A 57192-nucleotide genomic window follows, 5' to 3' on the forward strand; every position below is an offset into this window, starting at 1 on the left:
CGGAAGCTAAGACACTCAGCGCCGATGGTACTGCAGGGGGGACCCTGTGGGAGAGTAGGACACCGCCGGACTTCTTTCACGAAACGCCCGCCCCACGCTTGTGGGAGCGGGCGTTTCGCCGTTAACGGTGCGGATCCCCGCAGACGGCTGCGCGACGGGACTTCGTGCACTTGTGCAAAGGTGCACTAGTGCATATGATTAGGCAAGTGCAGCCTTCGACATCTCTCCGTGAACGCAACCGCCTGGCGACGTGGCAACTCATCCACGACACCGCGGCGGAGCTTGTGCTCAAGCACGGTATCGCCGCTGCCACGGTGGAGGCGATCGCCGAGCGGGCCGGTTGCTCGCGGCGCACCTTCTTCAACTACTTCGCGACGAAGGAAGACGCGATCCTCGGCATGAGGGAGCTTCGGCTCGACCCCGACGACGTGCGCGCAATCGCCGCGGCGGAGCCGGCAGCCGCTCCCTTCGACCGCACGATGCGCATCCTGATCACGATCCTCAGCGAGATCTATCCGGTGCCTGGCCGCTACGACCGGCGGCGCGCCCTGCTCGAGAAGGTTCCCGAGCTGAAGTCGAGGTTCATTGAGAACATCTCGAGCGCCGAGGGGCTCGTGCTCGAGTATCTGCGGCACGACGCTGAGCTCGGTGACGCGCATGAGGGACTCGGCCCCGACATCGATGCCGACGAGGCGCGCGTGCTGCTCACGCTCGCGGCCGCCATCATCCGGTATGCGGCGACCCACGACGCCGACAACATGCTGGTCGATCGGGATGCCGCGCTCCGCCGCGCCACGAAACGCTTCCGAGAGGTGATCGAGCACACGCTATGAGCACGTCCAGCAGCACTTCGCACGAGGGTCGGTCGAAGCCGGGGAGCCGGTCGAACCCGGGCAGCCGGTCGAACCCGGGCAGCGGTGCGGCCGATCCCGCGCCGACCTCCAGCGAGCGTGCGGCAGTATCTCGCGAGCGTCGGCCGAGAATCCTGTTCGTCTTCATCGCCCTGATGCTGTCGATGCTGTTGGCATCCCTGAACAACACCATCATCTCTGCGGCGACGCCGACCATCGTCGGCGAGTTGCATGGCGCCGAGCACATCAGCTGGGTCGTGACGTCGTTCATCCTGTCGTCGACGATCATGATGCCCGTGTTCGGCAACCTCTCCGACACCCTTGGACGCAAGCCCCTGCTCATCGTCGCGATCGTGCTCTTCATGCTCGGTTCGGTCGGGTGCGCGATGGCGTGGAACATCGAGTCCCTCATCGCCTCGCGCATCGTGCAGGGCCTCGGGGGCGGCGGGCTCATGATCCTGTCTCAGGCCACGATCGCCGATGTGGTGCCGGCCCGTGAGCGCGGCCAGTACATGGGGGTCATGGGCAGCGTCTTCGCGTTCTCGTCGGTGGTGGGTCCCCTGCTCGGGGGGTGGCTCACCGACGGGCCCGGCTGGCGCTGGGCGTTCTGGCTCAACGTCCCGCTCGGCGTGCTCGCGCTCATCGGCACCATCGTGTTCCTGCGGTTGCCGAAGCGCCCGCGCCGGCGCGCGCATGTCGACGTGTGGGGCATGGTGCTGCTCGCCATCGGCACGTCGTGCATTGTGCTCGTGAGCGTCTGGGGCGGCTCGACCTACCCGTGGACCTCGCCCGTCATCCTCGGGCTCATCGCGGCTGCCGTGCTCGCGGTCGTCGGCTTCATCCTCGTCGAGCGCAAGGCGGCTCAGCCGGTCATCCCGCTCGGGATGTTCCGCCACCGCAACTTCGCCCTCACGACGGTCGCCTCCCTCGCGGTGGGGGTGGCGATGTTCGGCACACTCGGCTATATGCCGACCTATCTGCAGGTGTCAACCGGCCTCGGCGCGTCGATCTCCGGGCTCCTCATGGTGCCCATGATGGGCACGATGCTCATCTCCGGCATCGTCGTTGGCCGGATGGTCACCCGCACCGGCAACTACAAATGGGCGCCGATCACCGGCTCACTCTTCATCGCCCTCGCACTCGTGCTGATGGGTACGGTCACGGCCGAGATGCCCGTGTGGGTGATCTGCATCTACATCGGCATCTTGGGGCTCGGCATCGGCGTCGGCATGCAGATTCTCACCCTTATCGTGCAGAACGAGTTCCCCAACGCGATGGTCGGCACCGCGACGGCGGCGAACAACTACTTCCGACAGGTGGGCGCGACGCTCGGTTCCGCGATCGTCGGGGCGGTTTTCGCCGCGCGGCTCACGGGCATCCTGTCCGAGACGGTCCCCGCCAGGTTGCTGCCCGCTGGCGGTGCATCGTCGCTGACGCCCGCCATCGTGTGGGAACTCCCGGGTCGACTGCGCGACACCGTCATCGGGGTCTACAACGACGCGCTCATGCCGATCTACCTGTGGCTGGCTCCGCTCATGGTGTTCGGCTTCATCGCCACGCTGCTGCTGCGCGAGAAGCCGCTCGCGACGACGGTCGAGCGCGATCTTCCGGCGGAGGCCCTCGCGACGGGGCAGGTGCGCGTGGTGGTGCCCGATTCGGAGCGCGCGCCTTCGACGCCTTCGACGCCCTCGACGCCCTCGACGCCCTCGACGATCGTGGATGCTGGCGCTGGCGCTGGCGCTGGCGCCCGCACTCGGCGCGGTCGGGCGAAGCGGTCCCGTACCACGTAGACTGACTCGGTGAGAATTCTCGCCGCGATGAGCGGTGGCGTCGACTCGGCGGTCGCCGCCGCAAGGGCAGTCGAAGCCGGGCACGACGTCGTCGGGGTGCACCTGGCGCTCGCGCGCCAGCGGGGCACACTCCGCACGGGCAGCCGCGGCTGCTGCACGGTCGAGGACGCCATGGATGCTCGCCGGGCGGCGGACCGCCTTGGCATCCCGTTCTACGTCTGGGATTTCTCGGAGCGGTTCAAAGAGGACGTCGTCGACGACTTCATCGCCGAGTACGCCGCGGGTCGCACCCCGAACCCGTGTCTGCGGTGCAACGAGAAGATCAAGTTCGCCGCACTGCTCGACCGGGCGATCGAGCTCGGCTTCGACGCCGTCGCGACGGGGCACTATGCGACCCTCATCGACGACGGGCGGGGCGGGCGCGAGTTGCACCGGGCATCCGCCTGGGCGAAAGACCAGTCGTACGTGCTCGGCGTGCTCACGGCCGAACAGCTACGGCACTGCTACTTTCCTCTCGGCGATACGCCGTCGAAGGAGCTCGTTCGCGAGGAGGCTGACCGCCGGGGCCTGACCGTGGCGCAGAAGCCCGACTCGCACGACATCTGCTTCATTCCCGACGGTGACACCCGCGGGTGGCTTGCCGAGCACGTCGACCTCCAGCCGGGCGAGATCGTGGATCGGGAGGGTGCGCGCCTCGGTACCCACCAGGGTGCGCAGGCGTACACGGTCGGCCAGCGCAAGGGCCTCGCGCTCGGCGTGCCGGCACCCGACGGCCGCCCCCGTTTCGTCCTCGAAGTGCGCCCCACCCGCAACGAGGTCGTGGTCGGGCCGCGCGATGCCCTCGCGGTGCGCGAGCTCGCGGGCGGGCGCTGCAGCTGGGCCGGTGAGCCGCTCGCGGCCGACGACGTCCACGTCGCCTGCCACGTGCAGATCCGCGCGCATGGTGACCCGGTGCCCGCGACGGCGCGCATCCGTCCCGTGCCCGCCGAAATCGTCGAGCGCGATGATCCGACGCGGCCCGGCTTCGAGGTGCACGTCGAGCTCGACGAGCCCCTGCTCGGCGTCGCACCTGGCCAGTCGGCCGTGCTGTACGTGGGGACCCGAGTCGTCGGGCAGTTTACGGTCGACCGCACGGTGAGTGCCGTACCCGCCGATTCCCCCGCCGCCGCTTCCGCCGGCTCCCCGGGCGCCCCCGGGCGCGCCCCCGCCGAACGGGGTGCCGCGTGAGCCGCGTCGGAAGCGCGTCGGGACGGAACGACAGCGCCGCCTCGCGGGAGCCGGAACTCAAGCCGGGCAAGGCGCTCGACCTGCTCACGGAGAAGGTCGAGAAGTGGGCCACGTCGTACCGCCGGCTTGATGAACCCGAACGGTGGGAGAGCGACTTCGAGGCGAGGTTCCGGCGCGAGGCTGCGGAGCTGGCGCGTCGATCGACCGCCGAGGCACGTCGCTTCGAGGCCCGCGATTGGTTCCTGGCCGTCATCCTGTGGGCACTCATCGCCGTCATGGTGTGGCTGTTCTCGGTGTTCGTGATGCAGCTCGACGGGGTGTGGCCGCTCGTCTTCGCGGCCTTCGCCGTCTTGGTCGGTGCCGTCGGGGTGTGGCAGTCGTACCTCGAAGTGACGAGCGAGAAGCGCGCGGCCGGCAAGCTCGCCAAGAACGAGCAGTGGCTGCTCGGCGTAACCCGCAAGACCGCGAACCGGCTGCTCTCACAGCGTGCCGCAGCTCGGGGAACGGGCTCGTGACCGGCGACGCCTCGGCACGCTCGAGCGGCGAGGCCGGCGCTGGCGGGGAATCGAACTCTGACGACTTCGAGGCGGCTCGCGCCCGCGTCGGCGAAATTCGCGAGCTGATCACCGGCTACGCCGAGGCGTATTACGAGCGCGACACGCAGCTCGTTGCCGACGCCGAGTATGACGGGCTCATGGCCGAGCTCCGGCGGCTCGAGGCTGAGCATCCGCGTCTGCGCTCGCAGGATTCGCCGACGGAGACGGTCGGTGGGAGCGTCTCGCCCCTGTTCGCTCCGGTCGAGCACCGCGAGCGCATGCTGAGCCTCGACAACGTGTTCTCGATCGACGAGCTTCGCGAGTGGATGCGCAAGACGCGCGAGGCCGCGGGTGGTTCCGTCGCGTGGCTGGCCGAGCTGAAGATCGACGGGCTCGCGCTCAGCCTGCGCTATGAGCGCGGCGTGCTCACGACGGCCGCGACGCGGGGCGACGGCCGCACGGGCGAAGACGTGACGCAGAACGTGCGCCGCATCCCGAGCATCCCGCAGCGCCTCGAGGGCGACGAACACCCGGAACTCGTGGAGGTGCGCGGCGAGGTGTTCATTCCGGTTGAGAAGTTTCAGGAGCTCAACGCGCTGCAGGTGTCGTTGCGGGCCAGGTCGGTGGAGGAGGCACGCACGAGATGGGCCTCGCGGCCGGCCGCCACTCGCGGCGAGTTCGATGAGACGGTCGAGTTCGCACGCGCCGAACGGCGGTTCCCCGCCTTCGCGAACCCGCGCAACGCCGCGTCGGGCGGACTGCGTCAGCTGCTCGAGAAGAAGTCCGGCCTCGAGCACGAGGCGGGCCTCGCGCGAACCGCCTCGCTGCGCATGTACGTGCACGGCATCGGGGCGTGGCCCGACCCGCCGGTCGCGACGCAGTCGGGCGTGTACGACCTGCTCGCCTGGTGGGGGCTGCCGACCTCGCCGCACGCGCGCGTGTTCGACGGTGATGACGACGTGCTCGCCTTCGTCGACGAGCGCGGGGAGAGCCGGGCGGGCATCGAGCATCAGATCGACGGCATCGTCGTGAAGGTCGACGACCTCGCCATGCACGACGAGCTCGGTATGACCTCCCGGGCTCCGCGCTGGGCGATCGCCTTCAAGTACCCGCCGGAAGAGGTGCACACGACGCTTCGCGAGATCCGCGTCGGCGTTGGCCGCACGGGACGCGCGACCCCGTACGCGGTCATGGAGCCGGTCGCCGTGGCGGGTTCCGTCGTGCGCATGGCGACGCTGCACAACCAGGAGGTCGTTCGGGCCAAGGGGGTGCTGATCGGCGACACGGTCGTGCTGCGCAAAGCGGGCGATGTGATCCCAGAGGTGCTCGGTCCTGTCGTGGAGGCGCGCACGGGCGACGAGCGCGAATTCGTCATGCCGAGCGAGTGCCCCGAGTGCGGAACGCCGCTGCGGCCCATGAAAGAGGGCGACATCGATCTGCGCTGCCCGAACGCGCGCTCGTGCCCTGCCCAGGTGCGGGGCCGCGTCGAGCACATCGGGTCGCGCGGCGGTCTCGACATCGAGGCGCTCGGGGAGGTGACGGCGGCGGCGCTCACGCAACCGTCGCATCCCCCGGCGCCCCCGCTCGTCACCGAGGCGCGGCTGTTCGATTTGACGATCGACGAGCTCGTGCCGATCGAGGTCGTGGTACGGGACGGCGAGACGGGCGAGCCCAAGATCGACGAAGCGACGGGCGAACCCACGGTGCGCCGGCCCTTCCAGAAGGTGTCCCGCGTGTACCCGCCCGGCACGGAAGACCTGTCACCGGCCGAGCGCCGCAAGGCGGGCATCCGGAAGAACTACGAGCTGGTGCAGCCCTCGAGCGCCGCCGAGAAGCTGCTCGAGGAGCTCGAGAAGGCCAAGACGAAAGAGCTGTGGCGGTTGCTGGTGTCGCTGAACATCCGGCACGTGGGCCCGGTCGCAGCGCGGGCGCTCGCCGATTGGTTCGGCTCGCTCGACGCGATCCGGGCCGCGACCGTCGATGAGCTGAGCGCCGTCGAGGGAGTCGGGCAGATCATCGCCGAATCCATTGCGGAATGGCTCGACGTCGACTGGCACCGCGAGATCGTCGACCAGTGGACCGCCGCGGGGGTGCGATTCTCGACGCCCGGTCACCCGGGGCCGGGCGCGATGGCCGAGGTCGAGGGCCCGCTGACGGGCCTCACCGTCGTCGCCACGGGGACCCTTGAGGGGTTCACGCGCGACGGAGCGAAAGAGGCCATCCTGGCCGCGGGCGGCAAGGCCGCGTCGAGCGTCTCGAAGAAGACCGACTTCGTCGCGGCGGGGCCGGGCGCCGGTTCGAAGCTCGCGAAGGCCGAGTCGCTCGGCATTCCGGTGCTCGATGCCGACGGGTTCCGGCGGCTGCTCGAGGGCGGGCCGGATGCGGTGCGCGACCTCATCGGCGACCCCGCGGCAGTCGGCGCCGACGCAGCCGACGCCGCGGCATCCGGGGCTGGTGTCGGCGCCGATGCAGCCGGCGCCGATGTCGATGGCCCGGCCGGCGACTGATCCGAGCTCGTCGCGTGTTCCTCGGAAGGAACGACGTGCGTGCTCCGCGCCGGGCCGCCGGTCAGCGCAGCGCGATGAGGCCGAGGTTGCCGATCACGGCGAACAGGATGCCCCACAGAATGATCGAGATGATCTGCCAGACGATGACCGCGTTGCGGCTGGCGCCAAACGAGACCATGAGGCCGGATGAGAGCTGGCTCGGCAGTACCCACTGACCGAGCAGGCTGACACCCGGGACGCCGAAGCGGTCGAACATTCGCTTGAAGCGCTGTTGGCGGGGTGACAGCTCGGGCTCGAGCGTGCTGTCGCCGCCCTTCGCTCGCCGTTCCAGCGCCTTCTTGCGGGCGCCGGCGCCGAGGAACACGAAGGCAAGCATGGAGATCACGTTGCCGACGACTGCCGCGGCGACCGCGAGCGGCGTTGGTACGCCGGCGACGATGCCGATCAGGGTTCCGAGGTAGGACTCGACGAATGGGATGGCCGAGATCAGCATGACGCCTGCCCACTGCAGCCAGACGGGGAGTGATTCGGTGAAGGCGATGAGTGCGTCGTGCATGGAACCTCGCAAACCTGTAAAGTGGCCTTGACATGACAAGCTTGCTTGACATGACGGCGGGTGTCAAGCTCGCTTTACATATTTCGGGTGTTCCCTTACCGTGAGAGCGTGCGCAGTAGGGTCAGGGAGCTCCGAACCGGGCGCGGGCTCTCGCAGCAGGCACTCGGGGACGCGCTCGGTGTGTCGCGACAGACGATCAACGCGATTGAGACGGGGCGCTACGACCCGTCGCTCACACTGGCGGTGCACCTCGCCAGGTTCTTCGGCGCCACGGTTGAGGAGGTCTTCGATGTCGACGCGCAATGAGGACGGGCCCGGCGATGGGGCGGAGGATGCGGTCGACCCGCACGAAGCGAGCGCCGGGGACGCGGCCTCGGGGCGCGCCACGCGCTCGCGTCGACGTTGGCCGATCTCAACGCTCAATACGGTGCTCCTGGGGGTCGGCCTGGTCGGGGCCGTCGTCTTCTTCATTATCGATAGTCCGTTCAGCGGCGCGGTGATGCTCATCGCCACGGTCGCGGTGGCGGTCGGCGCACTGCTGGCGAGACGCCGGGGGTCCAGCGACCTCGAGCGCATCAACGCCCTGGAGTACGCCGACGAGCGCGATCGCGCGGCGGCCGTGAAGGGGCTCGCCGCCGTCGGCGTGGCGTCCCTCGTCCTGCTCGTCGTGCAGATCATCGTGGCCGTGGCGCTCGGGGAGGGCGTGTTTCTGGCGGCCTCGACCTTGCTGGTGCTGTCGATCGTGTGGCTCATCGCGAACTGGTATTTCGTGCGCCGCGGCTAGGGAGCGAAGCCAGAGGCCCGGGAGCGCGGTCGCGCGGGAGTGCCGCGTGCCGCTCACCGCTCCAACGTATGCTCCTGCGCGTCCTCGCTGGCTGGGCCGCTGGAAGTCTTCGTCTTCCCTCTTCGGGCGAGTCGCAAAATGACGTAGGTAATGACGCCGACCAGCACGATGATGCCGCCCCGCAGCCACACTTCGCCGCTCTGCTGCGTCAGCAGCACGAGGCAGGTGATGACGGCGAGCACGGGCAGCGCGGTCCAGGTGCGGAAGTGCTCGTGCTTGACGCGGTCTCGGCGCAGGACGAGGACGGCGATGTTGGTGCTCAGGAAGACCACGAGCAGCAGAATCACGACCGTCTCCGCCAGGACCTCGACGGTGCCCGTGAGCGCGAGAAGGATCGCGGCTCCGGTCGTGACCAGGATCGCCACCCACGGCGTTCGGCGGCGGGGGAGCACGCGGCCGAGTGCGCGAGGCAGCAGTCCCTGGTTCGACATGCCGTACGTGAGCCGGCTGGCCATGATCATTGTGAGGAGGGCCCCGTTCGCGACCGCGATCAGCGCGATCGCGCTGAAGAGCCAGGCTGGGACGGGGACCTCGGTCGCCTCGATCACGGTGAGGAGCGGGCCGCTCGACGCCGCGAGTTCGTCGGCCGGCACCGCGATGGACGCCGCCGTGCCCACGAGCACGTACAGGATGCCGGCGGCCAGGAGCGACGCGAACAGGGCGCGTGGGTAGGTGCGGGAGGGGTCGCGGAGCTCCTCGACCATGTTTGCGGAGGTCTCGAACCCGACATACGAATAGAAGGCGAGCAACGCCGCGCCCAGAACCGCGCTCCACGGCTCGACCCCGGGCGCGAACGAGACGGCTCGGGCGACGTCGCCGCCACCATTGCCGAGGAGAATCGCCACGAGCACCACGATGAGCAGGAGGCCGGAGAGCTCGATGCAGGTCATGACGAGGTTCGAACGGAGGGACTCCTTGACGCCTCGCAGGTTGATGGCGGCGATCAGCACGAGCAGGATGATGGCGCCGACGATGGGCGGCAGATCGATGAAGGTCGCCAGGTAGTCGCCGCTGAAGGCGAGCGCGAGGGCGGCGGCGCTCACGACGCCCGCGGCCAGCATGCAGAACCCGACCATGTACGAAACGAAGTCGGAGCGGAACGCCCGCTGCGCGAATACGGCCGACCCGCCCGCCCGCGGATACTTGGTGACGAGTTCCGCGTACGAGGCGGCGGTGAGTAGCGCCATGCCGAGCGCGACGAGCAGCGGCACCCAGGTCACACCACCGACCTCCCCGGCGATGCTGCCGACGAGGGCATACACCCCGGCGCCCAGCACATCGCCGAGGATGAACATAAACAGCAGCAGACCCGTGACGTCTCGTTTGAGCGTCGACGCTTCCGCGACGTCATCTCCCATGTCGATTCCTCGCTTCATCGTCGAGAGCACTCCAGGCTGCGGATACTGCTCCGTGCCCCGTGAACGTGCCGATGATGCCACGCTTCGCCGGGCATCGTGGCACATTCAGGGGTTCACCAGGCTTCGTGGCCGGCGATGACGGGGCTTCGCGCTGCTTGATCGCGGGGCTCCGCGCCGCGTGGTCGCGGGATTCCGCGCCGCGTGATCGCGGGGCTCCGCGCCATCTGATCGCGGGGCGTCCTGATCGGTGTATGTCAAAAGGGTGGCGGCTGATCATCGAGCGGCATCGGGCGGCCGCTTGAGTGCGCCGTCCGGGCGACGTGCGCGTCTCGGGCGACGTGCGCGTCTCGGGTGCCGTCCTGGCTCCCGGCGTCGAGCCGACGCGCGCGTTGACGGAGCCGATCCGCGCCCGCGCGAGTGAATGATGGACCCGGCGGTACCGGGCTGTCTGTCACTCGCCGGCCGGTCGGCGACGTCCATTCGAGTTTGCCGCGCTCCAACTGCCGCACGGTCCACGCGGAGACGTGCTTGCGCCGATGGTGTCGGGGGCACAAGCAGGCGAGGTTGCAGACGTCGGTTGTGCCGCCGTTCGCCCAGTCTTGCGTGTGATCGGTGTCGCAGCGCCTCGCCGGCCTTCGGCAGCCTGGGAACCGGCAATGCTGATCGCGAATGCTCAGGAACGCGCGCTGCTCGGCGCTCGGCCGGTAGGTGTCGACGGCCAGCGGGGAACCCGTCATCGGGCACGTGAGAACTCGGGTCCACGAGCGTGCATTCGCCGCGAGGAGCGCCGCATCGGCGAGTGAGATGGGAATCATGCCGTCGAGGGTGGCCGGCTCATCGTCGACACCGAGCAGGGAGAGCACAGGGACGACGATCATGACGCGTGCGTCGACCTGTCCAGGAACGAGCACGGAACCTTCTCCCGGCCGTGGTGGTCGAGCCACGGCGGGCGCTACGCCGGTAACGGGGGCATCCTTGCGGCGGGACTCGCCCCGGGCATCGTCGTGCCCGGGCGATACAGCAGCGAGGCTTTCCGTCCGGCGCGACGAGGCCACGTCGTGTTCACCACCACAGCCGATGTCGGGTAGTCGGGTCGTGAGCACGAGCGCGGCGAGCGTATCGGCGCGCAACTCGTCGAAGCACCGGGGCTCATCGGCATCCGTGAGCAGCTTGGCGGCCTGCGTGAGTCGATCGAACATACCGGCTGCCTGCACGCTCGGGAGAACGGCGATGAGCTCGCTCATGCCGTCGACCTGCTCGACGACGACGACGCTGCGGCGCTTCGCGGCACGACTGTGGCGTTCAGCTTGGGTCGACGCCATCGCGCGTTCCGCCATGCGCCGCGCTCGCGGGCGCAGCCTGGACGGCGTCATGACCTCGTCGGTGGCCAGCTCGAGCGCCTGTCGTTCGTAGGTGGCGCGTGACTCGGGGTCGTCGATGGCGGCGCCCGCCTCGCACACCGTCTTCGCGAGCGACAGCGTCGTGCGGCCGGCCGCCAACGCTTCGTAGACCGCGGGAAACGCTTCGACCAGCAACCTGGCCTCCTCGACGCGGCGCTCGCCCGTCACAGGAGCGACCCTCGCGACCAGGGACCATTCGGCGCCGACGTCGCTGCGCGCGTGGTCTTCGGCGACTCGCAGGTCTTCGCGCGTGAGGTCATCACGGGGACCGCCTTCGGCCGCGGCGCGCTCCAGCCGGACGGCGACCTCGAGATGACGGAGCGTCGCGAGCGCACGCGTCTCGGTCGCGTCGAGCTGCGATCGCAGCTCGTGCATGCGCGCAAGCTCGTCGTAGAGCGCGCGCCGAAGCGGGAGCAGCGTCGCAGGCGAGGCGCCCGGGGCAACGGCGGCGCCCGGGGCAACGGCGGCGCCCGGCCCGCCGGGGCCATGGTCGTCGGCGCGGGGGCTATCGGCGTCACCGGCGCGTTCACCGCCCGGCGTCGACTCGTTCTCGCTCATGCACCAACCACACCACCACCCTCCGACACTGCCGGCGGCGGCACGGGGCGGAATGCCGGCATTCTCCACAGCCACCTGGTCCACAGCCGCGGTGACGCCACGGTGCGCGGGTTGGGCGTGATTCCGGGGTGGCGCCTGGTCCGATCGGATGAGCCCCACCTCACTCTGCGGTGCCGTGACGCCCCGTGACTCGGGGGCTACGCTCGACGCGTATCAGGCTGGCGCTCCATCGGGCACGACCGCCCGGCCGCGCCTGGAGGTGATCGGACGCCGTGACGAACGTGCAAGCACTCGTCGACGACGCCGCGTTCCTGCACGCCGACGCAACCCTCGCGCTGCATGAGGCCGTCGGCGCGGCCGAGCCCGGCGTCGACCTCGCGAACGGGCGCGCCACCTACGCGACCGTCCCCGGAACCCCGATGTTCGGCATCCAGGTACTCGGGGCCGAGCGCCCCGCGCACGAGGGCGTCGGAGCCGACGGCTTTGCCGCCATGTTCGGCGTCGACCCGAGTGGCGTCTGGGAGTGGGCGTGGGCCGTGCCGTCGCTCGCGCCCGCCGAGCTGCTTCGGCTCTCGGCCTTCGTCCGCGACATCGGCATGCAGCGGGGGATACGCGAGCTCGCCGAGCCACGGGTCGAGCTCGGCGCCTACTCCGCCGCACACCTCGTGATGGCGGCGAAGACGATCCTCGGCCGGGCCGCGTCGGCGGTCGTCGCCGGTCCCGAGGGCACGCGCGTCCACCTCATCCTCGACATGCCCCCGCCGGTCCCGGGTGCACGGCGGGCGGCAGCCGCGATCAGGACCTCACTCGAGCAGGGCCTCGTCCTCGATCATCGCCGAGCTCTGCGGTCGTATACCGCGATCACCGGGCTTGTCCTTGAGCAGCACGGACCTGGCATCGTGACGATCTCCGCGCCGGACGGCAGGCTGGAGCTCGCGTTCGACGCGAATGACCGCATCGAGCGCATCACCACCCTCCCGGTCGGCGACCAGGGCACGGGCGACTCGCCTCCACCGTGGGTGATGGGAGCCGACGTGCCGCAGGAGGCACCGCAAACCATCGCGTCGCCGAAGCACGATACCTCGACGGCGCCAGGTGTGCCGGGGCCGGGTGCGGATGCCACCAGGGGTTCTGCGGCGGATCCTCGCCGAGTGTCGTGGGGCCCGGATGGGAGCGGGGACGGTGGCGGTGCCGTGTTCCCCGGAGCGACCCCGGCGATCGCCCACACGACCGCGATCTCGCCGGACGGCGACACGCCACCCGTCGTCATCCCCGCGTCCACGGATCCGCCGACCCCGCCGGCACCGACCGCAGCGCCGCAGGCGCCGATCGCGGCTCCGATGATGCCGAGCCCAGCTCCGGCGGTGCAGGCGTCGCCTTGGGCGCGACAGGAGCCCGCCGGGGCCGGAGCCACCTCGGAGGGCATGCGGCCGGTGCGGATGACCGACGGCCGGATCGACGTTCCGCCGTGGCTGATCGAGTCGGGCCACGCTCGGTCCGAGAACGCTCCCGCGGCCCCGGCAGTCGTGCCGGCCTCTCCCACCGACGGGGCCACCACGGCAGCCCCGACGGCGGAACGCCCCGCGCCGGAAGCCCAGGCGCCGGTAGCCCCGGCACCGCCTCCCGCGACCCACGGAGAGCCCGCGCCGCGAGCGGCAGAGATCAGGCTCGGATCCATGCCTCGGCTCGCCGCTCTACCGCCCGAGCCGCCAAACTCGGGCGGTTAGCTTCACCACCCAGGCCGCGTGCGCCGGCTTTGCCGCCCTCGTCGCCATTTGCGCCGCCGGCGCCGGACGCTCCTGCTGGGGCACGACCGGCACGAGTGAGCCGCTTCGCCTCAGTAGACTTGTGCGGTCCACCCACAATCACGGAGTCGCATGGCTGACATCACCGCCGCCGAGGTCGAGCACCTCGCCGAGCTCGCACGAATCGACCTGACGCCCGCCGAGGTCGACGACATGACCACTCAGCTCGTCGAGATCCAGCACCTCATCGCGCGGGTGCAGCAGGTCGCCACCCCGTCGGTGCCGACCACGAGCCATCCGGTGGTGATGCATAACGTCATGCGTCCCGACGTCGCCGAGCCCCCGCTCGACCGCGAGGCCGCGCTCGCCGGCGCGCCCGACAGCGACGGCGGTCAGTTCCGCGTCACCTCGATCCTGGGGGAGGAACAGTGATGGCCGGCGACACGACCAACACCGACCTCACCCGCCTGAGCGCCGCAGACCTCGCCGATCAACTCGCCACCGGCGCCATCACCTCGGTCGAGGCGACCCGGGCGCACCTGGACCGTATCGCCGCAGTCGATGGCGACCTCCACGCGTTCCTCGACGTGGACGCCGACGCCGTCCTCGCGACCGCGGCGGACGTCGACCGTCGCCGCGCGGCGGGCGAACGGCTCGGCGCCCTCGCCGGTGTCCCCATCGCCGTCAAGGACAACATCGCGACGAAGGGGCAGGTCACGACGGCCGGCTCGCGCATCCTGGAAGGCTGGGTGCCGCCGTACGACGCGACCGTGGTGGAGCGTCTCCGCGCCGCCGACCTCGTCATACTGGGCAAGACGAACCTCGACGAGTTCGCCATGGGCTCATCGACCGAGCACTCGGCCTACGGCCCGACGCGGAACCCGTGGGACCTCGACCGCGTGCCCGGCGGCTCAGGAGGCGGTTCCGCGGCCGCCGTCGCCGCCTACGAGGCGCCCTTCGCGCTCGGCACCGACACCGGTGGCTCGATCCGCCAGCCCGCGGCGCTCACCGGCACCGTCGGCGTCAAGCCGACCTACGGCGGCGTGAGCCGATACGGCGCCCTGGCGCTCGCCTCGTCGCTCGACCAGATCGGTCCCGCCGCTCGCACCGTGCTCGACGCGGCCCTACTGCACGACGTCATCGGCGGTCACGACCCCCGCGACGCGACGTCGATCGTCGGCGAGTGGCCGTCGTTCGCGGATGCTGCGCGTTCCGGTCGCGAGGACGGCGCCGTCGACGGGCTTCGCATCGGCGTCCCCCGCGAGATCACCGAGGGCTCCGGCTTCGAGGCCGGCGTGCTCGAGCGCTTCAACGAGTCGATCGAGCTGCTCACCCAGCGCGGTGCCGTCGTCGTGCCCATCGACACGCCACACTTCGAATACGCGGTCGCGGCCTACTACCTGATCATGCCCGCCGAGGCGTCGAGCAACCTCGCCCGCTACGACTCGGTGCGCTACGGCCTGCGCGTCGAGGCCGGCGGCAACGTCGAGCGCGTCATGGCGGCCACGCGCGCACAGGGGTTCGGCGACGAAGCGAAGCGCCGCATCCTGCTCGGCACCTACGCATTGAGCACCGGCTACTACGACGCCTACTACGGTTCCGCGCAGAAGGTGCGCACCCTGGTGCAGCGGGACTTCGGCGATGCGCTCGGGAAGGTCGACGTGTTGGCGGCGCCAACGTCGCCGACCGTCGCATTCCGGATCGGCGAACGCACCGACGACCCCACCTCGATGTACGTCGCCGACATCACGACGATTCCCGCGAACCTCGCGGGCGTGCCCGGCATCTCGGTGCCCGCCGGCCTCTCGGACGGTCTGCCCGTCGGCATGCAGTTCATGGCCGGGGTGCGCGAGGACGCCCGGCTGTACACCGTGGCGGCAGCACTCGAAGGCGCGCTCGAGGCGACCTGGGGCGGCCCGTTCCACGCGCAGGCGCCCGAGCTCCGTGCCGACGCTGCCGCGGCAGGGCATCTCTCGACCGAGCAGCAGACGGAGGCTTCGGCATGAGCAAGGCAGACCTGATGGACTTCGATGAGGCCCTCGAACGGTACGAGCCCGTCATCGGCCTCGAGGTGCACGTCGAACTCTCGACCCAGACCAAGATGTTCTCGCCGGCCCCGAACATGTCGGGCAACCTCGAGGGCGAAGCGCCCAACACGGCCATCGGTCCCGTCGACCTCGGCCTGCCGGGCACGCTGCCCGTCGTCAATGAACAGGCCGTGCTGTACTCGATCTCGCTCGGCCTCGCCCTCGGCTGCGAGATCGCCGAGGTCTCGGGCTTCGCGCGCAAGAACTACTTCTACCCCGACAACCCGAAGAACTACCAGATCTCGCAGTATGACGACCCCATCGCCCACGACGGCCGGGTCGAGGTCCAGCTCGAGGACGGCACGGTCTTCAATGTCGAGATCGAGCGGGCGCACATGGAGGAGGACGCCGGCAAACTGACGCACGTCGGCGGCTCGACCGGTCGCATCCAGGGTGCCGACGCTTCGCTCGTCGACTACAACCGCGCGGGCGTGCCCCTCGTTGAGATCGTCACACGTCCCATCTTCGGCGGTGAGGCGCGCACGCCCGAGCTCGCGGCCGCCTACGTCGCGACGATCCGCGACATCGTGCGCTCGCTCGGCATCTCGTATGCCCGGATGGAGCGCGGCAATCTCCGCTGTGACGCGAACGTCTCGCTTCGGCCGCGCGGCGAGCAGAAGCTCGGCACGCGGACGGAGACCAAGAACGTCAACTCGTTCCGCTCGATCGAGCGCGCCGTTCGCTACGAGATCCAGCGACAGGCCGCGCTCTTGGCGGCGGGCGGGACGATCACGCAGGAGACGCGCCACTGGCACGAGGACACTGGCCGCACCTCGGCCGGCCGCGTCAAGTCCGATGCCGACGACTACCGGTACTTCCCGGAGCCCGACCTCATGCCGCTGCGGCCCGACCGGGCGCTCGTCGAGCGACTGCGCGCCGAGCTGCCCGAGGCGCCGGTCGAGAAGCGTCGCCGCCTGCGCGAGGAATGGGGCTTCGGCCCCCAGGAGTTCCAGGACATCGTGAACTCCGACCTGCTCGAGGTCGTGGCCGAGACGATCGCGGCCGGGGCCCCGGCCGCCGGCGCGCGGAAATGGTGGATGGGCGAGCTGTCCCGTATCGCGAACGAGCGCCAGGTGGCCCTCACGTCGCTCGCGACCCCGCAGCAGGTCGCCGACCTCGAGGCGCTCATCGCCGCGGGCACCGTCAACGACCGCCTCGCCCGCCAGGTGCTCGAGGGGGTCATCGCGGGTGAGGGCACGCCGGCCGAGGTCGTGGATGCCCGTGGTCTCGCTGTCGTGTCCGACGACGGCGCGCTCGTCGCCGCCATCGACGAGGCCCTCGCCGCCCAGCCCGACGTGCTCGCCAAGATCAAGGACGGCAAGGTGCAGGCCGCCGGCGCCATCATCGGCGCCGTCATGAAGGCGATGAAGGGGCAGGCCGACGCGGCGCGCGTGCGCGAGCTCATCCTGGAGCGGGCCGCGCAGTAGCCGGCGCGCAACCAGCGGCGGCCCCGGTCGTCCGCGCGCGCGGTCTCGAGGGACAGGACGCTCACGCACCGTCGTCAGCGACCGTGCCCGCTCGTATGGTCCCTCGGGAGGGTCGGCCCCCGGGGTGTTGCGTGCGACAGCCCGCTGAGGCGAGCCGGGGCCCGGGCTCCCGCGGTAGCCTGCTCGGATGCTCGATGATTCCCCCGACGTCGACGCGCATCGAGGCGTGCCCGGTGTGTTGCTGCGGGCCGTCCAGTTGCTGCGCTGTTTCGACGCCGACACCGACACGCTGACCGCGAGGCAGCTCGTCGAGCGTTCTGAGCTGCCGCGCTCGACCGTCCACCGCATGACGGCCGATCTCGTGAATCTGGGTCTGCTGACACGATCGGGGAACGGGCGCTACGCGATCGGCTCGCTCGTGTGGGAGCTCGGGCACGTCTCGCACATCCACCTCCGCTTGCGGCAGGCCGCCCAGGTGCATTTGACGCGCCTCTACGACGCCTGTGGCGAGAACGTGTTCCTCACGGTCATGTCGACCGATGCGCCCGAGCTGGCCGAGGCGCTCACCGTCGGCCAGTTGCGCGGCCCGCGTTCGGTGCCTGTCGACGAACGCGAGGGCAAGCGCTCTCCGCTCTCCTCGACCTCCCTCGGCCACGCGCTTGTCTCGGTGCAGTCGGACGAATGGCTCGAGCGGTATATCGCCCGCGCGACCCGCGGGATCGGCGCCGGCCGCGACGAGTCGGCGGCCGACCTGCGCCGCCAGATCGCCGCCGCGCGCAACCTCGGCCATGCGACCATGCTCGACGACGAGCGCGCCGCCGTCGCGGTGCCGATCCCTTCGGGCGACGCCTTCCCCGATTCGTCGATGGGCATCGTCGCGGCCCGCGAACGATGGGACGAGCACCGGCTCGTTCCCCTGCTGAAGATGACGGCCCTCGCGATCGCGAAGGACCTCGCGCGTCCCCTCTCCCGGTGAGCTGGTGATGCCCCGACATTCGGGCACGCGCCCGTCCGGCGCATCCACCGTGCCGGCCCGCGCCGTCTGCGCAGGCGGCTGACCACACCGCGATACCCACCTGGTCGCCACGCGAACGGTGGTTGACCGCATCCGCACGCGCACCGGGATGGTACCGACGGCGCGGAGGCCGGTGACTAGCTTGGCCTGCGACGGACCCCAGCCGCGGCAACTTCGGAACGAAGCCGAAGTGCCGCGGCGCCGCCGCCGAGCCGAAGACGATCGTCAGGCCCCTGACCTGCCGGCTCAGCGCGCGCCGCGAGTCCGTCGTCGACGCACGCCGCAGATGACGTGCGCTGAGAGAACGGACCATTCAATGACCGAGAACACTGTCGTTCCGACGCCGGGCCGCTGGCGCACGAGGTTCCTCCCGCTTGTCGCCCTGCCCGCCCTCCTCGTGCTCTCCGCCTGCGGCGGCGGCGGCACCTCGAGCGCCGGCGGCGGCGCGAATGCCGATGCGCCCACCCTCGAGGGTCAGTGCGGCGACGTGCCGCAGCTTGCCCCGAACGACCCCGATGGGCTCATCGACGGCCTGTCCGACGACATCAAGACCGCGTTCAACGGGTGGCCCGACCTCGTCGAGGCCAGCGCGTGGTCCGACCTCGAATCGAAGGTCGCGGAAGGCCCCATCACTGTCGGCTACCTGCAGCAGGACAGCGGCAGCCCCGTCGCCGCGGCACTCGCGGCCGAGCTGAACGCGAAGTTCGCCGAGTCGCAGGCCGAGGGCGAGGTCGATGCGCTCATCGTCGAGACGCCCGGCGGCACGGGCGGCGAGGTCACCGCCGCCGATCAGGTGCGCGCCTTCGAGCAGCTCGTCAACAAGGGGGCCGACATCATCATCGCCCAGCCCCTCTCGGGTGAGGCGCTCGTGGGCGCCGTCAATTCGGCGGGCGAACAGGGTATCCCGACCGTCACCTTCACCGGCTACGTCGCCTCGCCGTACGCCATCAACATCACCCCGAACGCTTTCGACGGCGTCGCGCAGGCCGTCGCAAAGGGCGCCGAGATGATCGGCGAATCGGGCAACGCGGTCATCGTGCAGGGCACCGAGGGCATGTCGGTGAGCGTCGCCTCGGTCGAGGCCGCCGAGCAGACCCTCTCGCTGTGCGAGGACATCGACATCGTCGGCACTCCCGCCGGGAACTTCAACGATCCCGGCGCGAAGTCCGCCATGGTCAGCTTCCTCGCCTCGCACCCCGAGCAGATCGACCTCGTTTACCAGGTCGCCTCGATGGGTGCCGGCGTGTTCGCCGGCTTCGAGGACGCCGGCCGTGACGACATGCCCCTCATCGTCGACAACCTGCCGACCGCCGCCTCGCTCGCATGGTGGGACCAGAAGCGCGACGAGGGCTACGAGGGCCTCGCCGTCGTGGGGACCGGCGCCCAGTTCGCCGACGCACTGTGGGAGGTCGCGCTGCGCACGATGAAGGGCGAGCAGCCTGCCGTCAACCAGATCGCGCTGCAGGTGCAGTTCATCACGGAGGAGAACGTGGACGAGTACATCGTTCCCGGCGAGACCACGACGAGCAGCGCCGAGACACAGACCGTCGGCACCCTGTTGCCCGACGAGTACCTCGACGGCTACTTCGCCAACTCGGGGCAGTAGGCATGGCGACCGTCACGACACCGGCCGGCAGGTCCACAGCATCCGGCACCGGCGGCAGCGAGGACGACGGGGTGGTGCTGCGCGTCGAGGGCCTTGGAAAACGCTTCGGCCCGACCGTCGCGCTCCGCGACGCATCGATCGAGATCCGCGCCGGCGAGATCCACGCCCTCGTGGGCGAGAACGGCTCCGGCAAGTCGACGCTCGTGAAGATCCTCAGCGGGGTGCACACGCCGAACGAGGGCGCGATCACGATCGGCGGCGAGACGCACCAGCGCTTCGCCACGCCGCGCGTATCGCAGTCGGCCGGTATCGTGACGGTCTTCCAGGAGGTGCTGAGCGTCGGCTCGCGCACCGTGCTCGAGAACCTCTGGCTCGGGTCGGACGGTCTCTTCACCGCCAAGGTGCCGCGCAGCGAGAAGATCGACCGTGCCTCAGAGGTGCTCGCCGAACTGCTCGAGACGCCGCCCGCGCTCGACGCCCTGGTCGAAGACCTCTCGCTCAGCGACCGCCAGGTGTGCAGCATCGCTCGCGCTCTGCTCCGGAACCCGCGCATCCTAATCCTCGACGAGGCCACCTCCGCCCTCGACTTCGACAGCCGCACGAGGCTGTTCAACACGGTGCGGCGGATTCGGAGGGAAGGCGTCGGCATCGTGCTCATCACGCATCGCATGGACGAAATCGAAGAGATCGGCGACCGCATCACGGTGCTGCGATCGGGCGTCACCGTCGGCACAGTCGACGGCGACGACTGGACGACGCAACAGCTCGTCGAGCTCATGACGGGCGCCGGCCAGCTCGCGCCCACCTCGTCCCATGCCGAGCAACGGGAGCGGGCGGTTGACGCACCCGTCCTACTGCGCATCGACGGCGTCGTGCTGGCACCCGGCCGCGCCCCGATCGACCTCGAGATCCAGGCCGGCGAACTCGTCGGTCTGGCGGGGCTCGAGGGGCAGGGCCAGGACGCCTTCATCAAGGCGCTCGCGGGGTTCCCGGCTGCCTCCGGGCGCGTCGTGCGCGTCGACGGTGAGCGCGAGACCGTCATCTCGAGCCACGACGCCGCCCACGCGCAGCGCATCGCCTACGTGCCGCGCGAGCGGCGCGGCGAGTCGCTCTTCGAGTGGATGTCGATTCTCGACAACTTCGTCGTCCCAACCATCGGCAGGGATGCTCCGGGCGGCTTCATCCGCCCCGAGCGCACGGCGAAGCGGTTCGCGCACTACATCGACGCGCTGCGCATCAAGCTCGGCCGCACGTCCGACGCGATATCGACGCTCAGCGGCGGCAACCAGCAGAAGGTGATCATCGCACGCTGGCTCGCGACCGAGCCGCGCGTGCTGCTCCTGAACGATCCCACCCGGGGCATCGACATCAACGCGAAACGGGACCTGTACCGCCTGCTCGCCGAGCTGACCGCCGAGGGCCTCGCCGTGGTCATGCTCTCGACCGAGGTCGACGAGCACATCGAGCTCATGGATCGGGTGCTCGTGTTCAGCGAGTTCGAGTGCTCGAGCGAACTGCACCGCGATGAGCTCACGCGCGAGGCCCTCGTGTCGAGCTTCTTCCGAAAGGAGGCCGACCATGACGCGGCTGAATAATGCGAGCGCTCCAGCAGCATCCGCCACGGCCGTGCTCGCGGCCCCATCGCCCGCGTCCCTGCCGCCCGCGACCCGTCTGCGCGCGTGGCTTCGCCGCTATCCGGCGGCGTTCGCGATCGCGCTCGCCGTGGTGATGCTCGCGATCAGCTTCATCATGCAGCCGAACTTGAGCCCCATATCGCAGCTCGCTTCGTTCGCGCCGCTCGCGCTCGCCGCGATGGCGACCGCCGCATCCGTCATCGGCGGCGGCATCGACCTCTCCATCAGCGCGCAAATGACGCTCACGTCGATCCTCTTCGTCGGCTACCTCACACCGGCGGGCCTCGGCGGCTACGAGGCGATCGTGATTCTCGCCGTGCTCGGCGGCATCGTCGGCGGCCTCAACGGGGTCATCGTCGTGCTGCTTCGGCTGCCGGCGATCGTGGTGACCCTCGCGACGATGTTCATCATCACCGGCATCAACCTGCGCCTCGCCCCGCGACCGGTCATCCTCTTCGATGGCTGGGCCATGGACCTCGCGTCGTCGGTGTGGATCATTCCCGGTGGCCTGCTGACGATCGGCCTGCCGCTCCTACTGTGGCTGCTGCTCATGCGCACCGCGTTCGGCCGGAACCTCTACGCCGTCGGAGGCAGTGACGCCACGTCCTTCTCGGCCGGGATCAATGTGCCGATCATGCGCATCCTGTCGTACGTGGTCGGCGGCATCATCGCGTCGATCGGCGGCCTCGCCCTCACGGCGCTCGTGAGCTCCGTCGACGCGAGCGCGTCGAGCTCATACATCATCGGCGCCATCACGGCGATTGCGCTCGGCGGCATCACGCTCGCGGGCGGTCGCGGCGGCATGATCGGGGCCATCGCCGGTGCCGCCGTCATCTACCTCGTGCAGAACATGCTCACCATCTTCGGCGTCTCGCAGGTGTGGCTGAATCTCGTCTTCGGTGCCCTGCTGCTCTTCGCCGTCATCAGCAGCGCCATCATCAGCGCGCCCGTGAAGGAGAAGCAGGCATGACGACCACGGCATCCGCCCCCGGTACCTCGCCCGGAATCGAGACGGGCACCGCCCCGACCGCACCAGGCGACCGCGACGGCCTGCTCTCGCGGCTCGGTCGGCTGCAGTCGAGGTTCCCCGTCGCACAGCTGTTCATCACGATCGCCGCCTTCGTGTTCGGGGCCGCCACGCTCAACGGCTTCGCGTCGCCGAACAGCGTCAAGACCGTCCTGATCCTCTCGGCGCTCGTCGCGCTCGCGGGGCTCGGGCAGACGCTCGTGATCCTGGTCGGCGGCATCGACATGTCGGTCGCCAACTTCCTCGTGGTCGGCGCCGTCGTCGTGACCCAGCTCACGGTGACGTTCAACATGCCGTTCGGCGTCGCGGTGCTCGTGCTCATCCCCACGACCCTCATCCTCGGCGGACTCGTCGGGTGGGTCTGCCACCGGTTCGAGGTCGAGCCCCTCGTCGTCACCCTCGCGATGGGCACGTTCGCGCTCGGGCTCGTGCAGGTGCAGACCGAGGGGATGATCGCGGGCGGCGCCCCCGAGTGGCTCATGGCGCTGACCTCGCTGCAGTCGACGACCTTCGGCCTGCCGATCCCGCCAATCCTCGTGATCTGGGCACTCGCGATCGTCGTGATGGCCGTGTTCATCCACCGAACGACCGCCGGCCGGCGGCTGCTCGTGACGGGCGCCAACGCCCGCGCCGCCCAGTACTCGCTCGTAAAGGTGCGACGCATCTGGGTCGTCGTCTTCGCGCTCAGCGCCATGCTCGCGGCGCTCGCGGGCATCGCGCTCGCGGCCTTCTCCGGCACGGTCAATACGTCGATCGGCGGCCCGTATCTCTTTCAGAGCCTCGCGGCCGTCATCATCGGAGGCACGGCGCTCGGCGGTCCAGGCGACTACACGCGAACTGTCATCGGCGCCGTCATGCTCACCGTCATCACGACCGTCCTCATCGGCCACGGGCTCGGGGAGGGCGACCAGCAGATCCTCTCGGGCCTCATCATCCTCGTCGCGATGGTCATCTACGGCAGGGGACGAAAGCTCAGCGACCGCGTCTAGGCGCCGCGTCGAAGACCCGGGCGGCGCAACGAACGCGCCGCTGCTCCAACACGAAAGGAATCACCATGCCCAGCATCGACCCCATCGAGAACTGGCAGGTCTCGCACCTCGCCGCAATGACGCCGGAGGCGCTCCTCGAGCTCTTCGGCGAGCTCCAGCCCCCCGAGCCCGGCGAACTCGTCGGCGAGTACGCCGGTGTCGACTACCTGGGCCGCACGGAGGCGTCGTTCGCCGCGGCGCTCGGGCGCGTGCTGGGCGGCGGCGGCTGGTTCTGGCTCGGCAAGGCGTTCCCCGGCACCGAAGGCGATGGAGCATCCGGCTACAACCGCGTCGTCAACGACGACCGCGAGGTGGCTCGCCGCGACCGCTACGGCATCGCCTTCGGCGACTCACCCTTCGACGGCAAGCCGTCGCTGCTGCTGAAGTACAGCGACTTCGACAACGCCGCGGGTTCGATCGGGTTCCTCGACGAGGTCCGCAAGGTCAACGACCGTCTGTTCCTCTGCACCGGCCGCGCCGACGAGGGCAAGGGCGAGGTCGGCTTCTTCTTCCTCGTGGGTCCGGCGACACCGTTCGTCGGCGTCGACGACCCGAACAGCGAGTTGCTCGTCGGGAGCCCGGCGTAATGCGCGCCGCCGTCGTCAGTACCCCGGGTGGCGGCTTCCACCTCGAGGACGTCGAACTCGCCGCTCCCGCTGGGCGGGAGATCGTCGTCGAGGTCAAGGCCAGCGGCCTGTGCCACAGCGACATCTCTGTCGCCGAGGCGGGCATGGGGTTTCCCATGCCCGTGCTGCTCGGTCATGAGGTCGCCGGCATCGTGGCCGAGGTCGGGCCGGATGCTCACACCGTCAAGGTCGGTGACCGCATCGTCGTCTGCATGGTGTCTGGATGCGCGTCGTGCGTACAGTGCCGCAGCGGGAAGCCGTATCGGTGCCTGCAGGCCGAACCGCTGGAGCGCGGCGTCGATGACGCTCCCCGCGTCGCACGCGACGGCGAGGCGATCTCGCAGTTCATGGGCGTCGGGGGCTTCGCCGAGCGGGTGCTCATCCACGAGAGCCTCGCGGTGCCGATCGGCGAGGACATCCCGTTCGACGTGGCGTGCCTCCTCGGCTGCGGCGTCGTGACCGGGGCGGGAGCCGCCATCAACACGGCCGGCATCAGGCCGGGCGACACGGTCGCGGTGATCGGCTGCGGCGGCGTCGGCCTCAACACCATCCAGGGCGCGAGACTCGCGGGGGCGACCCGCGTGATCGCCGTCGACCTGCAGCCGGCCAAGCTCGAGATGGCGCGCAGCTTCGGCGCGACAGACGTCGTGGCCGCAGGCGAGGGCGACCCCGTCGAGGCCGTGCGCGCGCTGACCGGCGGGGGCGTCGACTACTCCTTCGAGGTCATCGGCCTGCAGCCCACCGCCGAGCAGGCGGTTCGCATGCTGAAGGTCGGCGGCACGGCACTCCTCATCGGGGTGCAGAAACCCGGGACCGTGCTCGACCTCGACATCTTCGCGGACGTCATCCTGCCGCAGCGCCACATCCTCGGTGTCTCGATGGGGTCGACGAACCCGCTCGTCGACATTCCCATGTACGCCGACCTGTACCGGCAGGGTCGGTTCGAGCTCGACGCGCTGGTGTCGGAGCGTATCTCGCTCGACGAGATCGGCGACGCTTACGCGCGCCTCGCGGGCGGGTCGGTCGCGCGCGCGGTCGTCACCTCGTTCTGAGCGCGGAGGAGTGATCGTGGCGGGTCTTTCGGGCGCGGGAGCGGTTCCCGCCGTCTCGGGGATCGTTGCGCAGCCGCGGGGTCGGTCTCACGGGATGGGATTCGCGCGAGCGGAGGCTATTCGGGGCGCCTACCTTCTTCATGACCGCTTTCGCAGGCAATGTTGCGAAGCCGAGAGTGGAGAAACCGAGGACACAGTGTGCGTGCATGAGATCGGCTCGACGCCGATAAGGGAATACGAGTTCGGGAGCCTCGAAGAATACAATCGGGTGATGGCGGACGCATTCGTCCCGCTCGTCGTATTCTCGCGGCAACCAACATTCCGTTGCCGTTTTCGAGCCGCCGGCCACGCCGATGTGTGGTGTTTCGACATCGCCGCGTCCGATCATGTCGTGCAGCGCACCGACGCGCACATCCAGGCCTCGCCCACCGGCGAGTACTACAAGGTCTGTGTCATGCTCCACGGCATCTGCACCGTGCTGCAGGACGGTCGCGAAGCCGTGCTGCGCGGCGGCGACCTCGCCGTCTGCGACACGACGCGCCCGTACACGCTCGTCATGTCCGAGGGTGCGCGCACCGCCGTGCTCATGTTCCCGCGTGCGCTCGTCACGATCCCGCCTTCGACCGCCAGTGAGGTGACGGCGACGCGCTTCGGCGGCGACCACGGTGTGGCTCCAATCGTCTCGGCGTTCCTGGCGTCGCTCGTCGACAACCTCGAGAGCTTCACCGGGGCTGCCGGGCATCGGCTGGGGCAGCACGTCGTCGACCTCGTCGCGACGATGCTGTTCGACGGCCTCGAGCTCGATGAGCCCGCTGCCAGGCGCAGCCCGCTCATGGCGCGGGTCTGCGAGTTCATCGACGAGCGGTTGCACGATCCCGAGCTCTCGCTCGGCACCATCGCCGCCGCCCACTTCGTGTCGACGAGGCATTTGCAGGCGCTGTTTCAGCGGGAGCGGACCACGGTCACGGCGTGGATCCGGGAACGGCGCCTTGAAATGTGCCGGCGGGACCTCGGCGACCCATATCTCGCGGGCGAATCGGTGGCATCCATCGCGACGAAATGGGGATTCGTCGAGCCGTCGCATTTCAGCCGTGCATTCAAGGCGCAGTACGGCCGGAGCCCGCGGGCGTTCCGCGATCAGCTCGAGGCCGCGGCCTAGACACGATTCGCGCCGCAGCATCTTTGTCGTGCTGCCCGCATTCTCGATTCGAACAACGATCGGGCCACGTATGCCCGAAGAAGAGGACGAACCCATGGTGAAAGCGCTGCTGCTCGAAGAAGTCGGCGGACCGTTCCACGTCGCCGAGATCCAGGTGGACGACCCGATCGGCCGCGAAGTGCTCGTCGACGTCAAGGCGAGCGGTCTGTGCCAGAGCGACCGCACCGCGAGCGACCTCGGAGGATTCCCGCTGCCGGCGATCCTCGGCCACGAGGTCTCGGGCGTCGTCGCGGCCGTCGGGCCCGACACATCCGGCTTCTCGGTCGGCGATCACGTCGTCGCCTCCCTGCAATCCCACTGCGGCTCGTGCGGGCCGTGCCTGCGGGATGACATCAACATGTGCGAGCGCCCCGAATTCGTCCGCAGGGCCGAGGGTGAGGCACCGCGCGTCACCCGCGACGGGGCACCCGTCACGCCGGTCGTCGAGCTCGGCGGCTTCGCCGAGCGCATGCTCGTGCACGAGAACAACCTTGTGCGCATCGAACAGCCCATCGACCACGAGATCGCATGCATTCTCGGCTGCGGCATCCTCGCGGGCGCCGGCGCCGTGCTCAACGCGTCCAAGGTGCCTGAAGGCGCGACCGTCGCGGTGTTCGGCTGCGGCGGGCTGGGGCTCGCCGCCGTGCAGGCCGCGGTCATCGCCGGTGCGAGCCGCATCGTCGCCGTCGACGTCACGACCGACAAGCTCGCTTCGGCCGTCGAGCTCGGGGCGACCGACACCGTGAACTCGGCCGAGACCGACCCGGTCGCCGCGATCCGGGACCTCCTCGGCGGCGCCGATTACGTATTCGACTTCGTCGGCCGCCCCGAGGTCACCAAGCAGGCCTACGAATCGGTCGGGCGCGCCGGTGAGCTCGGAATCGTCGGTCTCACGAAGCCGGGCGCGACCCTCGAGATCGGAATCGATGCGCCGGCCGTGTGGAATCAGGTGCGAATTCGGCCGATCTTCAACGGTTCGGCGAACTTCCTGCGCGACATTCCGTACTTCGTCGATCTCTACCGGCAGGGCCGATTCCGGCTCGACAAATTCGTCTCGCGCACGATCCGGCTCGACGAGGTCAACGACGCCTACGCGACGATGCGCGACCACACGGGCCGCACCGTCGTCACGTTCCCCTAGGGGCAGCGGAGGCCGGGCGGAGCGCGGCCAGGCCTTCGTACGCCCGGCTGTCGGCGACCCGTGTGGCGTGCCGGCGCGCCGGGCGGCGGCAACTAAGCTCGCCGCGACGAAAGGGGCCGCTCGTGGGCAAGAAGCGTGACAAGGCCGCGCCGACCGACGGTGCGGTGGCGACCAGGACGTCGATGCGAAAAGCCGCTCGCGACGCGGCGCGCGAGGCCATCGCCGCCGAGAGTCGGGCGATCATCGACCTCGTCGAGGCGCAGGCGCTCGAGGCCGCAGCGGCGGCCGGCGGAGACGCAGACGCGAAGGCGCCGGGGAAGGGCAAGGGCGGAACGGACGATTCGCCCGAGAAGCCCGCCAAGGCGAAAGGGAAGGCCGGCAAGAAGGGCAAGGGCCGGAAGAAGGACAAGGACACGAAAGACGCGGCGTCGGAGGCGGACAGTGAGCATCCGGCCGCGACGAGCGGCCGTGCCGATGCGGCGCACGATCACGATCGCGTCGACGATGACGACGGCACCGTCGACTTCCGCCGGCTGACGACCGAGATCGAGGGGCTCGTGCGGCTGGTGGAGCGCCACCGACCCGAGGTCCGCCGTGCGGTGTTCGACTCGTACGTGACGGCCGTCATCGAGTTCGGCGCAACGGCGAAGGACCTCGGCCTCATCGATGTGCACGACCGGATGCTCGGGGCCGAAGACGTCGACGCAGACGGAGGCGAGAGTGGCGCGGAGGCGGGCGACGGCGACCTCGTCCGCGACATCGTCACCGGCCCTCGCAGGCGCTCGTTCGAGACCCCGGCCGCAGCCGCATCGCGAGGGCCAGTGCGCGAGGCGGACGGCCTCGACCGCTCGGCCGCGGCACCGAAGCGGGCGCGTGCGAGCGTGCACCGCGGGCGCTCCGGGGTGTCCCCGGTGCACGCCGTCGCCGATTCGTCCTCGGCGGACGGCCCGACGGCGGACGGCCCGTCGGCGGATGTCCCCGCTGCCGACGACGCGCGCCGGGACGCCGGGGCGCCGTCGAGCATCCGTCGCCGTCGCGGTCGCACCACTGGCGCGCCCACCCTTGGCGACCTCGCGGCGGCAGATCCGCCCCGCAACAACGACCAGCGCAACCTCGTCATCGTGCAGTCGCACGAGCTCGCGGGAACGTCCGCGACGCTCGACGCCGTCCGGGCGGACTACGAGCGCATGGGGTGGCGAGTGCCGGCCAACCTGCGGGCATCGCTGCGACAGTCGATCCGCAAGGGGCTGCTGCTGCTCGGCGACGACGGCGACTCGTACCGGCCGGCGTGAGGGCGGAGGCGGTCGCCGACCACCATCGCCTTACGTGGAGGACGGCTCGGGCGCGCTCGTCGCCTTGGGATCGGCCTGCAGGGCGTCGCGCACCTTCTTGCGCAGCACCTTGCCGATGAGCGACTTCGGCAGCGCGTCCCACACGAGATAGGCGCGGGGGACCTTGTACTCGGCGAGGTGCTCTCGGGCGTGTTCGCGAGCCGTCCGCTCGTCGAACGTGGCGCCGTCGTCGAGCACGATCACCGCCGTGACGACCTCGGCCCCGCCGCCGCGCTTGATGCCGACGACCGCGACCTCGGCGACGCCGGGAACCTCGGCGACGACCCGCTCGACCTCGCTCGGCGAGACGTTGAGCCCGCCGGTGATGATGAGTTCCTTCTTCCGGTCGACCACCGTCACGAAGCCGTCCTCGTCCTGCTGCACGAGGTCGCCCGTACGCAACCAGCCGCCCGCAAGCAGGGTCTGCGCGGTCTCGTCGGGACGGTTCCAATACCCCGAGAAGACCTGCGGCCCGCGGATCAACAGCTCGCCCGTCTCGCCAAGCTCGACGTCACGGTCGGGCTCGTTCGAGTCGACGACCCTGATGTCGGTCGAGGGGAACGGAATGCCGATCGTGCCGGTCTTCCGCTGGGGCGTGAACGGGTTGCCGAGCGCGACGGGGCTGCACTCGGTGAGGCCGAAGCCCTCGACGAGTCGGCCTCCCGCGACGGTCTCCCACCGGTCGACGACGGCGTCGTTCAGCGTCATCGCGCCCGAGATGGCGTACGTCACGGTCGTGAGATCGAGCCGCCCGTCGCGTGCGACGCGCGCGAGGCGGTCGTACATGGGCGGGACCGCAGGAATGAACGTCGCCGGATGCCGTTTGGCGGCATCCACCACGAGGTCCGGGTCGAAGGTTGGGAAGAGCACGGTACGGGCCCCGACCGAGAGCGAGTAGATGACGCTGAGCAGCACGCCGAAGGCGTGAAACATCGGCAGCACGCCGTAGATCGTCTCTTCGCCGCGACGGAAGTCGGGCATCCACGCGGCGCCCTGTCGCGCGTTCGACCACAGGTTGCGGTGCGTGATCATGGCGCCCTTCGGGGTGCCCGTCGTGCCGGATGTGTACTGCAGGCAGGCGATGTCGTCGGCGTCGGGGCCGGGCGTGCGCTCGTCGAGGGTGCCGGCGGTAAGCAGTGAGCGGAAGGGGGTCGTGCCCGGTGCCTCGGCCGAGAGCTTGGCCCGCGACTCGCGCGCCTTCTCGATGGGCAGTCGCAGCGCGAGTCGCAGCTTGAGCGGCATCGCGGTGGTGACATCGACCGAGATCACTTCGCGGATGCCGACCTCGCTGGCGATGGACTGCACGGTCGGGGCGGCCTTGTCCCAGGCGATGACGACCTCGGCGCGGTGGTCCTGGAACTGCGCGCGCAGCTCGTCACGCGTGTAGAGCGGGTTGTGCTCGACGACGATGGCACCGAGGCGGAGCACCGCGTAGAAGGCGATGACATGCTGCGGGGCGTTCGGCATGACGAGGGCGACACGGTCGCCCTTCCGGATGCCGCGCGCGCGAAGCCCGGCCGCGGCGCGCATGACCTGCTCCCGCAGTTTCCCGTACGACGTCACGGCGCCGAAGAACACGAGCGCGTCACGAGCGCGGTACGCCGCGGCCGCCTCATCGAGCAGGTCGGCGAGCGAGCCGTTCGGGACGTCGATGTCCTTCGGGGTGCCGGGGGCGTAGAACCGATTCCAGGCGCGCGACTCGTTCAGTTGCATGCGCAGCAGTCTACGGGCGCGGTGGTGTGGCGGGCGGGGTGCGCGGCGGTCAGGTGGTGCCTCGGCCGAGGGCGCGGAGTGTCCAGCCGGCCGCGCGCCAGGCGGTGGCGTCGAGGCAGTTGCGGGCGTCGATGATGCGGGCGGATGCGACGGTATCGCGGAGTTCGGGGGATGCGGGGTCGAGGTCGCGGAATTCTTGCCATTCGGTTGCCACGATCGCGATGTCGGCTCCGCGCAGCGCCTCGGCGGGGGAGTCGGTGAGGGCGAGTTCTGGTACGACGCGGGCGGCGTTCGCTGACGCTTCGGGGTCGTAGCCGCGCACGGTCGCGCCGAGGTCGAGCAGTTGTCGCGCGACGTCGAGGGCGGGGGAGTCGCGCGTGTCGTCGCTGTTGGGTTTGAACGCGAGCCCGAGCACGCCGACCGTGATGCCGTCGAGGCGTTCGTGGCCGCCGGTGAGCTCTCGGGTGAGCTCGACGACGCGTGCGCGGCGGCGTTGGTTGACGCCGTCGACCTCGCGGAGGAAGTGGAGCGATTCGCCGACGCCCAGTTCGTTCGCGCGTGCCTGGAATGCGCGGATGTCTTTGGGGAGGCAGCCGCCGCCGAAGCCGAGCCCGGAGTTGAGGAAGCGGCGTCCGATGCGTGGGTCGAGGCCGATCGCGTCGGCGAGCATGGTCACGTCGGCGCCGGTCTGCTCGCAGATTTCGGCCATCGCGTTGATGAACGAGATCTTGGTGGCGAGGAAGGCGTTGGCGCTCACCTTCACGAGCTCGGCGGTCGCGAGGTCGGTCAGGAGGCGAGGGGTGTCGGCTTCGAGCAGGTCGGCGTAGACCTCGTCGAGCAGGGCCGCGTCGCGTTCGCCGGCCTCGCGCTCGGCGTCATCGCCTCCGCGCACGCCGTACACGAGCCGGTCGGGCCGCAGCGTGTCGGTGACGGCGAAGCCCTCGCGCAGGAATTCGGGGTTCCAGGCGAGCGACGCGTCGGGCTGGGCGTCGAGGATGCACTCGAGCAGCCGGCTCGCGGTGCCCACGGGGACCGTCGACTTGCCGACGACGACTTCGCCCGGCCCGACGATGCGAGCGAGCCCCGCGATCGCGGCGTCGACGTACGTCAGGTCGGCGGCATCCGAGTCGCGCTGCTGCGGCGTGCCAACGCCCAGGAAGTGCACCCGCGCCCCGCGCGCGAGCTCGAGATCGGTCGAGAACCGCAGCCGGCCCGAGTCGACCTGCTCGCGCAGCAGCTCCGGCAGGCCCGGCTCAAAGAACGGGGCCTCGCCGCGCGTGAGCGCCTCGACCTTGCGGGCGTCGATGTCGATTCCGATGACGTCGTGGCCGAGGGAGGCCATGCCGGCCGCGTGAACGGCTCCGAGATACCCGCAGCCGATGACCGAAATCCGCATGTGTTGATGCTCCTCGCTCCGGCCATGACTCGTAACCGGACTCCCCAGTGTTCCACCGCACAGTGAACCACTCCTTGCGCACACACGCGCACCCGCAACACCGGGTCGTGGGTCGCAGCAGAGTGGAGGCCGCGCGCGATTGTCGGCGGCGTCGCCGACAATTGGGGTCATGACGCGCAAAGACTTCGGCGAGCGCCGCACCGGCATGACGCCGGCGGGGCTCGACGACGCGTCCGCGATGATCCTGCACGTCGACATGGACGCGTTCTTCGTGGCGGTCGAGTTGCTCGAGCGGCCGGAGCTGCTCGGCACGCCCGTCATCGTCGGCGGCGCTTCGGGACGGGGTGTCGTGTCGAGCGCGAGCTACGAGGCGCGGCGCTACGGCGTGCGCAGCGCCATGCCGATGGCGCGTGCACTGCAGCTCTGCCCGTCCGCGGTGGTGCTCGAGGGACACATGCACAAGTATCGCGAGGCCTCCGAGCGGATCATGCGCGTCTTCGGCGAGATCACGCCCCTCGTCGAGCCGCTCTCGATCGATGAGGCCTTCCTCGATGTATCGGGGGCGGGGCGGATGTTCGGCTCGCCGACCGAGATCGCGAGACTCATCCGCCGGCGGGTGAAGCACGAGACCGGATTGACGTGCTCGGTCGGCGCTGCATCGACGAAGTTCGTGGCGAAGCTCGCCTCAAGCACGTGCAAGCCCGACGGTTTGCTCGTGATCCCCGCCGAGGAGACGGTGCCGTACCTGCACACGCTGCCCGTCGGCGCGCTGTGGGGCGTTGGGCAGGCGACGGGCGACGCGCTGAAGCGACGCGGCATCGACACCGTCTTCGAGCTCGCCCACACCCCCGTCGAAACGCTCGTGCGCATTCTGGGGCGGGCGTCCGGCGAACGCCTGCACGAGCTCGCGTGGGGCCGCGACGACCGGCGGGTGGTTACCGAGCGCCGCGAGAAGTCGGTGAGCCACGAGCAGACGTTCGCGCACGACGAGCCGAGCCACGCGGCGCTCGAGCGCGAGGTGCGGGCGCAGGCGGATGCCGTTGCCCAGCGCCTGCGGAGGGCCGGACTCGTGGCCCGCACCGTTTCGATCAAGCTCCGGTGGGCCGACTTCACGACGCTGCAGCGCTCTCGCACGCTCAGCGACGCGAGCGACACGGGGCGCACCATTTTCCGGGTCGCGCGCGAACTGCTCGACGAGGCGCACGAGGACGGCCGGCCAGTGCGGCTCATCGGGGTGCGCGCGAGCGATCTCGTCGAGACGGGAACGGCGACGAGCGCGACCCTGTGGGACGAACACCACGACGACGAGTGGGAGGCCGCGGAACGCGCCGTCGACCGGGCTACCGAGCGCTTCGGCCGCGAAGCCGTGCGCCCGGCGTCGCTGCTGGGCCGGCGCGAGCGGCGCGACGGCCGCCAGGGACTCACCGAGCGGCCGAACGCGCCGGACCGAGGGTGAGCGCCCGTGGGCGCGCGTCTGGCACGGCTGACGGATACGGTAGGCGACCGTGACGGAAGCTGTCTGGATCGCGCAGCACGACGACTCGCCCCACAACACGATCCTCGGCGTGTTTGCAAGCCCGCGCGAAGCGGACGACTTCGCGGAGTCGATCCCAGGCCCCTCTCCCGCTCGCTGCACGTGAAGTGTTCTCATACTCGCTGAGCATCTTGGGGGCAGAAAGGTCGTGGCTCGCTACCCGAGTCCAGGTATCCGATGACTGACAAGATCGACTTCAAGAAGGCTCTCGACAGCTACCGAGCCCCGCGCGATAAGTTCCGCATCGTTGATGTTCCCGACATGCAGTACCTCATGATCGATGGGCACGGCGACCCCAACACCTCCCCGACCTACGCTGAAGCCCTCGCCTCGCTGTACCCCGTCGCCTACAAGCTCAAGTTCATCAGCAAGCGAGAGCTTGAGCGCGACTACGTCGTTCCACCGCTGGAGGGACTGTGGTGGGCGGAGGACATGGACGCCTTCACCGTCTCGCGCGACAAATCCCAGTGGGACTGGACGATGATGCTCATGGTTCCTGACTGGATTGGCCGCGCTTCGTTTCTAAGCGCGGTTGATCGAGCCGGAGCGAAGAACAGCCCCATGCGCTTGGATGATGTTCGCCTTGAAACGCTATCGGAGGGACGTTGCGTGCAGACGCTCCACCTCGGTTCGTTCGATGACGAGGGGCCTGTGCTGGACCGCATGCACCGCGAGTTCATCCCGCAGAACGGCCTGCGCGTGGACGGCAAGCACCACGAGGTCTACTTCAGCGACTTCCGCAAGGTGACCCCCGACAAGCTACGCACGATACTCCGCCAACCCGTTCTGGCCTCCTCGGCAACTGAGATCCCTCACTGTCGACGTTCCCACTCGCTCCAAGCCTGACGTTCCTCGTTTTTCCTGAACGGACGTGGACGTAGATGGGCCGTGTCACAGGCGGCGTGTTGGCCCATCGCGGCCCAGATCAGGACGGTGAACCCGCCGTGCAGCTTCGCGTCAATCAGACCTTTCACGTCCCTGGGGTCACGTACCGCCCGGCTCGATCCAGGTCATACGCGATCATCACCTGCGCGTGCCCGTCGCCGCTCCCTGTTCTTGATCGTTGTGGCCCACGCTCCGGCCTCACCTTCTTGCTCGTGCGAGAGGTAGGTGCGTTTACAGAACCTCGGCTACGCCGTGACGACCGCCGCCGACCACGCCGGCAGCGCGAGCGTGCGCGCGGCGGGGCCCCGCGCATCCCGCCCATCCGCGCCGGTGATCCGCACCGCGCCCGTGCTTTGCCAGGCGAGTGACAGGCCGCTGGGCCCGTCGGCGTCGCCGGGCCCATCGGCGCCGTCAGCACCGCCGGCCTCCAGCGCGACCTCCCGCGGCTCGTCGCTCAGGTTGAACGCCGCCCGCACCTGGCCGGCCGCCAGCACGAGCGTGCGGGCCTGCTCGTCGACGACCGCGCGCCGGGCGGAGAGGCGCGGATCGACGAGGTCTGGCAGCTCCCGCCGCAGCCGGATGAGATCTCGGTAGGCGTGCAGCACGCGGGCGCCGCGGGCGGTCGACCGCTCCGACCAGTCGAGCCTGGCGCTCTCGAAGGTCGCGCGGGCCTGCGGGTCGGGCACGGCGTCGTGGTCCCAGCCCATGCGCTCGAACTCGCGCGCGCGGCCCGCTGAGACCGCCTCGCCGAGCTCGGGCTCCGGATGCGACGAGAAGAACGGGAACGGCGTCGCTGCTCCCCACTCTTCACCCATGAACAGCATGGGCGTGAACGGGGCCGTGAGCAGCAGCGCGGCTGCGACGATGAGCTGGTCATCACTGAGCGTCTGCCCGAAGCGATCACCCGCCGCCCGATTGCCGACCTGGTCGTGGTTCTGGATGCACGTGACCAGTCGCCAGGTCGCGGTCGCGTCGGGGAGCGGCCGCCCGTGGTGGCGCTCGCGGAAGGTGGAGAGGGTGCCGTCGTGGAAGAACCCGCGCTCGAGCACCTTCGCGACCGAGGCCAAGCCGTGCTCGGCGAAGTCCTCGTAGTAGCCGCTGCGCTCGCCCGTAATGGCGGCGTGCACGGCATGGTGGAAGTCGTCGGCCCACTGGGCGTCAATGCCGAGGCCGCCGGCCGTCACGGGCGTGATCATGCGCGGGTCGTTGAGATCCGACTCGGCGATGAGCGAGAGCGGGCGGCCGAGCCCGACCGAGCGCACCTCGGTCTCGCGCGCGAGCTCTTCGAGCACGTGCGTCGCGCGCGTGTCGCGGAGCGCGTGGACGGCGTCGAGCCGAAGCGCGTCGACGTGATAGTCGTCGAACCACATCGCGGCGTTGTCGAGGATGTAGCGGCGCACCTCGTCGGAATCGGGCCCGTCGAGATTGACGAGCTCACCCCACCCCGTCGACGTGCCCGACTGCAGGTAGGGCCCGAACTGGCCGAGATAGTTGCCCGACGGACCCAAGTGGTTATAGACGACGTCTTGCACGACGCCGAGCCCGCGCTCGTGGCACGCGTTCACGAAGCGCTGGTAGGCGCGCGGCCCGCCGTAGGCCTCGTGCACGGCATACCAGGCGACGCCGTCATAGCCCCAGCCCTCAGCACCGTTGAAGGCGTTCACGGGCATCAGCTCGACGAAGTCGACACCGAGGTCGACGAGCTCGCCGAGCCGCTGCGCCGCCGCGTCGAGGGTGCCCTCCTGCGTGAACGTTCCGATGTGCAGCTCGTAGATCACGCCGCCCGCGAGCCGGCGTCCCCGCCAGTCGCGGTCGGTCCACTCGAACGACGTCGCATCGAAGGTGCGGGATGGGCCGTGCACCCCGTGCGGGAGCCGGCGCGACGTCGGCGACGGGACCAGGGCATCCGACCCGTCGATGCGGTAGCCGAAGTCGAGCTCGGGCTCGTCGAGCGCCGCGTGCCGCTCGGGCGAGAACCAGCCACCGCCCGCGGCACGCATCGGAACGACGATGTTTCGGTCCCCGGGGTCGAGCACGAGCTCGACGCTCGAGGCACGCGGTGCCCAGACGTCGAACGGGATCTCGCGCCGCATCACTCGGCCCTCGCGAGGAGCGCCACGGGGTACGTGCCGAGCAGCGCCGCGATCGACACCGGGGAGCCGCCGCGATAGGGGCGCGCCGTCAGCTGGTCGATCCATTCACCTTCAGGCAGGTGCAGCATCGTGTCGCCCCAGCCCCCTCCATCGTCGAGTGTGAGCGGCAGCCTCGTGGCGACCGTGATGGCGCCGCCGCGGCTGAACGCGACGGCGTGCTGCGCCGCCGGCCCGGTCGCGACGACGGGTTCGTACGAGTCGAACAGCTGCGGACGATCGCGCCGCAGCAGGAGGGCGGCGGCGGTCACCAGCAGCTTCACCGCGCCCGTGTGATCGATCGGTGGCAGGACTCCGGAGAGGATGCCCTGCAGTGCCGATGCGCGCGCCCCGTAGTCGACGGGTCGCCGGTTGTCGGGGTCGACGAGCGTGTTCCGCCACAGCTCCGACCCCTGGTACACGTCGGGCACGCCGGGCATCGTCAACTGAATCAGCTTGGCCGTCAGCGCGTTCGAGTTGCGGGCCTCGCGAATCTGCTCGGCAAAGTTCTGCACGAGCGAGGCGACGACCGCATCGTCGAACACGGCGTCGACCGCGGCGCGCAGCTCGCCTTCGAACCCGTCATCCGGCATCGTCCAACTCGTTCGGTCTCCGGCCTCGCGCGCCGCCTTCAGCGCGTAGTCCTTGAGGCGCTGACGCGTGGCCGGCCAAGCGCCGACCACTGCCTGCCAGAGCAGGTTCGCGAAGCCGGGATGCGAGATGGGCGCCGCCTCCATCAGCTGCACGAGCGTGTCCTCCCACAGCTCCGGCACCTCGCTCAGCACCGTGATCGCGGCGCGGACGTCTTCGCCGCGTTTCGTGTCGTGCGTTGACAGCGTCGTCATCGTGAGGGGACACGTCGCTTGCCGCTCGCGCTGCAGCTCGTGGAACTGTTCGAGCGAGATCGAGAAGACCGACGGGTCGCCGCCGACCTCGTTGAGCGAGGTGAGGCGGGAGTACCGGTAGAACGCGCGGTCTTCGACGGCCTTGGCCATGACCATTCCGCTCGTCATCTGCAGGCGCTGGGCGGCGGGATGCTCCGGGTCTCGCAGGGCGGGCAGGACCGCGTCGATCGCCTCGTCGAGGTCGGGACGGGCGGCGCGCGCCCCTCGCACGGCCTCGTCGAGGTGCTCGCCGCCATCGGGCAGGTAGGTGCGGTAAACGGGGAACCAGGCGAGCAGCTCGCTGACAGCGTCGACGATGTCCGGGTGGTCGACGCCGGCGCTCGTGAGCTCGCGCGTGATCCGGTTCACCTCTGCGTGCAAGGGTCCGTCAGTCATGTCGCGCTTCATCTCGTGCACGAGAGCGTGCCAGTCGCGCGGGTCGCTGCCAGTCCGGGCGCTCGTCAGTTCGTCGAGGGCACCCTCGCTTTCGGGGTCGGTGAGGATGCGGTCGATCTCGCCGAGCGCGTCGTAGCCGGTCGTGCCGGTCGTCGCCCACGAGGCCTCGAGGCGCTCGCCCGGCTCGAGGATCTTCTCGACCACGACGTAGACGCCGCCCGTGCGTTCGGCGAGTCGTTCGAGGTAGCCGGCGGGATCGCGTAACCCGTCTGGGTGGTCGACGCGCAGGCCGTCGACGAGCCCCTCCCGCACCCAGCGCAGGATCTCGGCGTGCGTCGCCTCGAACACGTCCGGGTCTTCGACGCGCACCCCTGCGAGGCCCGTGACCGTGAAGAAACGCCGGTAGTTGAGCGTGAAGTCGCCCTGGCGCCAGTGGATGAGCCGGTAGTGCTGCATGGCGTGCACGCGCATGGCCGCATCGCCCGTCAGGAGCTGCTCGGCCGCGGCATCCGGCGCGTCGCTCGGCGGCTCGCCCTCCGCGCTGCCTGGCGCGAGCGGGAACTCGTTGTCGTGGTACCGGAGGACGCCCGCCGCGGGGTCGACGACGAGGTTGCCGATCGGCGCACCCGGGACGGTCGGCATGTCGTCATCGCCGATGACCGGCAGCAGCACGCGACCGTCGCCCGCGGCCCAGTCGATGTCGAAGACGCGCGCGTGCTCCGAGGCCTCGCCGTGACGCAGCACGTCCCACCACCACGCATTCTCGCGCGGCACCTGCACGCCGAGGTGGTTCGGCACGATGTCGACGAGCACGCCCATGCCCGCCTCGTGGGCCGCGTCGGTGAGCGCGCGGAACCGCTCCGGCCCGCCGAGGGCGTCGCTCACGCGCGTCGGGTCGACCACGTCGTAGCCGTGGGTCGAACCGGATGCGGCCTGCAGGACAGGGGAGAGGTAGATCCAGTCGGCGCCGATCCCGCGAAGGTACGGCAAGACGGCGCGGGCCTTGTCGAAACCGAACTCAGGCGTCAGTTGCAGGCGGTAGGTGCTCGTCGGGGTGTCCATTGCGCTTCCTGATTGCCGTCATTGCCGGTGGCGGTGCCGGATGCTGCCGTGCGCTCGCGCCCGGCACGTCGACCCCGTGCATCCATCATCGTGCAGACGCCGTCATTCCGCAGCGACGCGCGGGCGCTACTTCGGGGCGGTGACGATCGAGATCGGTTGCGTGAGCGTTGCGACCGAGGCAGCGACCGAGTGGTCGGGCTCGGGCTCGGGCTCGTCGAACTCCCGCAGCACCACGAGCGAGCGGGCCTGCAGGTCGAACGTCGCGCCCGGTTTGAAGACCTCGCCGTCGGCGCGGATGCCCGCCGTGTCGATGATCGACGACCATCGCTGCTGGATCTGGTGTACCGGCAGGGTGACGGGCACGACCGAGTCGCTCGCGTTGAAGTACACGATGAAGTCGTCGTCGACGATCTCCTGCCCCCGGTCGTCTCGGCCCGCGATGGCGTTTCCGTTGAGGAACATGCCCATGCACTTGACGTACTCGCTGTTCCAGTCGGACGTGCGCATCTGCGTCCCGTCCGTGTTGAGCCACACGATGTCGGGCAGCGCGTCGCCCTCGCCGCGGTCGATGACGCGGCCGTTGAAGAACCGGCGACGTCGGAACGTGGGGTGGTCGTTCCGCAGCTTGGCGATGGCCCTCGTGAACTCGGCGAGCGGTTCGTCGGCCGACTCCCAGTGCACCCAGCTGAGCTCGTTGTCCTGGGCGTACACGTTGTTGTTGCCCTGTTGCGTGCGCCCGAACTCGTCGCCGTGCAGCAGCATCGGCACGCCCTGGCTGAGCAGCATGGTCGCGATGAAGTTTCGCTGCTGACGGGAGCGCATCGCGTTGATCTCGGGGTCGTCGGCGGGGCCCTCGACGCCGAGGTTGTAGCTGCGGTTGTGGCTCTCGCCGTCGCGGCCGTCCTCGCCGTTCGCGTCGTTGTGCTTCTCGTTGTACGAGACGAGATCGCGCAGCGTGAACCCGTCGTGCGCGGTGACGAAGTTGATCGACGCGAAGGGGCGGCGGCCGGAGTGCTCGTAGAGGTCGGCCGAGCCCGAGATGCGGCTCGCGAACTCGCCCAGCGTTGACGGCTCGCCCCGCCAGAAGTCGCGGACGGTGTCGCGGTACTGGCCGTTCCACTCGGTCCACTGCGGGGGGAAGTTCCCCACCTGGTAGCCACCAGGCCCCACATCCCAGGGCTCGGCGATGAGCTTCACCTGCGAGACCACCGGGTCCTGCTGCACGAGGTCGAAGAACGCCGAGAGCTTGTCGACGTCGTGCAGCTCGCGCGCGAGCGTCGAGGCGAGGTCGAAACGGAAGCCGTCGACGTGCATCTCGGTGACCCAGTAGCGCAGTGAATCCATGATGAGCTGCAGCGAGTGCGGGTGGCGCATGTTGAACGAATTGCCCGTGCCCGTGTAGTCGGTGTAGTAGCGGAGGTCGTTCGGCTCGAGCCGGTAGTACGCGGCGTTGTCGATGCCGCGGAAGCTCAGCGTCGGGCCGAGGTGGTTGCCCTCCGCGGTGTGGTTGTAGACGACGTCGAGGATGACCTCGATGTCGTTGGCGTGCAGGGCCTTCACCATTCCCTTGAACTCCTGCACTTGCTGGCCGAGGGAGCCCGAGGAGCTGTACTCGTCGTGGGGGGCAAGGAAGCCGATGGTGTTGTAGCCCCAGTAGTTGCGCAGCCCCTTCTCGAGCAGCGTGGCGTCGTGCACGAACTGGTGTACCGGCATGAGCTCGATGGCGGTGACGCCGAGCCGCTTGAGATGCTCGATGATCGCGGGATGCGCGATGCCGGCGTACGTGCCGCGCTGCTCCTCCGGGATGTCGGGGTGGAGGGCCGTGAGGCCCTTGACATGCGCCTCGTAGATAAAGCTGTCCTGATACGGGGTGCGCGGGGCGCGGTCGCCCGACCAGTCGAAGAACGGGTTGACGACGACCGACCGCTTCATGTGGGGAGCCGAGTCTTCGTCGTTGTAGCTGTCCGGAGCGCCGAAGTCGTAGCTGAACAGCGAGTGGTCCCAGACGAGTTCTCCGGTGATCGCCTTCGAATACGGGTCGAGCAGCAGCTTTGACGGGTTGTTGCGCTGACCGCTCGGAGGGTCGTAGTCGCCGTGCACGCGGTAGCCGTACTGCTGCCCTGGCTGCACCTGCGGCAGGTAGCAGTGCCACACGTACGCGTCCTGCTCGTGCAGCTTCACTCGCGTCTCGGTGCCCTCGGTGTCGAAGAGGCAGAGTTCAACTTTCGTCGCGGCTTCACTGAAGAGGGCGAAGTTGGTGCCGGTGCCGTCGAACGTTGCTCCCAGGGGATAAGCCGATCCGGGCCAGCTCTGCATGAAACCTCCAGTGATTGGGATGCGGTGGTGGGGCGACCGACGCACTAAAGCTACCCGACGGGTTGCCGCCGGGGCGCAGCGGGCCCGCAAGACGCGAAACGGGCGCGCATGGGCCGTAGATGCACAGGCACCGTTCGCGCCACCTGCCTAGCATGGTGCCCATGGCAGGCATCAACGAGCAGCTTCTCGACAATCTCAAGCGCATGGGCGTGCCCATGGCCTACGGCGACAAGGTTCAACTCGGCAGCGCCGAGGTCATTCCGGTCGCGATGGCCACTCTCGGCTTCGGCGGCGGCGAAGGTCAGGGCGACTTCGGCGGCAAGTCCGGCGGCTCGGGCGGCAGTGGCCAGGGTGCCGACGACTCGGGCAGCGACGCGTCCCACCGGGGCGGCAACGGTGCCGGGATGGGCGGCGGTGGTATGAGCGTGCCGATCGGCGCGTACATCAACGACGAGTTCGGCACCCGCTTCCAGCCGAATGTGATCGCCCTGCTCGTCGCGGTGTTGCCACTTGCGCTGGTCGCAGGCTGCACGCTGCCGCGGCTCGTCAAGGCGCTGAAGAAGTAGCACCGTCAGGCGGGCCGTCGCGACGACGCGGAGTCGGCTAGCATTGCGGCAACACGGGAGTCCGGCGTACCGGGCTGAGAGGAAGGCTGCGGCCTTCGACCGTCGAACCTGATCCGGGTCATGCCGGCGCAGGGAGGCACTTCTCCGGGCTTCGCGCCGCGAGGCTCGACCCGTGCACTTTCACAGAGAAAGAGCACGCCATGCGCACCGATGACTCATCGACGAATCCGTCCAACCACGGCGACGCGACCGCATCCGCCGCCGCGCCATCCGCATCTCCGGGCCCCCGGCCAGGCGCGGGCACCGCGCACGCCGCTGCCCCGCGTCGGCGGTGGCGCACCGTTGACATCGTCGTCGCGGCGGTGCTCGCGGTCGCGTGCGGCCTCCTGTTCTGGCTTTGGGGCCAGCTGTATCGCGGTGTCGGCGCACCCGTCGAGGCGATCCTGCCCGGCTTCCAGGGCATTCTCGGCGGGCCGTGGTTCATCGGCGGCGTCCTCGCGGGCCTCATCATCCGCAAGCCGGGCGCGGCCTTCTTCGTCGAGGTGGTCGCCGCGTCGGTCAGCGCCCTCGTCGGCACCGAGTGGGGCGCGCTGACACTGGTCAGCGGTATCGTGCAGGGTCTCGGCGCGGAGCTGGCATTCGCCGCCTTCCGGTACCGCCGCTTCACGCTGCCCGTCGCCATGCTCGCCGGTGCGGGCGCAGGCGTGGCCGCCGCGATCACCGACAACATCGTCTGGTACGTGGGCGCCGGTCCCGCGTTCATGGCGATCTACTCGGTCTCCGTCATCACGTCCGGTGCTCTGCTCGCGGGCATCGTCAGCTGGCTGCTGTTCAGGGCCATCGCCGCGACGGGGGCGCTCAGGCGTTTCGCCTCCGGTCGTGAGGGTCGCTCCTGACCGGCGCGCGCATCCGTGCCGTTGATTGGGGCTGGCGGCATGCCGGTGGGGATGCACCGGCGGTCGCCGGCCTCAGCCTGACGATCGAGCCGGGCGAGCGCGTACTTGTCGTCGGCGCCTCCGGTGCCGGCAAGTCGACACTGCTCGCCGGGATCGCCGGCGTGCTCGGCGACGACGAGGACGGCGACGAGACCGGCATGCTCACGATCGACGATGTTCCGGCCCGCGAGGCTCGCGGCGCGTGCGGGCTCGTGCTGCAAGATCCCGACTCGCAGGTGATGCTCGCCCGCGTCGGCGACGACATCGCCTTCGGCTGCGAGAACCTCGCCGTCCCCCGAGACGAGATCTGGCAGCGGGTCGCCGTGGCGAAAGCCGCCGTGGGGCTCGATGTGCCGGACGAGCATCCGACGAACGCCCTGTCGGGCGGGCAGCAGCAGCGACTCGCGCTCGCGGGAGTGCTCGCGATGCGGCCCGGGGCGCTGCTGCTCGACGAACCGACCGCGAACCTCGACCCGTCAGGCACCCGCGACGTCGTGGCTTCCGTCCGGCGCATCGCCGACGACGGCGGGCTCACGGTCGTCGTCGTCGAGCACCGTGTCGACGTGTGGGCGCCCCACGTCGACCGGCTCGTCGTGGTCGGACCAAGCGGCATCGTGCACGACGGCCCCCTCGAGCGCGTGGTCGCCGAGCACGGCGACGAGCTGGTTGCCGCCGGCGTGTGGCTGCCCGGGCGGCCCGTCGAGATCGCGCCTCGGGCCCGCGCGGAATCGCGGGCCCAGGGTACGGACGGCCAGGCGCCGGAGACCCCGTCGTCTCCGGGCGAAGCCCTGCTCGAGGCGCGTGATCTCGAGATCGGCTGGCGCGGCGCGGCCCCGTTGCAGCGCGACCTTAACGTGACGGTCAGGTCGGGGCACCTGCTCGCGATCGTGGGCCCGAACGGCTCTGGCAAGTCGACGCTCGCGATGACGCTCGGCGGGCTTCACCCACCCCTCGCCGGCGAGGTGCTCGCCACGCCCGCGCTCGCCGAAGGTCTCGGTGCCGACGTGCGGTCGTGGCGGTCGAAGCACCTCATCACGCGAATCGGAACCGTGTTCCAGCAGCCGGAGCACCAGTTCGTCGCCCGCACGGTGCGCGACGAGATCGCCGTCGGGCTCCGAGCTCTGCGCCGCGACCGCGATGATGTCGACGCGCGCGTCGACGACATGCTGCGCGGCCTCGGGTTGGTGGAGCTGGCCGACGCCAGCCCATTCGAGCTGTCGGGCGGTCAGCAGCGTCGGCTGAGCGTCGCCACCGTGCTCGCAACGCGGCCGCGGGTCATCGTGCTCGACGAGCCCACCTTCGGGCAGGACCGGCGCACCTGGCGCCACATGGTCGACCGGTGCGCGGCGTTGCTCGACGACGGGTGTGCGATCGTGGCGGTCTCGCACGACTCGCGGTTCGTCGCGGCCCTCGCGAGCGAGACACTCGAGCTGGCACGCATCATGGATGCAGGGGGCCAGGCGGCCCTGAGTGTCGCGTGACCGGGCCTGCTCACGCGCGCTCCCCTGAGCCGGCGCCGGCGCCGGTGCCCCGGACCGGGGATGACCAGGGTGACACGGACGCGAGCTCGCACGTCGTCCCGCCCCGCGCATCCGGCATCGGCGGTGCGAACCCCGTCGCGAAGCTGGGCGCGGCGCTGTTCCTCGCGGCCGTCCTCCTGCTGTCGATCGACTGGGTTTCGGCGACGATCGCGCTCGCACTCGAGCTCGTGCTGTTCTGCTTCGCAGGGCTCACGCTGCGGCGGTTCTTCCTGCGCACGTGGCCCGTGCTCGTCGCGGCGCCGCTCACGGGCGTCACGACGCTGCTCTACGGTCGGGCGTCGGGCGAGATGCATCTGCAGTGGGGGCTCGTGCAGATCTCCGACGGGTCGATCGATCTCGCGATCGCCACGTGCATCCGCGTGCTCGCGATCGCGCTGCCGGCCGTCGTGCTCTTCATCACGATCGATCCGACCGATCTCGCCGACGGGCTCGCTCAGGTGGTCCGCCTCCCGCACCGATTCGTGATCGGCGCGCTCGCGGCGTTCCGGCTCGTCGGTCTCTTCGTCGACGACTGGCGAGCCATGTCGCTCGCGAGGCGCGCGAGAGGGCTCGGCGACCAGCACGTGCTGCGTCGGTTCCTCGGAATGGGCTTCGCCATGCTCGTGCTGTCGATCCGTCGTGGAACCAAGCTCGCGACCGCGATGGAGGCGCGCGGCTTCGGGGCCCTTCCGCACCGCACCTGGGCGCGCGAATCGCGCTTCGGTCGGCGCGACGCGGCGCTGGTCGTGGCGGTGTGCCTCATCGCCATCGCCGCCATCGTGACCTCGGTCGCGACCGGCAACTGGAACTTCATCATCGGTGGCGGACGCGAAAGCGTGACGGCATGAGCGACGCGCGGGCGCACACGCGCATCCTGCTGATCGACGGGCGCTCGGGCTCGGGCAAGACGACCCTCGCCGACCGCATCGCGCCACTGCTCGGGGCAACGGTCGTGCACCTCGACGACCTGTACCCGGGGTGGGGCGGTCTCGAGGCCGGCAGCGAGGCCTCGACCCGCGACGTGCTCGAGCCGCTCGCGCGGGGACGAGACGCGATCTATCGCCGCTGGGACTGGTTCGCCGACCGCTACGGCGACGAGGCGCTGATCGAGCCAGGAGGAGCCGTCATCGTCGAGGGATGCGGCGCCCTCTCGCGTGCCAACCGAGCGCTGGCCGACGTCTCGATCTGGATCGAGCTCGATGAAACGAAGCGTCGCCAGCGCGCCTTGACGCGCGGCGGCGACGACTGGTGGTGGGGCCTCTGGAGCGATCAAGAGCGCGCCTTCTACGCGCGCGAGCGGTCGCCCGAACTCGCCCACCTCGTGTGGTGCCAGGCCGACTGACGCGGTGTCACGCCCACCCGAGGCGATGGAGCTCGGCATCATCGATGCCATAGAAGTGGGCGATCTCGTGCACGAGCGTCGTGTGCACCTCGTCGCGGAGTTCGTCCTCGTCGTCGCAGATGGAAAGCAGCGGCTCGCGGAACAACACGATGCGGTCGGGTAGCTCACCGAAGCCGTACTGGCCGCGCTCCGTGAGGGCGAACCCCTCGTAGACGCCGAGGATCAGCGAGCCGTCTGCCGGCCGGTCCTCGACCTGGAACACGACATTCTCGAGCCCGTCGACCATCTCGTCGGGCAGTTCGTCGAGCTCGTCGACCACGAGCCGCTCGAACTCGTCGGCGTCCATCTGCATCGGCATGGGGGCAATTGTCGCGCATGCGAGCGCGCCTCTCGGCTCCGTCGGCGCCGCCCTATTCGGCTTCGCCGACGTAGAAGGCCGTCGTGCGGTCCCGCGCGGCGCGCGCGTCGGACGGTTCCGTGCCCGCCGCGATCGACGCGTCGGCCCAGCGACCGCTGCTCGCCGCGACGAACGCGAGCCCCTCATCGCTCGTCGCCCACTCGGTGGTCTCGGGCGGAGCATCCGCACCGGTCGTCAGGTGCTGGCGAAGCCCGAAGAACGCCAGGTCCCAGCCGACGCCCGTCGCGCCGGGACCGAACTCCCGCCAGAAGTCCTCGGGCACCTCGCCGTCGTGCTCGAGCGTGAGCCGCGTGCCGCCCTCGCTCTCGGCGATGCCGACAGTCACGATCGACGCGCCGTCGCCGAACTCCCACGTCACCGCGAAGCCCTCGAGCGGCGTGCACGTTTCGATGCTTCCGCCCGCGTTCCCCTCGACCTGGAAGTGGCCGCCGAGGCGAAGCTCGCCCGAAACGGGGGCGAACCACTGCGCGAGGCGATCCGCCCGCGTCAGCGCGTCCCAGAGCTCGGTCACCTGCACGGGGAAGCGGTGCGTCAGTCGCACCGCGACGTTCGGGCCGGTGGCGCCGGGGCGTGCCGCCGTGACGAACACGCGCCGCTCGATCGAGTCGCACTCGCCGAGAGGATCTGGGGTGCCGGGTGCATCCGTCGCCTCGACTGGACCGGTCTCGGTCTCGGCGGCATCCTGTCGGGTGTCGTTGCTCCCTGGCACGGTCATGGCGACTCCTCACTGGCGAAAGGGCGTGGCCATCCTCCGACACCAACCCGAGCGATGCCCGACGAATCGTCACAATTCGAGATGCGAGAAGCCCGGCGGGCGGCGGGGATCGGCGCCCTCTGCGCTCATGCTGGGTGAGGAGTGCCGTGCCTCGCCACGTCGTCGCGCAGGATCGTCGGCCAGCGCAGGACGTCTTCCCGGGTCGCGGCGACGTGCAACTCTGCGTCAGGGAGCAGTTCCGCGAGCAATTCCGCGGTCGACACCGGATGCGCCGGATCGTCGACCCATGCCAGGATCGTGGCGCGTGCGGTCACGTCTCGCAGCGCGTCAGGTTTCGGATAGTCGCTCATGGCGGCGCCGCGAAGCAACGACGGCAGGATGCGCTCGGCCACGTCAGGAACGGTATGCGGCGTTCCGACCGTGGCCGGAGGCGGCGGGGCTCCCTCGCCCGCCTCGACGAAGGCGGCGAAGCCCTCGCGCTCGATGAGGTCGGCGTCGCTTCGGTAGGCCTCCGCCTTGGGCCCGCGCGTCACCCACGCCGTCGACGGGCACAGCAGCGTCAGCCCGTCGAATCGCTCGGGGTCGCGCACGGCGGCGTGCAGGAGTGTCGCGGTACCCATGGACGGCCCGACCCCGTGCACCTGTTCGCCGGGGAACCAGGCGTCGAGCAGCCGCAGTAAGTCGTCGGCGAGCACCTGCCACCGGTAGTCGCTCGGCTCCGCGCGGCCTGTCGAGCGGCCGTGCCCGCGGGCGTCGTATCGCAGGAGGCGCGTGCCGCTGAGCCCCCGCCCGAGGTCAAGGTCGAGCACGCGGTCGCGGCGACGGCTCGACGTCAGGCCATGGAGCTGGACGACGGGGTGGCCGCCCTCGTCGCTCAGTTCGACGTCGAGCACGGCACCTGGAACAACAAAGGTCGTCATGGTGGCTCCGTGCGCGAAGATGGGGTGCCTTAGAGTACCGCCATGCGGCTCACCAACGTGGCGCATCTTCGGCTCCCCTTCGGCCGCCTCGTGGGCTACAACGTGACGGTGACGCCGACCGACCGGATGCTGCCCATCTCGTTCGACCAGCACCGACACGTCAGCGTTGGCGACCGTGCGGGCTCGTGGATGGCCGTTTCACTGCGCCTGCCCAAGCCGGTTCCTCGCGCGGCCCTCGCGGCGGCGTGGCTCGCGGTGGTGCGCCGGCACGGGACCCTGCGGTCGGTGTTCGAGCGCGGCGACGACGGCGGGCTCGTACTGCGGGAGGTTGAGATCGGCGAGGGGGAGTGGGCGCCGCACGAGATCGCGCCGGGGCAGACGGTGAGCGACGCCCTGCGTGAGGTCATCGACGCCACGTGCACGCCGTTCAGCCGACCATCGCACCGGCTGTGCGTGCTCGAGACGGCCGATGGGCCGACGATCGTGATCGCGGCCGACCACTCGCACGTCGACATGTGGTCGATGCTGGTCCTCGGCCGCGACCTGCTCGCCGCACTCGCGGCCGCGGGCGAGGGGCGGCACCCCGAGTTGGACCCGGCGCCCGCGTTCGCCGAGCACACGCGCGCACTCGAAGACCGGCCGACCGCCCCCGAGGACGTGCGCCGGCGCTGGGCCGAGGTGCTCGCCGCGAGCGGAGACGCCATGCCGAGGTTCCCGCTGTCTCTCGGTGAACCGAGCCCGCAGCGGGAGCGGGTCGAGGTGCGCGATGTGCTCGGGGTCGATGACGTCGCCGCGTTCTCGGCGCAGGCGCGCGACTACGGCGTCTCGACGCTCGCGCTCGTCGTGTCGGCCATGACGCACGTGACCCACGAGCTTGCCGGCAGCCCGCTGCGCGCCGTCTTCCCGGTGCACAGCCGCTATGACGCGACGTGGCTCGACTCGGTCGGCTGGTTCATCACCAACTCGGTCATTGAGTCCGTCGATCCCGACCCGGTCGCATGCGCCGCCGCCGTGAAAGAGGCCGTGCAACTCGGCGCCTGGCCGCTCGCCGACGTGCTCCAACCCTGGGGCGGCATGCCCGAGGCGCCCCGCATGTTCGCCATCTCGTGGCTCGACCTGCGCCGGCTGCCCGTTCGCATCGACTCCCTCGGCCTCGAGGCCCAGTACGTCGGCGCCACGATCCTCACCGACGGCGTCATGCTCTGGTTCATCCTCGACGCCCAGGGGCTGCACCTGCGATGCCGATACCCCGACACGGCCCAGGGCCGCGAGCACGTCGGCGCGTGGCTGGACGCCCTCGTGACGCATCTGCGTTCGGAGGCGCGAGCATCCGTCGGGGGTCTCCTCACGCTCGGCAATCGGCACTTCCGCGTGCAGCGCGCAGCGCGCGGTGACGTGCCCGCCATCGTGGGGCTCCTGGCCGACGACGAGCTCGGCCGCGACCGCGAGGTGGCGGAGCTCGCGCACTACGAGGCCGCGTTCGATGCGATCGCCCACGACTCGTCGCACTACCTCGTCGCCGTGCGCGACGAGGGCGACCGCATCGTCGGAACGATGCAGCTCACGGTCATCCCCGGCCTCTCGCGGGCCGGTGCCACGCGTCTGCAGATCGAGGGCGTGCGCGTCGCCGCCCACGAACGCTCGCGCGGGCTCGGCACCGCCATGCTCGAGTGGGCGCACGGCCATGGGCGAGCCAGGGGGGCGACCGTCGCGCAGCTCACGACCGACCTGTCGCGCTCGCGCGCGCACGACTTCTTCCGAGCGCTCGGCTACGCGTCCACACAGGCCGGGCTGACCCGTGATCTCTGAGGAGCGAGACGGGGAGGAACGGTCGCACCGGCGGCCCGCGTCACCTGCCTCGCAAAAGTGAGAAGGGGATGAGTTATGCCCCCGCCGCCAGCCGGTCGGCGTTGACGGCATCGTCGCCCGCACATCGTTTACCGAATGATGATGCAGTGACCGAGGGCGGTGCGAGCGGGATTCCAGCGGCAACGCCGACCGGGGGAGGGAAGGGCATGTACCAGCGATTCGTCAGAGCGAAGGTGCGATCGACGTTCGAGAAGATCAACAGCGGCGACTACATGGCGATGGTCGACGGGCTGGCCCCGTCCTTTGAGTACCGCTTTCATGGTGACCATGCGCTCGGAGGCCGACGGACGAGTCGAGACGCGATGATCCGTTGGTGGCAGCGCGTGATGAAGCTCCTGCCGGGAGTCCGGTTCGACGTCCACGACGTTCTGGTCTCCGGCGGCCCGTGGCGGACGATGGTCGCGGTACGGTCCTCCGTCTCCGGCGACCTGCCGGGCGGCATCCGCTACGAGAACACGGTCTTTCAGCTCATGACGCTGGTCTGGGGCAAGGTCACGTCGGTCGAAACCATCGAAGACCTCCAGATCCTCGAACGGGCGTTGCGCGCCGTCGCCGAGACCGGAGAGGCCGAGGCGGTCGCGGGCCCCATCGACGGGTGAATCTCTCGCCACGCGGTGGTGCGGTTCGTGGCTTCGGTGAGCAGATCGTGCGGAATGTCAGCCGATAATCATCGTTTCTGGCGTGAGACCGCGCGGCAGCCTGAGGCGGCTGCCGCTAACGTGAACCCCTTTCGGCGGGGGCTTTCGGCCTACGTGTTCATGCGTCGTTCTGGTCTTCTGCAGAGCGGAGTTCGTTCAAGATCGTTGCGTGGCGAACGAGGAAGGTTCGCTCGTCCAGCTTCTTTCGACGAAGCCACGCAGTGACCTCGCCAGTGTGTTTGCTCGCGTTGCACGACGCACAAGCCGGGACCACGTTCTCCAGGGTGTACCGGCCACCGCGAGAAATCGGCATGATGCAATCGCGCTGCATGGCAACATCCGTTACTTGGCAGTAAGCGCAGCCGCCCCACGCATCGCGGATGCCGGCCCATTGCTCGGGTGTGAGGTCGTTATCCACGCGTGCCAGCCGCTGCTTTCTCCGTTTGGCATACCTTGCGTGAGCCGCAACTGACCTCGAAGCAGGGGGGAACTTGCGACCGGGAGGCACGTGTTCACCGTACTCTCAACACCGCTCCTGTCGTGATCGATGCTGCCGGGTGGCGGGTCCTCGTCATACGCGTTCCAGGCATCGGCCTTGCGCGGGTTTGAGAACCACTCAGCAAGGTGCACCTGACTCCGCTCGAGTGCGCGAGCACGCGCCGTCGTCGCACGCGATCAGTCCCCCGCGAGCGCCGTTCGTATGGTGTCGAGGAACCAGGCGTGGGCCGCGGATGCGGCGGTGTCGCGGTGCGAGATCAGGTGCACGCCCGTGCGCGGCGACTCGAACGGCAACTCGAGCAGCTTCGTCCCCTCCAGCCCCGGGATCAGCCGAGTGAACGCATCGACCGGCACGATCGCGAAGAAGCCGCACAGTGCCACGATGCGGGGCAACGACGTGAAGCGGTTCACTTCCACGTGCGGGGTATCCGAGAGGATGCCTGCGCCGAGCGTCGCGACGGCCTCCGTGATCTTGCGGTGCCCCGCCGACGGACCCACCCGCACCTCGGGCAGGCGGCGGAGATCGTCCACGGTGACGACACCGTCGGGAGCATCGAGGTCCTCGGGCACCAGACACCCGTAGCGGTCGTGGAACAGGATCTCCTGGTTGACAGGCCCCGGCACGGCGGAGCTGCCGATCGCGGCGTCGACGTCGCTGGAGAGCACGTACTGCGCGACCGTCTCGATGTCGAGCGGCACGGTCTCGATCTGGATGCCCGATCCGGCGCTGCCCGTCGCTTCGAGAATGCGCGGCAGCAGCCCGGCCTCGCCGAGATCGGTCAGCGCGAGCCGGAACCGACGCGTCGACGTGGCGGGATCAAAGCGCCTGCCCTCACGCGTGCTCACCATGAGCTGCGAGACCGCGCCGTTGACGTCGGCGTAGATGGTGGCGGCCAGCCGCGTGGGTGTCACTCCCGCGCGGGTGCGGACGAATAGCGGATCGTCGAAGTGCTCTCGCAGGCGCCGGATCGCGTGGCTCACGGCCGGTTGCGACAGGTGAAGTGTCTCGGCGGCGCGCGTGATGTTGCGCGCGCGGTACACGACGACGAACGTGCGCAACAGGTTGAGATCGACGGTGGTCTCCATCCAAGATATTTAGCACGTGCATGACGGGGATGCCGACTATCTATTGGACGCACCTGACGCGCGGGCTTAGCGTGACAGGACCGGTCGACGAGGACCGGCGGTGACGGAGACCGGTCGAGGACGCCCGGTGGAGGGTGCGAAGACGCGATGGCGACAGTTTCTGGACCGGGCGCGATGAGCGTGGCGGACGCGGTGGGGCAGGTACTCGCTGAGCTGGGCATGGCCCAGGTCTTCGGGGTCGTGGGGAGCGGCAACTTCCGGGTGACGAATGCGCTGCTGCGCGGCGGAGCGCGGTTCACGGCGGCCAGGCACGAGATGGGTGCGGCCGCGATGGCGGATGCGTACGCCCGCGTCACCGGCGACGTCGCCGGAGTCTCGCTGCACCAGGGCTGCGGCTTGACGAACGCCCTGACCGGCATCGCCGAGGCAGCCAAGTGTCACACGCCCGTGCTCGTGCTCGCCGCCGACACCGCGCAGGGCGACGTCACCTCGAACTTCCACATCGACCAGGACGCCGCCGTCGCGGCCGTCGGCGCGACGCCCATGCGTCTCCACAGCGCCCGATCCGCCATCGCGGACGCGGCGCGGGCCTACCGCGCGGCACAGCTCGAGCGGAAGACCGTCGTCCTTTCGATGCCCCTCGACATCCAGGCCGAGCTGATCGCCTACCCGGCCGCCCGCCCCGCCACGGAGCTGACCGCGCCCCCGGTCGCCATCGACCCCGCCGAGGTTGCGTCCCTCGCGGAGCTGCTGGCCAGCGCCGAGCGACCCGTCATCATCGGCGGGCGCGGCTCGCGCGCCGCGAAGCACGACATCCGCGCGCTCGCCGAGGCCGCGGGCGCTCTCCTGATCGCCTCGGGCGGCGCGCGGGGGGTCTTCGAGGGTGACCCGTGGGCGCTCGACGTCATGGGCGGGTTCGCCACCGACGGCGCGGCCGCCCTCGTGCGCGAGGCCGACCTCATCGTGGCGTTCGGCGCCGCCCTGAACACGTGGACCACCCGAGCCGGATCGCTCACCGACGGCACCCGGCTCGTGCAGGTCGACGACCGCGCCGAGGCGATCGGCCTCCACCGGCTCGTCGATCTCGGCCTCGTCGGCGACGCCGGCGCGGTGGCGCGTGCCGCCCGCGACGCGCTCCTCGCCTCCGCGCCCAGCCGCACGGGGTACCGCACCCCCGACGTCCGCGAGCGGGTCGACGCGTCGCGCTACTGGAAAGACCAACCCGTCGAGCGCATCGACGAGCCGGGCTACGTGGACCCCGCCGAGCTGACGAACGCGATCGACGCGCTGGCGCCGATCGAACGGACGGTCGTGGTCGACGGCGGCAACGTCAACTGCTACCCGGGCGCCCACCTCCGCGTGCCCGACGACGCGGGGTTCGTTCTACCGCTGTCGTTCCAGGCGATCGGCATGGGGCTCGCCAGCGCCGTGGGGGCCGCGATCGCGCGACCGGACCGCCTGACCATCCTGGGTGTGGGCGACGGATCGCTGCTCATGGCGGCCGCCGAGCTGGAGACGGCTGCGCGACTCGGGCTCGGCATGCTCATCCTCGTCTACAACGACGGCGCGTACGGCGCGGAGGTGCACCTCTTCCCCGACTCCACCGCGCAGGAGCAGGAGATCGTGCGCTTTCCCGACACCGACATCACGGCGATCGCGCGCGGGTATGGCTGCGACGGCGTCACGGTGCGTTCGATGGACGACCTCGGCCCCGTGCGCGCCTGGCTCGAGTCCCCGCGCGAGCGCCCCCTGCTCGTCGACGCCAAGATCACCGGCCGCCCCTCCTGGCTGATGGCCGCCGGCCACGGCCCCGATCACACCTAGGTCCCGCCCACTGGGACGACCACCCCCGCAGAAACGAAGGAGTTTCCGCATGAACAGCACAGCATCCCGTTCACCGGTCTCGCGCACCTCTCGGCCGCGACGCCTGGCGCTCACCGCCCTCGCCGCGGCCGCCACCCTGGTTCTCGCCGGGTGCGTCCAGGGCGACGGCCTCGGCGACGGCGCCCCGCCGGAAGGCGACGGCGACGGGGGCGGCGGCACGATCCGCATCGCCTACCTGGCGACCGGCTCGTCCCTTCCCCTGTTCCTCATGGCCGAGAAGTACGCGGACGAGGTCGGCATCGACGTCGAGATGCTGGAGGTCAGCAGCGGTAACGACTCGATCACCGGAGTGGCGACCGGGCAGTATGAGGCAGGTTTCGCCGGCATCGGCTCCGCCTCGTACAACGCATTCGCCGAGGGTCTGCCCGTGCGATACGTGGCCCCCATGCACATGGGGTACGTCGAGGACTACTTCATCCTGTCGTCACAGGTCGCGGGATCCTTCGAGGAGGCCGCCACGGTCGCGGAGGACTTGTCGGACTACGCGGGCGAGACGTTCGCTGTGAACGGCCCCGGCGTCGTCACGGAGGCGGTGCTGGCCTTCGCGCTGGAGCGCGGCGGCCTCTCGATCGACGATGTCAACGTCGAGCACATTCCGTTCCCCGACCAGGTGCCGGCGCTCGCGAACGGAGGGATCGTGGGCGGTGTGCTCTCGGAGCCGTTCCCGACGCAGGCCGAGAACAACGGCGCCGGCTACCGTCCCTGGGAGACGCCCGACACCCCGCCGATTCCGTTCACCGGCATCCTGTTCAACACGGACTGGGCCGATGACAACCCGGAGCTGGCGACCGACTTCATGCGCGCCTACGCCATGGCGGCCGAGGAGCTCGACACGGGAGGCTGGGACACTCCGGAGATGCTCGAGCTGATCGAGGAGTACACGGGAGCCGACCCCGAGATCGTCGCGCAGACCCGGCAGCACCACATCCACGCTGACCTCTCCATCGACCTCGAGCAGGTGCTGGAGCTGCAGAACTTCTACATGGAGCGAGGCTCGCTGAACTATGACGAGATCATCCCCGAAGAGGACATCTGGGACTTCACCTGGCGCGACGCCGCGCTCGGAAGTTGACCGGCCGCGAATGCGGACGACGAGCGGGGGGTCTCACGGATGAACGATGCCAAGGTGCGGCTGAGCGGGGTCACCAAGCGCTTCGCCGGCGCACAGGACGTGACAGCGCTCGAGGACATCTCGCTGGAGATCGCCGAGTCGGAGTTCGTCGCGATCGTCGGGCCCTCGGGATGCGGGAAGTCGACCCTCCTGCGGCTGGTCGCCGGCCTGCAGGACCCGACCTCCGGATCGGTGGAGATCCAGGCGTCGAGACCGGGTCGGCCCAAGACGGCCATGGTGTTCCAGGAGCACGCGCTGTTCCCCTGGCTGTCGGTGCGCGACAACGTCGCCTTCGGCCCGCGCAACCGTGAGGTGCCGCGGAAGGAGGCAGCGCAGATCGCCGATGAGCAGCTCGCTCGGCTCGGGCTCGGGCGCTTCGGCGACTTCTACCCGCATCAACTGTCCGGCGGGATGAAGCAGCGCGTCGGCATCGCTCGGGCCCTTGCGCAGGACGCCGAGATCCTCCTGATGGACGAACCGCTCGGGGCACTGGACGCGCAGACCCGTACGTTGCTGCAGGAGCAGATCTTGGAGCTGCGACAGGAGTCCCGCCCGACGGTGATGTACGTCACGCACGCGATTGACGAGGCCGTCTTCCTCTCGGATCGCGTGGTGCTGATGTCGGCGCGGCCCGGGCGGGTGCGAGACATCGTCGAGCTCGACTTCCCCGTCGACCGCGGTCCCGATTTGAGGGGAACGGAGGAGTTCGCGAAGGTGTCGCAGGGCATCTGGAACCACCTCCGCGACGAGGTGCAGGCGGCCATGACCGGCGGGGAGCAATGAACGCACTCGCGCGTTTCCTCCGGGAGCGCTGGGCGCTCGCCGTCGGCCCGCTCGTCCTGCTCGGGCTGTGGGAGGCGCTGTCGCGGATCGGAGCGATCCCGATGACGTTCTTCCCGCCGCCGACGCGGATCATTGCGAACGCGGGCATCATCCTCGATCTCGAGACGGGATTGGGTGGCGACATCCTCGCGACCATCGGGCGCCTCGTCGGCACCGTGGCCCTCGCCGTGCTGATCGGCGTGGGCCTGGGGATCGCGATCACGGCCTCACAGTGGACGGAGCGGGGCGTGGGCACGCTGCTGTCGTTCGTCTACCCGATCCCCGGCGTGCTGTTCTTCCCTTTCCTCACGTTCGTGCTCGGCCGCAGCGAGACAGCCGTGCTGCTGACGGCCCTCGTGACGCCGCTGATCGTGATGATCCTGTACACCGTGGCAGGCGTGCACAGCATCAACCGGACGCTGATCGAGGTGGCCGACAATTACGACTGCCGCGGCGCGCGACGGTTCTTCCGGGTGTTCCTGCCCGGCGCGCTGCCGTCGATCGTGACGGGCATCCGGATCTCACTGGGCTTCGGGCTCATCGCCGTCATCGCGATCGAGATGGTCGGGGCGCCCTCCGGGCTCGGCAACTTCCTGTGGGAGAACTGGCAGACCCTGCGCGTGACCGACATGTACGTGGCGCTGCTGTGCATCGCGGTGCTCGGTCTGCTCACGACCGTCGGGTTCGATGCGCTCGCCGATCGGCTCCTGCCCTGGCGTGCGGATGCGAGGAAGACATCATGACCCCGGCCATGAGACGAGCGCTGCAGACCTGGTGCATCCCGGTCGTCGTCATCCTCCTGTGGGAGGTCGCGACCCGCGCGGGTGTGCTGGATCGGCGCTTCTTCGTACCGCTGAGCGACGTCGTCGTGACGATCGTGGAGCAGTTCGCGACCGGGCGGCTGGGCGGCGACATGGCGATCACCGTCCAGCGCCTCGTGATCTCGTTCGCGGTCGCCGCGGTCCTGGGCGTCGCGATCGGCGTCGCCTCGGGGGTCTGGCGCACCGTGGAGCTCATGATCCGGCCGGTTACTGACACGCTCTACCCGCTGCCGAAGATCGCGCTGCTGCCGTTGTTCATCATCATCGTGGGGCGCGGAGAGATCGCCTACATCCTCACGGCGTTCGCGACCGCCTTCTTCCAGATCGTCATCAGCACCCGCGGCAGTGTGCGGGACATCGACAGCGAGGTCATCGAGGCCGGGCGCAACTTCGGCGCGACGGGCTGGCGCTACGTGACGCGACTGCTGTTCCCGGCAATCTCGGGCCCGCTATTCGACGGGCTGCGATTGGGCATGGCGACGTGCCTGATCACCCTGATCGCAGCGGAGTTCGTCGGCGCCGAGACCGGGGTGGGTGCGATGATCCGCAGGGCGGGCCAGCAGTTCGCCGTGGAACAGATGTACGCGGGCCTCGTGTTGGTCGGCGTGCTCGGCCTGCTGATCGACCTCGTGTTCCGGGTGCTCCGGCCGGCGTTGCTTCCGTGGGAGCGCGGAACGCGCCGTCGGGGCGCGCGCACGGTCGCCGCAGGAGGATGACGGCCGCACCTGCGTTGCGCTCCACGGCACGAGACGCGACGATCGAGGCGCTGCGACTCATAGTGATCGAGACAATCCACATCTTCTCGGCCAGAGGCTCATGCCAGACATGACCGCACCACCGCGTCAAGATCTCGCTCGACTCCGGCGACGTCGCCGAAGACGAGTCCTTGGAGGATCGCTCCGTCGACGTAGGCCAAAACTCGCTGTGCCGCTTCGAAAGGTCTCGACACACCCAATAACTCGAGGATCTGTGCCGCCGAGGTGTGGACACGGTCACGGGCCTGCTCCAGCGGCCCTCGAATCTCGGGGTCATGGAAGGCTTCGGTGAAGAACACCAGTCGAGCGGCGGCCAGTGTGCGGCCGGGCCCGGTGGCCTCGCGCACGAATCCTGTGAGGGCTTTCACCAGTTCCTCGACTGTCTGTGGTTGGACACCACCGGCGAAGGTCACAAGCTCCGTCGTCGCCAGAT

50 protein-coding genes, 1 rRNA gene and 1 riboswitch (1 of these 52 only partly in view) are annotated in these 57192 nt (G+C 69.8%); of the genes, 37 read left to right on the forward strand and 14 right to left on the reverse strand.

The window, feature by feature from the left end:
- The 6 genes from rrf to ligA form a co-directional block, all read left to right on the forward strand.
- Positions 1 to 71: ribosomal RNA gene (gene rrf, locus F8O04_RS15350) — 5S ribosomal RNA — on the forward strand; the annotation flags it as partial.
- A 135-nt stretch (positions 72 to 206) separates the two neighbouring features.
- Positions 207 to 833 carry a TetR/AcrR family transcriptional regulator gene (locus tag F8O04_RS12955; RefSeq protein ID WP_188726515.1) on the forward strand — a complete coding sequence of 209 codons (627 nt, stop codon included), beginning with the start codon at positions 207 to 209 and terminating at the stop codon, positions 831 to 833.
- On the forward strand, positions 830 to 2641 hold the full coding sequence (locus F8O04_RS12960; protein ID WP_158029825.1) for a DHA2 family efflux MFS transporter permease subunit: 1812 nt from the start codon (positions 830 to 832) through the stop codon (positions 2639 to 2641). Before F8O04_RS12955 ends, F8O04_RS12960 begins: the two co-directional genes overlap by 4 nt.
- Positions 2642 to 2650: 9 nt before the next feature.
- Complete coding sequence (gene mnmA / locus F8O04_RS12965; protein ID WP_188726514.1) at positions 2651 to 3868, forward strand: tRNA 2-thiouridine(34) synthase MnmA; 1218 nt, start codon at positions 2651 to 2653, stop codon at positions 3866 to 3868.
- Positions 3865 to 4383 (forward strand): hypothetical protein, encoded by a 519-nt coding sequence (locus F8O04_RS12970; RefSeq protein ID WP_158029826.1) that lies wholly within the window; start codon positions 3865 to 3867, stop codon positions 4381 to 4383. The genes mnmA and F8O04_RS12970 overlap by 4 nt, the downstream gene beginning before the upstream one ends.
- Positions 4384 to 4562: 179 nt before the next feature.
- A complete protein-coding gene (gene ligA / locus F8O04_RS12975; RefSeq protein ID WP_373285891.1) occupies positions 4563 to 6911 on the forward strand; it encodes an NAD-dependent DNA ligase LigA in 2349 nt (782 codons plus the stop codon).
- 61 nt (positions 6912 to 6972) lie between these two features.
- On the opposite strand, the gene F8O04_RS12980 is transcribed toward ligA, so the two are convergent.
- Positions 6973 to 7467, reverse strand: a complete 495-nt coding sequence (locus tag F8O04_RS12980; protein ID WP_158029828.1) for a hypothetical protein — start codon at positions 7465 to 7467, stop codon at positions 6973 to 6975.
- Between the two features lie 108 nt (positions 7468 to 7575).
- Between F8O04_RS12980 and F8O04_RS12985 the strand changes: the two genes are divergently transcribed.
- A complete protein-coding gene (locus F8O04_RS12985; protein WP_158029829.1) occupies positions 7576 to 7773 on the forward strand; it encodes a helix-turn-helix transcriptional regulator in 198 nt (65 codons plus the stop codon).
- Positions 7757 to 8251, forward strand: a complete 495-nt coding sequence (locus tag F8O04_RS12990; protein WP_158029830.1) for a hypothetical protein — start codon at positions 7757 to 7759, stop codon at positions 8249 to 8251. Before F8O04_RS12985 ends, F8O04_RS12990 begins: the two co-directional genes overlap by 17 nt.
- 53 nt (positions 8252 to 8304) lie before the next feature.
- Here F8O04_RS12990 and F8O04_RS12995 read toward each other — a convergent pair whose 3' ends face one another.
- Complete coding sequence (locus F8O04_RS12995) at positions 8305 to 9669, reverse strand: APC family permease (protein ID WP_158029831.1); 1365 nt, start codon at positions 9667 to 9669, stop codon at positions 8305 to 8307.
- 254 nt (positions 9670 to 9923) lie between these two features.
- Positions 9924 to 11627, reverse strand: a complete 1704-nt coding sequence (locus tag F8O04_RS13000) for an HNH endonuclease signature motif containing protein (protein ID WP_158029832.1) — start codon at positions 11625 to 11627, stop codon at positions 9924 to 9926.
- A gap of 272 nt (positions 11628 to 11899) precedes the next feature.
- On the opposite strand from F8O04_RS13000, the gene F8O04_RS14905 reads away from it, so the two are divergent.
- The 14 genes from F8O04_RS14905 (at position 11900) to F8O04_RS13070 (ending at position 28505) form a co-directional block, all read left to right on the forward strand.
- The gene (locus tag F8O04_RS14905; protein WP_188726513.1) at positions 11900 to 13354 is read left to right on the forward strand and encodes a DUF6882 domain-containing protein; all 1455 of its coding nucleotides are present in this window, start codon (positions 11900 to 11902) and stop codon (positions 13352 to 13354) included.
- Between the two features lie 150 nt (positions 13355 to 13504).
- Positions 13505 to 13804, forward strand: coding sequence for an Asp-tRNA(Asn)/Glu-tRNA(Gln) amidotransferase subunit GatC (gatC, locus tag F8O04_RS13010; protein ID WP_158029834.1), 300 nt, complete (start codon positions 13505 to 13507; stop codon positions 13802 to 13804).
- Positions 13804 to 15378, forward strand: a complete 1575-nt coding sequence (gene gatA / locus F8O04_RS13015; protein ID WP_158029835.1) for an Asp-tRNA(Asn)/Glu-tRNA(Gln) amidotransferase subunit GatA — start codon at positions 13804 to 13806, stop codon at positions 15376 to 15378. Before gatC ends, gatA begins: the two co-directional genes overlap by 1 nt.
- The gene (gatB, locus tag F8O04_RS13020; RefSeq protein ID WP_158029836.1) at positions 15375 to 16886 is read left to right on the forward strand and encodes an Asp-tRNA(Asn)/Glu-tRNA(Gln) amidotransferase subunit GatB; all 1512 of its coding nucleotides are present in this window, start codon (positions 15375 to 15377) and stop codon (positions 16884 to 16886) included. Before gatA ends, gatB begins: the two co-directional genes overlap by 4 nt.
- A 187-nt stretch (positions 16887 to 17073) precedes the next feature.
- The gene (locus F8O04_RS13025) at positions 17074 to 17862 is read left to right on the forward strand and encodes an IclR family transcriptional regulator (RefSeq protein ID WP_158029837.1); all 789 of its coding nucleotides are present in this window, start codon (positions 17074 to 17076) and stop codon (positions 17860 to 17862) included.
- A 355-nt stretch (positions 17863 to 18217) separates the two neighbouring features.
- On the forward strand, positions 18218 to 19507 hold the full coding sequence (locus F8O04_RS13030) for a substrate-binding domain-containing protein (RefSeq protein WP_158029838.1): 1290 nt from the start codon (positions 18218 to 18220) through the stop codon (positions 19505 to 19507).
- A gap of 2 nt (positions 19508 to 19509) precedes the next feature.
- Entirely contained in the window at positions 19510 to 21102 is a 1593-nt protein-coding gene (locus F8O04_RS13035; protein ID WP_188726512.1) for a sugar ABC transporter ATP-binding protein, read from the forward strand.
- Positions 21086 to 22111: an ABC transporter permease gene (locus F8O04_RS13040; RefSeq protein WP_188726511.1), complete on the forward strand. Its 1026-nt coding sequence runs from the start codon at positions 21086 to 21088 to the stop codon at positions 22109 to 22111. The genes F8O04_RS13035 and F8O04_RS13040 overlap by 17 nt, the downstream gene beginning before the upstream one ends.
- On the forward strand, positions 22108 to 23157 hold the full coding sequence (locus F8O04_RS13045; RefSeq protein WP_158029841.1) for an ABC transporter permease: 1050 nt from the start codon (positions 22108 to 22110) through the stop codon (positions 23155 to 23157). The genes F8O04_RS13040 and F8O04_RS13045 overlap by 4 nt, the downstream gene beginning before the upstream one ends.
- Positions 23158 to 23222: 65 nt before the next feature.
- Positions 23223 to 23783, forward strand: a complete 561-nt coding sequence (locus F8O04_RS13050; protein ID WP_158029842.1) for a hypothetical protein — start codon at positions 23223 to 23225, stop codon at positions 23781 to 23783.
- On the forward strand, positions 23783 to 24874 hold the full coding sequence (locus tag F8O04_RS13055; RefSeq protein ID WP_158029843.1) for a zinc-binding dehydrogenase: 1092 nt from the start codon (positions 23783 to 23785) through the stop codon (positions 24872 to 24874). The genes F8O04_RS13050 and F8O04_RS13055 overlap by 1 nt, the downstream gene beginning before the upstream one ends.
- Before the next feature lie 271 nt (positions 24875 to 25145).
- Positions 25146 to 26033, forward strand: coding sequence for an AraC-like ligand-binding domain-containing protein (locus tag F8O04_RS13060; RefSeq protein ID WP_188726510.1), 888 nt, complete (start codon positions 25146 to 25148; stop codon positions 26031 to 26033).
- Positions 26034 to 26103: 70 nt separating this feature from the next.
- Positions 26104 to 27213: a zinc-binding dehydrogenase gene (locus tag F8O04_RS13065; protein WP_158029845.1), complete on the forward strand. Its 1110-nt coding sequence runs from the start codon at positions 26104 to 26106 to the stop codon at positions 27211 to 27213.
- Between the two features lie 122 nt (positions 27214 to 27335).
- Positions 27336 to 28505, forward strand: coding sequence for a hypothetical protein (locus tag F8O04_RS13070; protein WP_158029846.1), 1170 nt, complete (start codon positions 27336 to 27338; stop codon positions 28503 to 28505).
- A gap of 30 nt (positions 28506 to 28535) precedes the next feature.
- Here the strand turns inward: F8O04_RS13070 and F8O04_RS13075 are convergent, their stop codons facing one another.
- Together F8O04_RS13075 and F8O04_RS13080 are read right to left on the reverse strand one after the other, a co-directional pair.
- Positions 28536 to 30257 (reverse strand): long-chain-fatty-acid--CoA ligase, encoded by a 1722-nt coding sequence (locus F8O04_RS13075; protein WP_158029847.1) that lies wholly within the window; start codon positions 30255 to 30257, stop codon positions 28536 to 28538.
- A gap of 49 nt (positions 30258 to 30306) precedes the next feature.
- Positions 30307 to 31653, reverse strand: coding sequence for a UDP-glucose dehydrogenase family protein (locus tag F8O04_RS13080; RefSeq protein ID WP_158029848.1), 1347 nt, complete (start codon positions 31651 to 31653; stop codon positions 30307 to 30309).
- A 169-nt stretch (positions 31654 to 31822) separates the two neighbouring features.
- Between F8O04_RS13080 and F8O04_RS13085 the strand changes: the two genes are divergently transcribed.
- From F8O04_RS13085 to F8O04_RS13095, 3 genes are all read left to right on the forward strand, one after another.
- Positions 31823 to 33109 carry a DNA polymerase IV gene (locus tag F8O04_RS13085; protein WP_158029849.1) on the forward strand — a complete coding sequence of 429 codons (1287 nt, stop codon included), beginning with the start codon at positions 31823 to 31825 and terminating at the stop codon, positions 33107 to 33109.
- A 49-nt stretch (positions 33110 to 33158) separates the two neighbouring features.
- Positions 33159 to 33293, forward strand: coding sequence for a hypothetical protein (locus F8O04_RS15190; RefSeq protein ID WP_263971343.1), 135 nt, complete (start codon positions 33159 to 33161; stop codon positions 33291 to 33293).
- Positions 33294 to 33364: 71 nt separating this feature from the next.
- Entirely contained in the window at positions 33365 to 34033 is a 669-nt protein-coding gene (locus F8O04_RS13095; protein WP_158029850.1) for a GyrI-like domain-containing protein, read from the forward strand.
- 284 nt (positions 34034 to 34317) lie between these two features.
- Here F8O04_RS13095 and treZ read toward each other — a convergent pair whose 3' ends face one another.
- From treZ to glgX, 3 genes are all read right to left on the reverse strand, one after another.
- Complete coding sequence (gene treZ, locus F8O04_RS13100) at positions 34318 to 36165, reverse strand: malto-oligosyltrehalose trehalohydrolase (RefSeq protein WP_188726509.1); 1848 nt, start codon at positions 36163 to 36165, stop codon at positions 34318 to 34320.
- Positions 36165 to 38543, reverse strand: coding sequence for a malto-oligosyltrehalose synthase (gene treY, locus F8O04_RS13105; RefSeq protein ID WP_158029851.1), 2379 nt, complete (start codon positions 38541 to 38543; stop codon positions 36165 to 36167). Before treY ends, treZ begins: the two co-directional genes overlap by 1 nt.
- Before the next feature lie 126 nt (positions 38544 to 38669).
- The gene (glgX, locus tag F8O04_RS13110) at positions 38670 to 40859 is read right to left on the reverse strand and encodes a glycogen debranching protein GlgX (protein ID WP_158029852.1); all 2190 of its coding nucleotides are present in this window, start codon (positions 40857 to 40859) and stop codon (positions 38670 to 38672) included.
- 161 nt (positions 40860 to 41020) lie between these two features.
- On the opposite strand from glgX, the gene F8O04_RS13115 reads away from it, so the two are divergent.
- The 5 genes from F8O04_RS13115 to F8O04_RS13135 all read left to right on the forward strand — a co-directional run bounded on the left by F8O04_RS13115 (position 41021) and on the right by F8O04_RS13135 (position 45222).
- The gene (locus F8O04_RS13115) at positions 41021 to 41425 is read left to right on the forward strand and encodes a hypothetical protein (RefSeq protein ID WP_158029853.1); all 405 of its coding nucleotides are present in this window, start codon (positions 41021 to 41023) and stop codon (positions 41423 to 41425) included.
- A gap of 43 nt (positions 41426 to 41468) precedes the next feature.
- Positions 41469 to 41577: riboswitch (TPP riboswitch) on the forward strand.
- A gap of 48 nt (positions 41578 to 41625) precedes the next feature.
- A complete protein-coding gene (locus F8O04_RS13120) occupies positions 41626 to 42321 on the forward strand; it encodes an ECF transporter S component (RefSeq protein ID WP_158029854.1) in 696 nt (231 codons plus the stop codon).
- A gap of 77 nt (positions 42322 to 42398) precedes the next feature.
- Positions 42399 to 43841, forward strand: a complete 1443-nt coding sequence (locus tag F8O04_RS13125; RefSeq protein WP_404821158.1) for an ABC transporter ATP-binding protein — start codon at positions 42399 to 42401, stop codon at positions 43839 to 43841.
- Between the two features lie 44 nt (positions 43842 to 43885).
- Entirely contained in the window at positions 43886 to 44728 is an 843-nt protein-coding gene (locus F8O04_RS13130; protein ID WP_373285886.1) for an energy-coupling factor transporter transmembrane component T family protein, read from the forward strand.
- Positions 44725 to 45222, forward strand: a complete 498-nt coding sequence (locus F8O04_RS13135; protein WP_158029856.1) for an AAA family ATPase — start codon at positions 44725 to 44727, stop codon at positions 45220 to 45222. Before F8O04_RS13130 ends, F8O04_RS13135 begins: the two co-directional genes overlap by 4 nt.
- A 7-nt stretch (positions 45223 to 45229) precedes the next feature.
- Here the strand turns inward: F8O04_RS13135 and F8O04_RS13140 are convergent, their stop codons facing one another.
- The 3 genes from F8O04_RS13140 to F8O04_RS13150 form a co-directional block, all read right to left on the reverse strand.
- On the reverse strand, positions 45230 to 45574 hold the full coding sequence (locus F8O04_RS13140) for a metallopeptidase family protein (protein WP_158030123.1): 345 nt from the start codon (positions 45572 to 45574) through the stop codon (positions 45230 to 45232).
- 58 nt (positions 45575 to 45632) lie between these two features.
- Positions 45633 to 46355: an SRPBCC domain-containing protein gene (locus F8O04_RS13145; protein ID WP_158029857.1), complete on the reverse strand. Its 723-nt coding sequence runs from the start codon at positions 46353 to 46355 to the stop codon at positions 45633 to 45635.
- A gap of 125 nt (positions 46356 to 46480) precedes the next feature.
- Complete coding sequence (locus F8O04_RS13150) at positions 46481 to 47275, reverse strand: alpha/beta fold hydrolase (protein ID WP_158029858.1); 795 nt, start codon at positions 47273 to 47275, stop codon at positions 46481 to 46483.
- A 42-nt stretch (positions 47276 to 47317) separates the two neighbouring features.
- On the opposite strand from F8O04_RS13150, the gene F8O04_RS13155 reads away from it, so the two are divergent.
- Both F8O04_RS13155 and F8O04_RS13160 read left to right on the forward strand, forming a co-directional pair.
- Positions 47318 to 49084: a GNAT family N-acetyltransferase gene (locus F8O04_RS13155; RefSeq protein ID WP_158029859.1), complete on the forward strand. Its 1767-nt coding sequence runs from the start codon at positions 47318 to 47320 to the stop codon at positions 49082 to 49084.
- Positions 49085 to 49230: 146 nt separating this feature from the next.
- Positions 49231 to 49743: a nuclear transport factor 2 family protein gene (locus F8O04_RS13160; protein ID WP_225735069.1), complete on the forward strand. Its 513-nt coding sequence runs from the start codon at positions 49231 to 49233 to the stop codon at positions 49741 to 49743.
- Between the two features lie 157 nt (positions 49744 to 49900).
- Here the strand turns inward: F8O04_RS13160 and F8O04_RS13165 are convergent, their stop codons facing one another.
- Together F8O04_RS13165 and F8O04_RS13170 are read right to left on the reverse strand one after the other, a co-directional pair.
- Positions 49901 to 50200, reverse strand: coding sequence for an HNH endonuclease (locus F8O04_RS13165; RefSeq protein ID WP_308420221.1), 300 nt, complete (start codon positions 50198 to 50200; stop codon positions 49901 to 49903).
- 257 nt (positions 50201 to 50457) lie between these two features.
- Positions 50458 to 51366: a LysR family transcriptional regulator gene (locus tag F8O04_RS13170; RefSeq protein ID WP_158029861.1), complete on the reverse strand. Its 909-nt coding sequence runs from the start codon at positions 51364 to 51366 to the stop codon at positions 50458 to 50460.
- Between the two features lie 147 nt (positions 51367 to 51513).
- On the opposite strand from F8O04_RS13170, the gene F8O04_RS13175 reads away from it, so the two are divergent.
- From F8O04_RS13175 to F8O04_RS13195, 5 genes are read left to right on the forward strand one after another with little or no spacing between them, the layout of a single operon-like run.
- Positions 51514 to 53190 carry a thiamine pyrophosphate-binding protein gene (locus F8O04_RS13175; protein ID WP_225735070.1) on the forward strand — a complete coding sequence of 559 codons (1677 nt, stop codon included), beginning with the start codon at positions 51514 to 51516 and terminating at the stop codon, positions 53188 to 53190.
- A 49-nt stretch (positions 53191 to 53239) separates the two neighbouring features.
- On the forward strand, positions 53240 to 54322 hold the full coding sequence (locus F8O04_RS13180; protein WP_158029862.1) for an ABC transporter substrate-binding protein: 1083 nt from the start codon (positions 53240 to 53242) through the stop codon (positions 54320 to 54322).
- Positions 54323 to 54361: 39 nt separating this feature from the next.
- Positions 54362 to 55144 carry an ABC transporter ATP-binding protein gene (locus tag F8O04_RS13185; protein WP_158029863.1) on the forward strand — a complete coding sequence of 261 codons (783 nt, stop codon included), beginning with the start codon at positions 54362 to 54364 and terminating at the stop codon, positions 55142 to 55144.
- The gene (locus F8O04_RS13190) at positions 55141 to 55926 is read left to right on the forward strand and encodes an ABC transporter permease (RefSeq protein ID WP_158029864.1); all 786 of its coding nucleotides are present in this window, start codon (positions 55141 to 55143) and stop codon (positions 55924 to 55926) included. The genes F8O04_RS13185 and F8O04_RS13190 overlap by 4 nt, the downstream gene beginning before the upstream one ends.
- A complete protein-coding gene (locus tag F8O04_RS13195) occupies positions 55923 to 56720 on the forward strand; it encodes an ABC transporter permease (protein WP_158029865.1) in 798 nt (265 codons plus the stop codon). Before F8O04_RS13190 ends, F8O04_RS13195 begins: the two co-directional genes overlap by 4 nt.
- A gap of 98 nt (positions 56721 to 56818) precedes the next feature.
- Here F8O04_RS13195 and F8O04_RS13200 read toward each other — a convergent pair whose 3' ends face one another.
- A protein-coding gene (locus F8O04_RS13200; RefSeq protein WP_158029866.1) for a TetR/AcrR family transcriptional regulator crosses the window boundary here: on the reverse strand, positions 56819 to 57192 show its 3' portion. Its footprint extends 190 nt past the window's final position; the window shows 374 of its 564 coding nt (coding positions 191-564); its start codon lies beyond the right edge, outside the window — the gene reads right to left on this strand; its stop codon occupies positions 56819 to 56821.

It is taken from the genome of Pseudoclavibacter endophyticus, from assembly GCF_008831085.1.
Classification (GTDB): Bacteria; Actinomycetota; Actinomycetes; order Actinomycetales; family Microbacteriaceae; genus Pseudoclavibacter; species Pseudoclavibacter endophyticus.

Coding starts and splice junctions, on each gene's coding strand:
- F8O04_RS12960 (WP_158029825.1), top strand. CDS start 830: ATGAGCACGTCCAGCAGCACTTCGCACGAGGGTCGGTCGAAGCCGGGG.
- ligA (WP_373285891.1), top strand. CDS start 4,563: ATGGCCGAGCTCCGGCGGCTCGAGGCTGAGCATCCGCGTCTGCGCTCG.
- F8O04_RS12980 (WP_158029828.1), bottom strand. CDS start 7,467: ATGCACGACGCACTCATCGCCTTCACCGAATCACTCCCCGTCTGGCTG.
- F8O04_RS12990 (WP_158029830.1), top strand. CDS start 7,757: ATGTCGACGCGCAATGAGGACGGGCCCGGCGATGGGGCGGAGGATGCG.
- F8O04_RS12995 (WP_158029831.1), bottom strand. CDS start 9,669: ATGGGAGATGACGTCGCGGAAGCGTCGACGCTCAAACGAGACGTCACG.
- F8O04_RS13000 (WP_158029832.1), bottom strand. CDS start 11,627: ATGAGCGAGAACGAGTCGACGCCGGGCGGTGAACGCGCCGGTGACGCC.
- gatC (WP_158029834.1), top strand. CDS start 13,505: ATGGCTGACATCACCGCCGCCGAGGTCGAGCACCTCGCCGAGCTCGCA.
- gatA (WP_158029835.1), top strand. CDS start 13,804: ATGGCCGGCGACACGACCAACACCGACCTCACCCGCCTGAGCGCCGCA.
- gatB (WP_158029836.1), top strand. CDS start 15,375: ATGAGCAAGGCAGACCTGATGGACTTCGATGAGGCCCTCGAACGGTAC.
- F8O04_RS13025 (WP_158029837.1), top strand. CDS start 17,074: ATGCTCGATGATTCCCCCGACGTCGACGCGCATCGAGGCGTGCCCGGT.
- F8O04_RS13030 (WP_158029838.1), top strand. CDS start 18,218: ATGACCGAGAACACTGTCGTTCCGACGCCGGGCCGCTGGCGCACGAGG.
- F8O04_RS13035 (WP_188726512.1), top strand. CDS start 19,510: ATGGCGACCGTCACGACACCGGCCGGCAGGTCCACAGCATCCGGCACC.
- F8O04_RS13040 (WP_188726511.1), top strand. CDS start 21,086: ATGACGCGGCTGAATAATGCGAGCGCTCCAGCAGCATCCGCCACGGCC.
- F8O04_RS13045 (WP_158029841.1), top strand. CDS start 22,108: ATGACGACCACGGCATCCGCCCCCGGTACCTCGCCCGGAATCGAGACG.
- F8O04_RS13050 (WP_158029842.1), top strand. CDS start 23,223: ATGCCCAGCATCGACCCCATCGAGAACTGGCAGGTCTCGCACCTCGCC.
- F8O04_RS13055 (WP_158029843.1), top strand. CDS start 23,783: ATGCGCGCCGCCGTCGTCAGTACCCCGGGTGGCGGCTTCCACCTCGAG.
- F8O04_RS13060 (WP_188726510.1), top strand. CDS start 25,146: ATGGCGGACGCATTCGTCCCGCTCGTCGTATTCTCGCGGCAACCAACA.
- F8O04_RS13065 (WP_158029845.1), top strand. CDS start 26,104: ATGCCCGAAGAAGAGGACGAACCCATGGTGAAAGCGCTGCTGCTCGAA.
- F8O04_RS13075 (WP_158029847.1), bottom strand. CDS start 30,257: ATGCAACTGAACGAGTCGCGCGCCTGGAATCGGTTCTACGCCCCCGGC.
- F8O04_RS13080 (WP_158029848.1), bottom strand. CDS start 31,653: ATGCGGATTTCGGTCATCGGCTGCGGGTATCTCGGAGCCGTTCACGCG.
- F8O04_RS13085 (WP_158029849.1), top strand. CDS start 31,823: ATGACGCGCAAAGACTTCGGCGAGCGCCGCACCGGCATGACGCCGGCG.
- F8O04_RS13095 (WP_158029850.1), top strand. CDS start 33,365: ATGACTGACAAGATCGACTTCAAGAAGGCTCTCGACAGCTACCGAGCC.
- treZ (WP_188726509.1), bottom strand. CDS start 36,165: ATGCGGCGCGAGATCCCGTTCGACGTCTGGGCACCGCGTGCCTCGAGC.
- treY (WP_158029851.1), bottom strand. CDS start 38,543: ATGGACACCCCGACGAGCACCTACCGCCTGCAACTGACGCCTGAGTTC.
- glgX (WP_158029852.1), bottom strand. CDS start 40,859: ATGCAGAGCTGGCCCGGATCGGCTTATCCCCTGGGAGCAACGTTCGAC.
- F8O04_RS13115 (WP_158029853.1), top strand. CDS start 41,021: ATGGCAGGCATCAACGAGCAGCTTCTCGACAATCTCAAGCGCATGGGC.
- F8O04_RS13120 (WP_158029854.1), top strand. CDS start 41,626: ATGCGCACCGATGACTCATCGACGAATCCGTCCAACCACGGCGACGCG.
- F8O04_RS13135 (WP_158029856.1), top strand. CDS start 44,725: ATGAGCGACGCGCGGGCGCACACGCGCATCCTGCTGATCGACGGGCGC.
- F8O04_RS13140 (WP_158030123.1), bottom strand. CDS start 45,574: ATGCAGATGGACGCCGACGAGTTCGAGCGGCTCGTGGTCGACGAGCTC.
- F8O04_RS13145 (WP_158029857.1), bottom strand. CDS start 46,355: ATGACCGTGCCAGGGAGCAACGACACCCGACAGGATGCCGCCGAGACC.
- F8O04_RS13150 (WP_158029858.1), bottom strand. CDS start 47,275: ATGACGACCTTTGTTGTTCCAGGTGCCGTGCTCGACGTCGAACTGAGC.
- F8O04_RS13155 (WP_158029859.1), top strand. CDS start 47,318: ATGCGGCTCACCAACGTGGCGCATCTTCGGCTCCCCTTCGGCCGCCTC.
- F8O04_RS13170 (WP_158029861.1), bottom strand. CDS start 51,366: ATGGAGACCACCGTCGATCTCAACCTGTTGCGCACGTTCGTCGTCGTG.
- F8O04_RS13175 (WP_225735070.1), top strand. CDS start 51,514: ATGGCGACAGTTTCTGGACCGGGCGCGATGAGCGTGGCGGACGCGGTG.
- F8O04_RS13180 (WP_158029862.1), top strand. CDS start 53,240: ATGAACAGCACAGCATCCCGTTCACCGGTCTCGCGCACCTCTCGGCCG.
- F8O04_RS13185 (WP_158029863.1), top strand. CDS start 54,362: ATGAACGATGCCAAGGTGCGGCTGAGCGGGGTCACCAAGCGCTTCGCC.
- F8O04_RS13190 (WP_158029864.1), top strand. CDS start 55,141: ATGAACGCACTCGCGCGTTTCCTCCGGGAGCGCTGGGCGCTCGCCGTC.
- F8O04_RS13195 (WP_158029865.1), top strand. CDS start 55,923: ATGACCCCGGCCATGAGACGAGCGCTGCAGACCTGGTGCATCCCGGTC.